Source organism: Croceitalea sp. W27, from assembly GCF_055693185.1.
Genome location: NZ_CM146327.1, coordinates 1037697 through 1095367, shown reverse-complemented (window position 1 = coordinate 1095367; position 57671 = coordinate 1037697). Strand labels below are relative to the sequence as shown.

The 57671-nt window shown below is 37.3% G+C and carries 36 protein-coding genes (2 of these 36 cut by a window edge); 9 read left to right on the top strand and 27 right to left on the bottom strand.

Going from position 1 to position 57671, the window contains the following annotated elements; genetic code table 11:
• Positions 1 to 136 carry the 3' portion of a hypothetical protein gene (locus ACZ1GR_RS04850; RefSeq protein WP_472611096.1) on the top strand. It extends 461 nt beyond the left edge of the window, so 136 of the gene's 597 nt are visible here — the last part of the coding sequence; the start codon falls outside the window, past its left edge; it ends in the stop codon at positions 134 to 136.
• A 2-nt stretch (positions 137 to 138) separates the two neighbouring features.
• Here ACZ1GR_RS04850 and uvrB read toward each other — a convergent pair whose 3' ends face one another.
• The 6 genes from uvrB to ACZ1GR_RS04820 form a co-directional block, all read right to left on the bottom strand.
• Positions 139 to 2127: an excinuclease ABC subunit UvrB gene (uvrB, locus tag ACZ1GR_RS04845; RefSeq protein ID WP_472611095.1), complete on the bottom strand. Its 1989-nt coding sequence runs from the start codon at positions 2125 to 2127 to the stop codon at positions 139 to 141.
• A gap of 44 nt (positions 2128 to 2171) precedes the next feature.
• Positions 2172 to 3902, bottom strand: coding sequence for a T9SS type B sorting domain-containing protein (locus tag ACZ1GR_RS04840; RefSeq protein WP_472611094.1), 1731 nt, complete (start codon positions 3900 to 3902; stop codon positions 2172 to 2174).
• A 58-nt stretch (positions 3903 to 3960) separates the two neighbouring features.
• Entirely contained in the window at positions 3961 to 6672 is a 2712-nt protein-coding gene (locus ACZ1GR_RS04835) for a T9SS type B sorting domain-containing protein (protein ID WP_472611093.1), read from the bottom strand.
• A 27-nt stretch (positions 6673 to 6699) separates the two neighbouring features.
• Positions 6700 to 7533 carry an ABC transporter permease gene (locus ACZ1GR_RS04830; protein ID WP_472611092.1) on the bottom strand — a complete coding sequence of 278 codons (834 nt, stop codon included), beginning with the start codon at positions 7531 to 7533 and terminating at the stop codon, positions 6700 to 6702.
• 6 nt (positions 7534 to 7539) lie between these two features.
• Entirely contained in the window at positions 7540 to 8436 is an 897-nt protein-coding gene (locus ACZ1GR_RS04825; RefSeq protein WP_472611091.1) for an ABC transporter ATP-binding protein, read from the bottom strand.
• A 149-nt stretch (positions 8437 to 8585) separates the two neighbouring features.
• Positions 8586 to 21119 (bottom strand): T9SS type B sorting domain-containing protein, encoded by a 12534-nt coding sequence (locus ACZ1GR_RS04820; RefSeq protein WP_472611090.1) that lies wholly within the window; start codon positions 21117 to 21119, stop codon positions 8586 to 8588.
• A 232-nt stretch (positions 21120 to 21351) separates the two neighbouring features.
• Between ACZ1GR_RS04820 and ACZ1GR_RS04815 the strand changes: the two genes are divergently transcribed.
• On the top strand, positions 21352 to 22428 hold the full coding sequence (locus ACZ1GR_RS04815) for a hypothetical protein (protein ID WP_472611794.1): 1077 nt from the start codon (positions 21352 to 21354) through the stop codon (positions 22426 to 22428).
• Here ACZ1GR_RS04815 and ACZ1GR_RS04810 read toward each other — a convergent pair.
• The 6 genes from ACZ1GR_RS04810 to ACZ1GR_RS04785 form a co-directional block, all read right to left on the bottom strand.
• Positions 22425 to 23483: a nucleoid-associated protein gene (locus ACZ1GR_RS04810; protein ID WP_472611089.1), complete on the bottom strand. Its 1059-nt coding sequence runs from the start codon at positions 23481 to 23483 to the stop codon at positions 22425 to 22427. The genes ACZ1GR_RS04815 and ACZ1GR_RS04810 overlap by 4 nt on opposite strands.
• 65 nt (positions 23484 to 23548) lie before the next feature.
• Positions 23549 to 24043 carry an IS1096 element passenger TnpR family protein gene (locus ACZ1GR_RS04805; protein ID WP_377765314.1) on the bottom strand — a complete coding sequence of 165 codons (495 nt, stop codon included), beginning with the start codon at positions 24041 to 24043 and terminating at the stop codon, positions 23549 to 23551.
• Positions 24044 to 24063: 20 nt separating this feature from the next.
• Positions 24064 to 25104, bottom strand: a complete 1041-nt coding sequence (locus ACZ1GR_RS04800) for a COX15/CtaA family protein (protein ID WP_472611088.1) — start codon at positions 25102 to 25104, stop codon at positions 24064 to 24066.
• Positions 25101 to 26522, bottom strand: coding sequence for a CCA tRNA nucleotidyltransferase (locus ACZ1GR_RS04795; protein ID WP_472611087.1), 1422 nt, complete (start codon positions 26520 to 26522; stop codon positions 25101 to 25103). Before ACZ1GR_RS04795 ends, ACZ1GR_RS04800 begins: the two co-directional genes overlap by 4 nt.
• A gap of 13 nt (positions 26523 to 26535) precedes the next feature.
• Positions 26536 to 27096, bottom strand: coding sequence for an L-threonylcarbamoyladenylate synthase (locus tag ACZ1GR_RS04790; protein WP_472611086.1), 561 nt, complete (start codon positions 27094 to 27096; stop codon positions 26536 to 26538).
• Between the two features lie 3 nt (positions 27097 to 27099).
• A complete protein-coding gene (locus tag ACZ1GR_RS04785) occupies positions 27100 to 27921 on the bottom strand; it encodes a zinc-binding alcohol dehydrogenase (RefSeq protein ID WP_472611085.1) in 822 nt (273 codons plus the stop codon).
• 71 nt (positions 27922 to 27992) lie between these two features.
• On the opposite strand from ACZ1GR_RS04785, the gene ACZ1GR_RS04780 reads away from it, so the two are divergent.
• Positions 27993 to 28811, top strand: coding sequence for a glycosyltransferase family 2 protein (locus ACZ1GR_RS04780; protein ID WP_472611084.1), 819 nt, complete (start codon positions 27993 to 27995; stop codon positions 28809 to 28811).
• Here the strand turns inward: ACZ1GR_RS04780 and ACZ1GR_RS04775 are convergent.
• Positions 28793 to 29587, bottom strand: coding sequence for a glycosyltransferase family 2 protein (locus ACZ1GR_RS04775; RefSeq protein WP_472611083.1), 795 nt, complete (start codon positions 29585 to 29587; stop codon positions 28793 to 28795). The two genes, ACZ1GR_RS04780 and ACZ1GR_RS04775, sit on opposite strands and share 19 nt — an antisense overlap.
• 175 nt (positions 29588 to 29762) lie before the next feature.
• On the opposite strand from ACZ1GR_RS04775, the gene ACZ1GR_RS04770 reads away from it, so the two are divergent.
• Positions 29763 to 30437: a class I SAM-dependent methyltransferase gene (locus ACZ1GR_RS04770; protein ID WP_472611082.1), complete on the top strand. Its 675-nt coding sequence runs from the start codon at positions 29763 to 29765 to the stop codon at positions 30435 to 30437.
• Here ACZ1GR_RS04770 and ACZ1GR_RS04765 read toward each other — a convergent pair.
• Positions 30399 to 31475: a glycosyltransferase family 9 protein gene (locus ACZ1GR_RS04765; RefSeq protein WP_472611081.1), complete on the bottom strand. Its 1077-nt coding sequence runs from the start codon at positions 31473 to 31475 to the stop codon at positions 30399 to 30401. The genes ACZ1GR_RS04770 and ACZ1GR_RS04765 overlap by 39 nt on opposite strands.
• A gap of 6 nt (positions 31476 to 31481) precedes the next feature.
• Positions 31482 to 32297 (bottom strand): 2,3,4,5-tetrahydropyridine-2,6-dicarboxylate N-succinyltransferase, encoded by an 816-nt coding sequence (locus ACZ1GR_RS04760; RefSeq protein ID WP_472611080.1) that lies wholly within the window; start codon positions 32295 to 32297, stop codon positions 31482 to 31484.
• 98 nt (positions 32298 to 32395) lie between these two features.
• Here ACZ1GR_RS04760 and ruvX point away from each other — a divergent pair, with 98 nt between their 5' ends.
• The 4 genes from ruvX (at position 32396) to ACZ1GR_RS04740 (ending at position 37378) form a co-directional block, all read left to right on the top strand.
• Positions 32396 to 32806, top strand: coding sequence for a Holliday junction resolvase RuvX (ruvX, locus tag ACZ1GR_RS04755; protein ID WP_472611079.1), 411 nt, complete (start codon positions 32396 to 32398; stop codon positions 32804 to 32806).
• Positions 32807 to 32809: 3 nt separating this feature from the next.
• Positions 32810 to 33400: a peptide deformylase gene (gene def / locus ACZ1GR_RS04750; protein WP_472611078.1), complete on the top strand. Its 591-nt coding sequence runs from the start codon at positions 32810 to 32812 to the stop codon at positions 33398 to 33400.
• Positions 33401 to 33456: 56 nt separating this feature from the next.
• The gene (locus ACZ1GR_RS04745) at positions 33457 to 33885 is read left to right on the top strand and encodes a DUF5606 family protein (protein WP_472611077.1); all 429 of its coding nucleotides are present in this window, start codon (positions 33457 to 33459) and stop codon (positions 33883 to 33885) included.
• Between the two features lie 94 nt (positions 33886 to 33979).
• Complete coding sequence (locus ACZ1GR_RS04740) at positions 33980 to 37378, top strand: amidohydrolase family protein (RefSeq protein WP_472611076.1); 3399 nt, start codon at positions 33980 to 33982, stop codon at positions 37376 to 37378.
• A gap of 44 nt (positions 37379 to 37422) precedes the next feature.
• Here ACZ1GR_RS04740 and ACZ1GR_RS04735 read toward each other — a convergent pair whose 3' ends face one another.
• Genes ACZ1GR_RS04735 through ACZ1GR_RS04715 form a run of 5 tightly spaced genes read right to left on the bottom strand, consistent with a single transcriptional unit; the run spans position 37423 to position 43579 of the window.
• Entirely contained in the window at positions 37423 to 37992 is a 570-nt protein-coding gene (locus ACZ1GR_RS04735) for a hypothetical protein (protein ID WP_472611075.1), read from the bottom strand.
• Positions 37989 to 39593 (bottom strand): family 20 glycosylhydrolase, encoded by a 1605-nt coding sequence (locus ACZ1GR_RS04730; protein WP_472611074.1) that lies wholly within the window; start codon positions 39591 to 39593, stop codon positions 37989 to 37991. The genes ACZ1GR_RS04735 and ACZ1GR_RS04730 overlap by 4 nt, the downstream gene beginning before the upstream one ends.
• Complete coding sequence (locus tag ACZ1GR_RS04725; RefSeq protein ID WP_472611073.1) at positions 39590 to 40234, bottom strand: GDSL-type esterase/lipase family protein; 645 nt, start codon at positions 40232 to 40234, stop codon at positions 39590 to 39592. Before ACZ1GR_RS04725 ends, ACZ1GR_RS04730 begins: the two co-directional genes overlap by 4 nt.
• A 3-nt stretch (positions 40235 to 40237) precedes the next feature.
• Positions 40238 to 41119, bottom strand: a complete 882-nt coding sequence (locus ACZ1GR_RS04720; RefSeq protein WP_472611072.1) for an alpha/beta hydrolase — start codon at positions 41117 to 41119, stop codon at positions 40238 to 40240.
• A gap of 6 nt (positions 41120 to 41125) precedes the next feature.
• Entirely contained in the window at positions 41126 to 43579 is a 2454-nt protein-coding gene (locus tag ACZ1GR_RS04715) for a M14 family metallopeptidase (RefSeq protein ID WP_472611071.1), read from the bottom strand.
• Between the two features lie 110 nt (positions 43580 to 43689).
• Here ACZ1GR_RS04715 and bshC point away from each other — a divergent pair, with 110 nt between their 5' ends.
• Positions 43690 to 45291, top strand: coding sequence for a bacillithiol biosynthesis cysteine-adding enzyme BshC (bshC, locus tag ACZ1GR_RS04710; RefSeq protein ID WP_472611070.1), 1602 nt, complete (start codon positions 43690 to 43692; stop codon positions 45289 to 45291).
• 56 nt (positions 45292 to 45347) lie between these two features.
• Here the strand turns inward: bshC and ACZ1GR_RS04705 are convergent, their stop codons facing one another.
• The 7 genes from ACZ1GR_RS04705 to ACZ1GR_RS04675 form a co-directional block, all read right to left on the bottom strand.
• The gene (locus tag ACZ1GR_RS04705; RefSeq protein WP_472611069.1) at positions 45348 to 45893 is read right to left on the bottom strand and encodes a pyridoxamine 5'-phosphate oxidase family protein; all 546 of its coding nucleotides are present in this window, start codon (positions 45891 to 45893) and stop codon (positions 45348 to 45350) included.
• Between the two features lie 206 nt (positions 45894 to 46099).
• Entirely contained in the window at positions 46100 to 48127 is a 2028-nt protein-coding gene (locus ACZ1GR_RS04700) for a thiol-activated cytolysin family protein (RefSeq protein WP_472611068.1), read from the bottom strand.
• 386 nt (positions 48128 to 48513) lie between these two features.
• Positions 48514 to 50406 (bottom strand): tetratricopeptide repeat protein, encoded by a 1893-nt coding sequence (locus ACZ1GR_RS04695; protein WP_472611067.1) that lies wholly within the window; start codon positions 50404 to 50406, stop codon positions 48514 to 48516.
• 5 nt (positions 50407 to 50411) lie between these two features.
• Positions 50412 to 52274: a tetratricopeptide repeat protein gene (locus ACZ1GR_RS04690; RefSeq protein ID WP_472611066.1), complete on the bottom strand. Its 1863-nt coding sequence runs from the start codon at positions 52272 to 52274 to the stop codon at positions 50412 to 50414.
• Positions 52275 to 52373: 99 nt separating this feature from the next.
• Positions 52374 to 54122, bottom strand: coding sequence for a hypothetical protein (locus tag ACZ1GR_RS04685; RefSeq protein WP_472611065.1), 1749 nt, complete (start codon positions 54120 to 54122; stop codon positions 52374 to 52376).
• A 257-nt stretch (positions 54123 to 54379) separates the two neighbouring features.
• Positions 54380 to 56254 (bottom strand): tetratricopeptide repeat protein, encoded by a 1875-nt coding sequence (locus ACZ1GR_RS04680; RefSeq protein ID WP_472611064.1) that lies wholly within the window; start codon positions 56252 to 56254, stop codon positions 54380 to 54382.
• Between the two features lie 166 nt (positions 56255 to 56420).
• On the bottom strand, positions 56421 to 57671 hold the 3' portion of the coding sequence (locus tag ACZ1GR_RS04675; protein WP_472611063.1) for a thiol-activated cytolysin family protein. 798 nt of this gene lie beyond the right edge of the window; 1251 of the gene's 2049 nt are visible here — the last part of the coding sequence; its start codon lies beyond the right edge, outside the window — the gene reads right to left on this strand; the stop codon is at positions 56421 to 56423.

Genomic DNA, 57671 nt, shown 5'->3' with positions numbered 1-57671 from the left:
TACAAAGAATTTTAAAAAAGCTGCTGCAAATTATTTTAATGATTGTCCACAGCTCGTTCAAAAAATAACTTCCAAAGAGTTAAAGAAGAGAGATTTAGGAGAAATTATTAAGTTTTATAATGAATCTTGTGATTAATTTTATTCTTTTTCTTGCAGCATTTTTATTTCATCTCGCAGCTTGGCGGCTTCCATAAAATTCAATTCTTTAGCCGCTTTTTCCATAGCTTTTCGCTTATCGCGAATCATTTTTTCTTTTTGATCTGGGGTAAGATATTCTAAATCAGGTTCAGCAGCTCGGAGTTCTTCTTTTTGAAAATGATAAGTTGAGACTGAATTTTTTGCCAAGGCACTATCTAAACTTTTATTTAATGCTTTAGGTACTAGATTGTGTTTTGTATTGTAAGCAATCTGTTTTTCACGGCGGTAATTGGTTTCATCTATTGTTTTTTGCATACTGTCCGTTATTTTATCAGCATACATTATGGCCAGTCCATTCAGGTTACGTGCAGCCCGACCAACGGTTTGTGTTAGCGAACGATTACTTCGTAAAAAACCTTCTTTGTCCGCATCTAAAATTGCTACCAAAGATACTTCGGGCAAATCCAAGCCTTCTCTTAAAAGGTTGACTCCAATAAGAACATCAAAAATTCCTTTTCTTAAATCCTGCATAATTTCTACACGTTCCAAGGTGTCAACATCACTATGAATGTAACGGCAACGGACATCTATTCTAGAAAGGTATTTAGTCAATTCTTCAGCCATACGTTTCGTTAAGGTAGTAACCAAAGTACGTTCATCCAATTCTACACGTTTTTGAATTTCTTCGATCAAATCATCAATCTGATTTAAACTAGGTCTGACTTCAATAATTGGATCTAACAATCCTGTGGGGCGTATTACTTGTTCTACATACACGCCTTCACTTAATTGTAGCTCATAATCTGCAGGAGTTGCGCTTACGTAAACAGCTTGATTTTGGAGTGCTTCGAATTCCTCAAATTTTAAGGGTCTATTATCCATTGCGGCAGGAAGTCTAAACCCATACTCCACCAAATTTTCTTTTCTAGAGCGGTCTCCACCATACATTGCATGTACCTGAGGAATGGTAACATGGCTCTCATCGATTACCATTAGATAATCATCTGGGAAATAGTCGAGCAAGCAAAAAGGTCTTGTTCCTGGATCCCTTCCATCTAAATATCTAGAGTAGTTTTCAATACCGGAACAATACCCTAATTCACGAATCATTTCAAGGTCAAAATTAGTTCGTTCTTCCAAACGTTTGGCTTCCAATGGTCGACCGATTTCCTTAAAGTAGTCAATCTGTTTAACCAAGTCATCTTGTATTTGATGTATCGCATTTTGTAAAACATCCGGTGATGTTACAAACATATTGGCCGGGTAAATATTTAGGTTTTCGTAAACTTCAATAACGTTATTGTTAAACGGGTCCAAAGCCTCAATTTCTTCAATTTCATCACCAAAAAAATGGATTCTAAATGCATGGTCCGCATAACCTGGGAAAACATCCACAACGTCGCCCTTTACCCTGAAATTTCCATTTCTGAAATCAGCTGTTGTGCGCGAGTATAGACTTTGAACTAACTGATGTAGAAACTTGGTTCTGGAAATTACCTGGTCTCTATGAATGGAGATTACATTTTTTTGAAATTCTACAGGATTGCCAATTCCGTATAAGCACGATACCGATGCAACTACCAATACATCCCTTCTTCCTGATAAGAGCGAAGAAGTAGTGCTAAGACGGAGCTTTTCGATGTCCTCATTGATAGATAAATCTTTTTCTATATAGGTTCCGCTTGTCGGAATGTAGACCTCGGGTTGGTAATAATCATAGTACGAAACAAAATATTCAATAGCATTTTCAGGAAAAAACTGTTTAAATTCTGAGTAAAGCTGGGCGGCAAGGGTTTTGTTATGTGCCAAAACCAATGTGGGCCGCTGAACCTCCTCCACAAGATTTGCAACTGTAAAAGTCTTACCTGATCCGGTAACCCCCAATAAGGTCTGATGCTTGTCTTTCGCACGAACCCCATCAGCAAGTTGCTTTATGGCTTGAGGTTGATCCCCTGTAGGTTTAAAATCTGAAACTACCTTAAACTTCATATGGTAAAAATACTAAAGGGATGAAGGAAAAGAAGAAGGTTCTACTATCTTTTTAAGGTAAAAAATCCTTGTATTTCGCGTTGGGTATCATCCACGGCCTTGAACCAATATCCTCCGGAAGGGAGTGGTCTTCCATTAAAAGTACCATCCCATCCAATAGACTTAGGATCTACTTGTGCCAAGAATTGACCGTAACGGTCATAGATTCGGATGGTTAAAAGAAATACCTCTTCAGAATTAGGGGGCTGGGAAAATTGCCAAAAATCGTTTATAGTATCGCCATTTGGGGTGAAAAATTTTGGAAATCCATCCCTTATGGAATCACTTTTTATTTCTTCAGATACAGTGCAATTTTCTTCATTTATGTCTCTAACGTAGACTGTGTTATCACCCAATGGAGCGTTCCGAAAAACATTACTAATTTGATAAGGTCCATTAATGTCATTTAGGGCAAATTCATATTGACTATCTCCAGTAACCGTTAAGGTAAGTATAAGACTATCTTCATTTCGTTCAACATTGACATTTTCGATAAGTGGACCAGGTATGACTTGAACTTGAAATTCTTTTGAAGTAGTACAGGGAATAGCATTACCATCTGGATCTGCAAAATTGCTAACCTCCAACCTGTAAAAGCCACCTTCAGAAATTTCAACTTCTTGTGTATTTGAAATTACGGCTATTTCGGTGCCAATTGAAGTTGTACTTACCCATCTATAGTTTTCCGCATTCACATCTGTAGTTAAATTGAAAGATGGTGAGTTTTCACAAATATTAAATGTATTTGGAAAATCAAATTCTGGAAACAATGTAATGAATTCGGCGGTTAGCCTATCTAAAAATGGTCCACACCCTATTGCAGTAGAGAAGCTTTCTTGTCCACAATTTATAGCCTCACCCAATTCATTATATGGAGTTATTGTCACGAATATAGTTCGGTTTGGTTCAAAATCTAATACTAAAGTACTGTTGGTTGAAAAATTTCCATTATCGAGAATATTTTTATCCTCAGGAGTCGTTCCAATAGAGACAAGATACCCTGTAGCACCAGGTACTTCTGTCCATTCTAATATTGGAGTTAATGGCACATCGCTATCTCCATTTCTAGGTGATATTAGAGTCGCACACCCCAAATTAACTACAATCTCTGCTGTAGTAAATGTTTGTATACTACAATTTGTAGTCATCCCGATTCGGTTCAAAGCAATTATTTCTACGAATATTTCGGTATTGGTTGGAAGATTAGCAGGGGGATTATAAGTTAAAATATTTCCAACAGGGATATTATCGGCGATATCGGTACCTCCTAAAGTTGTGCCTATGGACAAAATATATGACGTCGCTCTTGCGCTATAATTCCACGTAATGTTTGTACCAGCGTTCACTTCAATAGCCCCATTTAATGGCCTGTTCAGTGTAGTGCATTCCGGGGTTTCCGAAAAATTCTCTGTAGTAAAAGATAGACTAGTACAAATAATATCGTCAAGATTATCAAAGAAAAACAATGTTATTGTAACATATATCTCAGTATTTTCTGGCAAGCCAAGTGGAGGAGTAAAAAAAGTTGCACTACCCACCAAACGATTTGAAATTATATCATCACCTCCGGGAGTAGTTCCCAATGAAATTCTATAACCCGGAACACCAGCAACCTCCTCCCACACTATTGTAGATTCTACTGGTACGTTGGTCTGACCGGCAACTGGATTTAGTAGGGCGGGGCAGGATTGAGCAAAAGTTCGTCCAATACCTAAGACAGTGATTATAAGAAGCAATTTTTTTAACATTTGATACAAACCAAACTCTTTAATTTACAAAAAATACCGATCTAAATTATCTTTTTAACGCAAAGTGCCCTTTAAATATCCGTCCATCTTCCAAGGTGGTTCTAAACCAATAATCGGCTTCAGGTAGGGGATTATTATTATAAGTACCATCCCAGCCTTTAGAAGTTACATTAAATAGCGCAACTAAGTTTCCATATCTATTGAAAATGGAAATCGTACTATTCGGTTGAAATTCTGAATTTAGACCAATGATTTGCCAAGAATCATGAATTCCATCGCCGTTTGGCGTAAAAAACTTTGGGTAACCAACAACAGAAATTAAATCTTCAGTGATACCACAATTATTTTTGTCTTGAATAAAAATTGAAAAGATTCCCGGTTGAACATCTGTGAAAATATTCGAATCTTGATAGTTCGTTCCGTCCAATGAGAATTCATAATCACCCTCACCTGAAACTATAATTTCTACAATATTATTATCGGAAATATCTTGAATATTAATGTTGTCAATTATGGCTTTATTCGAGGGTAATACCTCAAAACGTTTGGCAAACGTACATTCATAAACCGCTCCTCCTAAAACATACTTATATCCTATTTCCAATTCATATAATCCAATACTATTAATTGAAAGTTCTCTTGCATTACTTAGCTCAAAAGATGAACTAGCATTCACCTGTCTCCATCTATAAAGATCAAACCCATCAGGTGCTGTAATTATTTCAGGAGGACCATCGGTACAGAACAGCATTTGCTCGGGAAAATCAAATTTTGGAGTTGGATTAATTACTAATTCTACTTCTAAGGTATTTACACATTGATTGTTATTTTCTATTCTGGCATACACAGTGTTCGGCTCACTATTGTAAACTGTGGAAATTGGTTCTATTTCAAGCGACGCGTTGTTTCTGTTTTCATAAAAAGACACTTCAAAGTTTTCTAAGGTAACCGTATCAATGGCATCCAATAGATTAAAATTGCCATTTAGAATTAAATCATTTGGGTTTTCATCACAGGTATAAAGTGTTCTCTTACTATCATTACTTGTAAGCGTTGGAATAACTTCTAGATTAAGTTCACCAAGGCTTTCACAACCGTATTCATTGATTTTCTTATAGTATATAGTGCTGGTGAATGGATTTGTATTTAGATACCCTATCGGCTCTTGTATAAAATTATTATTCTCACTATCGGTTAAAGTTTCATAGAAAAAATAAGAATGATTATCGATGATAATCTGTTCAAGGTTAAAAGTAGTAATTCCGTCTTGAGAGTCAATTTCATCGATATCACATTGTGATAAAAATATTGTCGGAGTTTCTGGTAGTTTGTTAACTGAAATCAAAGCCTCGCCAATAATCGGGCATGTATTGATGTCAGGTAAAATTATTTCTAGGCTATACCTACCAGAATCATCAGGGAGTGCGGAATTTATTTGCAGAGTAGCACCAGTATTTGAAATCGGTATACCATCTTTTTGCCAGTTGTAAGTAGCTTCAGCGATTAGCTCCGCTTCAAGAACAAAGCCTTCATTTACGCAAATGGATAAGGTATTGCTTTTTGTTCCATCTGTATTTTTAACCAGGGAGGTTTTATCAAAAAACGATTGTATAAAAGGCGGTAAGCCTTGCGTACCATTTCGCCCATTAAGAGTAATGGCATTGTGTAGGTAATTTGCAGCTGTTCCTTTTTCATCAGGATTTTGAATAACTCCTAAATTTGGGGTGCCTCTAAAATAGTTTTCGGCTATGGTCCTATAAATTCTGCCATCTGATCCCAGTTGCAGGGCCCCACGAAATATTGGTCTTTCATCGATTATGATTTGAGAACCTTCAACATCATTTTGTGAAATGTCAAATTGAACAAGAGATGATGTATGTGTGCCAACTTCGCTTGCAGGAGCATTGTTTGATGAATGTACATATAAAAATTGCTGATTTGGGGAAAACTCTACCCCATAAGGAAATGGATTATCGCCGTTTATTGAAAGTACTAGTTGATTTGAAACAACACCGACCTCTTTATCAAAGTCATATAAAAATAGACCATTGTTAGAATTAGCACTTACAAGTTTACTTCCATCCGCATTAAATTTCATGGAACCTCTTGCATCACCTATTTCAATATCGAAACTACTCCTTATAGAATTTTTTTCTACCCCCGAAGTATTAACTTCGAATGCATGGTAGGTATTATAGGGAGCTTCGGAGCCATTTTCTGTCGAAAAGGCCATAACCCAAATCGACTGCTCAAAACAGTCTTTTACAACTGCTGTGATTTTTTCTGAACAATGGTCGAGCAACCTTACATTTTTTTCTACTACTTCACCACTCCCATTATTCAAAGTCATGTCAACTAAAGAATAGTTGAGTCCGCGATCTGGATCGTTCTCTGCAATAGAAGTGTCAACGGTAAAAATATAAAGTTTTTCAGGGTCTTGAGGTTTTGGAACAATAATGGCTGATTGCGTACTGGAAGGGTCTCCATAGAGCCCATTGCCATTCACCATTACCTCATGGTTTTTAGTGTATACCGTTATGCCATCTGTGTAAAATAGTAAATCTCCAAAGCTATCGGATATCGACGCACAGCCTTCAAAAGTGTCTATTTGCCCATCTGTCAAGGGTACTACGGTACCATCATTTTGAAACTGTATGCCCGCCTTGTTTCCAAAATACCAATTTGAAGTTTCTCCTTGAGCTAGTAACAGCACCGGAAAAAAGGTTAGTATTAGTATCCAAGTGTTTCTTTGAGACATCTTTGAGCATATGCAAAAAGCAATATACTACAAATCTCTTTTCTTTAACAGGGCATAGGACAAATAGATGAAAATTGCTGTCCAAGCGAGCACTATAAGTATCTCATACCAATGAACGCCATAATTAAGTGTAATTTTTTCACCAACCTGGTCGGCTACGGTTTGTACGGCTTCCAATCGGGTAATAGGTTCTTTTATCAGATTGAACATGGATTGTAACGGAAAGAAACCCATTATGGTGTCAGTGGTATCGGCATCGAATAGTTTCCATCTGATTAAACCTCGTGTAATACCTTCTAATATTTGCCAAATTATTAAGAAGCCAAGGGCAAATGCTGATCGTTTTACAAATATTCCAAGAAAAAGACAGAAAGAAAAGAAGCCCATTAACTTTATGAAAAAGGCAAAAACAAATTCTAAATCTGAAAATATTATCGATAGTTCGTTGAAATCAGAATAAATCAAACCCAATATAAGTGATACAACGAATACAAAAACTGTAGATATCAACGAAAAAGAAACAACCGTTAAAAACTTGGATAGGATAAATTCTTTTTTGGAGAGACCGTCTATTAAGTTCTGTTTTATGGTCTTGTTACTGTATTCGTTCGCCATCATAGATACTATGATAATGGCAAGAAATAGTTTAAAGAAGGCCGTTACAAAAGTGTTGAAATGCCAGATGTATGGAAAGTTGAAAATACCTATTTCGGCCAAATGAAATTTTATAGGCCCAATATCAAACTTTATAGCTGCTACTAAAGCAATCGATGTCAAAAGAACAAAATAGGATATGATCAGAACTTTACTAGCCCTATTGTTCCAAAGTTTTATAAATTCTATCTGTAATAATCGTACCATGGCTAGTTAGTTGTTTTTGGTTAGTGTCAAAAATTGTTCTTCTAAACTTTCTTTGCGTTTTACAAGGTGTGAAAGCACTAAACCTTTTTCAAACAACACTTTGTTTAATTCTTCAGCATTCATCTCTTCTTTTAAATATGCTGTAAGAATTCCATTGTTAGCTTCTATTTTACCAAAACTTGCATTTTTTTCCAAAAGCGATTTTAATGCTTCCATATTATTAGTTCTTAACTCAAAAAAGCCATGACTTGCAAGCATACCATCAACTGGACCAGAATACAATTTTTCTCCTTTTCTGAGAATAACGACATGGCTACAAACCTTTTCTACCTCATCTAAAAGATGTGAGGCCAACAAAATAGTAGTCCCTTGCGAGGCTATTTTTTGAATGATTTCTCTAATCTGATGAATTCCCTGAGGGTCCAATCCATTAGTGGGTTCATCCAATATTAAAATTTCAGGATCATTCAATAGGGCAGAAGCAATGGCCAGACGTTGTTTCATACCTAAAGAATATGTTTTAAACTTGCTGTTCTTTCTATCTAAAAGGCCAACCAATTCTAATTTTTCAAGAATTTTATCTTGAGAAACCTCTTTGATTTTACAAACCAATTTTAGGTTTTGCTCTGCGGTCATGTAAGGGTAAAAGTTAGGCCGTTCAATAATGGCCCCAACTTTTTTCAAAGCTTCATGGGTTGAGGTATTGCCATCAAACCAACTAAATTCTCCTGCTGTTCTATTGACCACATTTAAAATAATGCCCAAAGTTGTTGATTTACCACTTCCATTTGGGCCTAGAATGCCATAGACATTACCTTTTTCGATGGTAAACGAAAGGTTTTTCACAGCGGTTAAATAGCCAAATTTCTTGGTAAGGTTAGTTACGGTTAGTATTGTTTCCAAGTTGGAATTCGTTTTTGATTGTTATACTAACTTGACGAACAATGAGGTGAAATGTTACAAAAAGGAGTGAAAAGAATATTTACGCAATAGATACAGTAAAATAAAAAAGCCCAATCAGCTATGCTAATTTGGGCTTTTTTGAATTTTTATTATCTGTAAAGGGTGAAGTGCCCAACAAATTCGCGTTGATCATTTTCACCATGTAATTTTATCAAATACCAGTAATCTCCGGTCGGTAAATCATAATCATTATACAAACCATCCCAACCTTCTTCATTGTCGGGTAGTTCGTATACTTGTCTACCATATCTATCATAGACTTTAATAAAAATATTCGGGAACTGCTCAATATTTCTAGGAAGCCAAAGGTCGTTGGTTCCGTCACCATCAGGTGTAAAGAAAGTAGGTATTTCAATATCGATGAACTCCATGAAAATAGTGGTGATAGATTCACATCCATTTGCATCAACTACCCTTACTGTATAGGTATCTGTAGCGGTGATATAGAATTTATTATCATTCCCGTTATCGACATCCTTGAAATAATAAGTATATCCTTGCCTTCCACCTTCAACGAGTGCCGTAATTTCGTTTATATCTTGCTGTTCAGCAACGATTTGAAGTGGTAAGAACGCTTCTACCTCAAAAGTTACGGTATTTATACAACCGTTGGCATGGGCAATGGTGACATAGTGTTCACCGGGAGCCATTCCTTCAAAATTTGGTTCTAATACCATATTGTTCGGGTCATCGGTATCCAAACCGTAAAGTAGTGATGATGTTACCGACGGGTCCTCAAAAGTAAGTTCCAATCGGTTGGTAGGGGTATCTCCCGAACATTCGTAAATCACTTCTGGGACAACATTTAAATTCGCCCCAGCTTCAATTTCTACGATTTCATTGGTAGAACAACCCATTGCATCTCTCACAAAAACTACATAGGTTCCATTTGGAAGACCTTCATAAGTTATTCTGCCTTCTTCAAAATCACTATCGCTATTGCTATTTAAACTTGTACTGTAAGGTGCTGTGCCCCCTACAATAGCGACGGTAATGGTTCCATCCTCATCTCCTACGCAGATTTCTGGAGTAGAAGTATATGTCATTTCTAAGGTATCCGGCTCGGTAATAGTAAATTCAACAAGTTCAAAACAACCATTTCTGTCCTGTGCTATAACTTGATAATCACCAGGGGCTAACTCATCAAAACTGTTTTCGTCTCTAAATTGATTTAAGTTAGGTGAAATAGCGAACTGATAATCTCCAGACCCACCTTGTACGTCGACCAAAATACTTCCGTCATTTGCTCCATTACAGGTAATATCCGTTATGGTCGGATTTACAATAAGTGGCGATGGTTCATCAACACGAATTTCCATGGAAGTAGTCTCACAATCCTCACTTTGTACGCTCACAAAATAGGTGCCTTGTGGTAAATCTGTGAAAGTACCTGAAGTTTGATATGGTCTTATTTCTGTGACCAACGCGGCATCGGCAAACAATCCATATTGATAGTTTCCTAATCCGCCATCAGCTATTGCCTCAATCAATGCTGTACTTTCACCATTACAATTAATTACCGCTGCAGTAGTATCCAAGGTCAATGTTAACGGTTCGATAGGATCTATTACAATCTCATTCGAAATTGTTGAAATACAATTGAACCCATCCCTTATATAATATTGATATGCCCCTGCAGTAACATTTTGGAACAAGTGGGTATTTGGGCCATTTATTTCATTCATTGCATTGAAGTTGCTTCCATCAACACTCCATTCATATGGTGCTGTTCCACCCATTGCCGTGAGCTCTAAACTAGCATCATTACTACAACTTAAAGAAGCTGTGGTCAATAGCATACCATTTGTTTCAATAGGTTCAACGATTTGAACGATGGCGGATTCAAAAGTGCAATTAATAGCGTCAATAACACTAATACTATAAAAACCACCATCTAAATTATCAAATGAACTTGAGGTTTGTGAGGTAGAACTCTGCATCAAATTACTACCGCTGCCATCATCATATTTGTTCAATATAAATCTATAGGTGGTGCTTATATTTCTTGGGTCCAAATTAATGGAAACCGTACCATCATTATCCCCTTGACAAACCAAGTCTGTTGCGGTAATGGTACCAGAAATAGGGTCTGGTAACAATAGTTCAAAAGCATTGGTGAAATTAGTAGTACACCCTAAAGCGTCCGTTATTGAAACATTATATTGTGCTGCGGACAAATTTTCAAAAATATGTCCGTTGACACTTGTTATAGTAACAGGAGTGCCAGTTGTATTATTTGTCAATGTTATATTGTAAGGAGCTTGTCCACCAAGTGGATTAATAGTAGCGCTACCTTGATTATTTGTACAACCAACATCGATTAAATCAATTGTGCCCAAGGTAATTGCTGCACTTGGAGTTGTAATGGTTACCACTCTTTCTTGAGCACATTCAGGATTGGCAGCCTGTACAACGCGTATTATGAAACTACCTCCGGAAACGGATATTGCAGCAGTTGTTCCTGAACCGGTAAAGGTTCCTTCGTCATCAGTTCTTGTGGTCGACGAACCATCGGTATTCAAAACCTCCCATTCGTAATCACCGGTGTAAGTACTGTCTGAGAAAGTTAATTCTATACTGCCATCTTCATCAAAACAAACTACATCTGCTAATTTATTAACAGTTACATCAAAGGTGTTCGGATCTACTATGTTATGTGTAATGATTGTCTCGCAACCAGTGCTAAGGTTAGTTACGGCAAAGCTATAAGAACCGGGTTGTAAATCGGTAAATACATTAGAGGTCTGAACAGTTCCGCTGGACAACATTCTGAACTCGTAGTTACTCGGGTGAGAGGTGTGATTGGTAATTGAGCCTACAACAGCTATGCTAATATCTTCACCGCCATTTGAACAGGATATGGCATCATCAATTAGTATTGAAGCCGATTGTAACTCATCAAAAGGATTTATTGTTGCCGTCGTAGTGCCAGCACAACCATTGGTGTCATAAACATTAATGGTATAAACACCACCTGCAAAATCCGTCTCAACAAAGGTGGCATTAGGACCTGTTTGAACAATCACCGGAGCTTCTACGGCCACAGTATTTGGGTCGTCCTCTTCTATAAATTCATATCGCACGTAAGTTCCGCTACCTCCTTGAACAAGTGGAGCAATATCATTGATAGTAATAGATACATTGTTCGAGTTATTACCAGATGAACAACCAAATTCAACAATTGTCGGAGCGGGTACGGTAATTGCCGTGGGTTCCGATAAGGTTATGGAAGCACTGTCAACGCTACAATTATTGGTTGTAACATCACCAGTGACAGTGATAATGTAGCCAGCAGTGGTAGTCGTAGGGGCCAATCCGGTAAAAGTTGCCGAAGTGGCCGAAGTACTTGTTGGTGCTATATTTACTAACGCTCCATCCATTGATGTAATCTCAAAATCATAAGGGGCCCCAGCATTATTTGCTGTTGAAATAGTTATAGTACCATCATTGTTACCAATACAGGTGATATCTGTGGTGACAATGGTAGGGTCTATAATCGGTTCAACTCTATTAGGTACATTTATCACAAATGTTCTATTACAAGCTGTTGAACTTGGGGTGTTAGTATCGTAAATAGTTATAGTGTAATCACCAGGTAATGGGGCTTGATAGTCAAAGCTATTACTAGGTGTCGCAGTTTGCGCTACCGGTGTTGCACCGGCAGTATTTGTTATGCTGTATTGGTGATTTCCTGAACCATCTAACACTTCAATATTGATAATAGCTTCAGGATTAGAGGTACAATCTAATAATTTCGTTAGAGAAGCACTTGCAGACAGCACAGGGTCAACAACAAATGCCGATTGAGAATTTGTACATCCATTACCATCAATCACATATATGTCGTAGGAACCTGGAGTAACGTTTGTAAATACACCTCCATTATCTTCAAAAGTAGTCGGGGCCGGGTTTCCATTTGCTACCATTGCATAACGTAGGTTACCTGCTGCCGAAGCACCTGAAGCTGTTACCGTAATAGGTGACTCACAATTATCTTGAGATACGCTTAAAGTAGGATTCGGAGATAAGGTTAAGGCAACCGTATTTAATACTAGAGGGCAACTATACTGGTCGTATAGTGTAACGGTATAATTACCAGCTGGGGAGTTCACAGGAATTTGCACAGGATTATTAGTTGTGCCTGTTAAAGCGGTAAACCCTGCAGGTCCGTTAACATCATAAGTGTAAGGAGCCCCTCCGCCTCCAGAGATTCCATTTATCGAAATTAAACCTGGTAGATTACATGAAATATTTCGTGTTACGACTGCGGTTCCGGCAAGTGGTGCCAGTTCTGGTACATAGGCATTTTCACTTGCGCCACGACAAGAGTCTACGTTAGATCCATCTACCTGAACAATATCGATGTAATACTCACCTTCTGAAAGAGGAACGGTAGTTGTAATAGAATTGTTGTATGCTACATTTATGGCAGTCGCTCCGCCACCGCTTACTTCAATAGGTGTAGCATTGCCAAGCTCATAAATTTCCCATCTCATATTTGGATGAGAGGTAGTCGGATTTAAGTTAAATGTTATTGCTCCGTTTGCGGCACTATTACAGGTAGGTCTAATATCTGTAGTTATCTCTATAGGCAAACCAATACCAGGTATGTCATTTACATTTACATTACTCTGTCTAATACAGCCTGCACCATCCCTTACATAAAACACATAGGTTCTACCTGGAACTAGGAGTGGAACTTCAGGATATTGAGGTGTCGTAGGGTCAATATTTTGAAAGGTATGTGCTGTTCCGCTTGGTATGTTATTCACCCAAACATTAGGATCTGTAATGAAAGTATTAAAGTTGGCCGGGTCATCTGTATAAGTATAGTCATATCCACCAGTATCATCACCTTCACTACCCTCAACTGTAACGCGTAAATCATTACAACCAACAATTACGGCCGATAATGTAATATCTAAATCGTCTAGTGGGAAAGGAATGATATAACGGTCAAAATCTTTTTGACAGATAGTGCCACTTGCCAAGGTAACTCGTATAGAAGGGAAAACTTCTGTTCCAGAGAAAGTAGGGTTGGCTACGGTACCTCTTAATTCGTCTGAGCTTTGCCATGTTGTTCCACCGTCATTACTATATTCTACCGTACCTGTTGGAGTGATGACATTATCAAACTCAAAACCAAAATCGCTTTCTAAGGTACTCGTACAGTTAGCAGGTAGAATGGGCAATATGTCTGCAGTTATTTCTGTAGCGTTGTTAATGGTTACGGTTGACGATGTTATATTACAGCCATTCACATCTGTAATAGTTACTTCATAGTCGCCTACACCAATACCATTGAATGTTAGGTTTGTAGCAGAAACATTTGTATCGCTTCTGCCATAGTCTATACCGTCTCCAGTAGATAAATCCGTTAAAGTATATGTGTAGGGGGCAGTTCCACCGCCTACAGTAGCCTCAATAGAGCCAAGCCCATCAAAACATTCGGGATCTGTTGGAACCGCGTTCACAGATAGAGATGTTACTGGTGTTAAAATGATATCTTCTTGTAAAAATGAACATATTGCAGGTGAACCATTGTTGTCTTGAACGTAAACGTCATACCCACTAGGGTTTGCCGCGGCCATAGCTTCAGTAATGGTCAGGGTATTTGTAGTGCTAAATCCTGTAGGGCTTGTATTGGCCGGAACGATGGCATAAACTAAAGTGCCATTGCCACCACTAGCGTTTATGGTAATTGAGCCATCACCACAAGCACTAAGTTCTACAACAGCAACATCAACTACTAATTGAGGACTAAGAATTACGGCCTGTGCGTTTGATGTTACCGGACAACCTAATTGGTCCCTCACCTCAACATTGTAATTGCCATTGGCAAGACCCGAAAAAGTATGTGTTGTTGCCGCGGATGGAGAAGGTGTAGTCCACGGACCACCATCTAACCTAAATTCATAATTACCATTACCCGAAGTAACATTTACGACAATAGAACCATCATTATTACCTGAATAACAAGCGGTAGGTACCGTGTTAAAAGCTACTGACTGTGGACCATCGACCACAATTGCATTGTCAATAACATCAGTACAACCACTTGTATCCCTAACCCGTACAACGTAAGATTCCCCAGCTGCATTTTCAGGTACATTAAGAAATATCGCTGTATTTTGAAATGGTCTTTCTATCGAAGTAATATTATAAGAGGCCTCCGTTAGTCCGCCATCATTTATTTCTAGTTGATACGAATAGTTTGGTGTTCCACCAGAGGCAGAAGCGGTCAGGGTTGCACCATTAGTACAAGTTGCTTGAGAAGTCAATGATACCGAACTTACTACGGGAGTAGGTTCTGATAATGTCTGACTAAAAGAAACTGAGCAATTAGTACCTAGATTATCCGTAGTTCTAACATCAATATCATAATCTCCGACAGACAGTCCTGTAAGTGTTATGAGACTTGTACTTTGCGGAGCAGAAAAACCACCTCCGTTGACTTGGTACTCAAAAGAGGTATCGAAGTTCTCTACTTCAAAAGTGATGCTTCCATCATTACCCGTGTTACAAGTAATATTAGAGAATGAGGTAATAGCCCCATCAAAAGCGCGTCCATCTTCTACAACAACAGTGATATCTGTAGTTTCAGCGCAAACTTCTGGTAATTGATATGCCTGTATATCATCTAAAATCAAATCATTTCCATCATTGCTATTCACATTTGTTCTGAAAACAATGTCGATATCCGTATTAGCACCAGGATCAAATGTTATGGTTCGTTGATGCCAATCGGTATCGCCGGTATTTTTAGGAATTTCATTGGTTACTTCACTGTAAATTACAGTTCCGGTATTATCTAAAATTTCAACCAATACTTGTGGATTGTTACCAGCACCAGAAAGGTTCATTAAGTTATAGGCCCAAAAATCTAATGTAATTTCTCGGTTCGCTAAGACCTCAAGATTTCGTCTTGCCCATAGCACATTGTTAAGTTGCGGATTACCCGTATCGGAAAAAGTACTCACATCAATCGCCAAGAACCTGCCATCGGTCAAACCTGTATGATCTTGAGGGCTGGTCCAGAATGAAACAGGGTTGGTTATAAAGTTAGTTACGGTGTACTCTCCATTCACCAATATTCCTGCTGGCCCCCTATTACAATTGGTAGTTGTCCCATTTTGTGGCTCATAACAATAATCGGTTCCTATCTCGCCAATTTGAGTAGTTGGTCCAGCACCAAAATTCTCATTAAAGAGTATAGTTTGTCCTGGGGCTATTGAAGTAGTATAATCAATATTTACCGTGTAAACGCCATTAGTAACATTTTCAAAAACGTTATTTGTGGTCGGCGTATTTGGTGTTCCATCTAAAGCATACGAGTAAGTAAAATCAGAAGTATTCGATGGGTTAATAGTAATTATTCCTTCTCCGTTGCATGAATAATCTACTGTATAAGGAAAACTAGGGTCATTCACATTGGTAGGAACAGTGAAGTCCATATCAAAAGTACAACCCAAATTGTCTCTTAAAACCAATTGATATGTGCCAGGCAATAAGTTTTGTTCGCTAATCGCCCCAAAATTACTTCCTCCATCAAAACTATACTCATATGGTGCTTGGCCCCCATTAGCATTCAATATTTTCACAAGTGCCCCTGCAGGATTACAGGAAGCATCTTCAATTACCGAGGGTGATGCAGTCAATCTGAACGGTTGTACTATTTCATAATCAAAGTTTTCTACACAGTTGGTTCCATTACTTGAATCCATTACGGTAATGGTATAAAGTCCGGCTGGAAGATTCACAAACGTGTCCGCATTTTGATAGTTGGCACCACCATCTAAACTGTATTGATACGGTGATGTACCACCTGTAACGGACACCGTTAGTGAAGCGGTGGCTGAATCTGCACAAACAATACCGGAATCAGAAGCTGAAATAGACAAGCTTCCTAAATCATCTACCCGCACAGCATTTGATATTGCATAACACCCGTTACCATCTCTTACTATAAACCTATAATCACCATCTTCGTTTGGAAAGTATGCGCTAGGTGTTCCGCGATATCCAAAAAGAAAACTTGATGTTGTTTGATAATCTGAATCTGGAACCGATGCCTCATCCGCATATAATTCAACACCATCTTTACTCCATATAGCTACTTCGTAGTTAGGGCTTGGTAGGCCACCAGCAGCTGAAAGATTTACAATACCGGCATTGCAGGTAATATTTTGTGATGTAACTGCAGTTAGTGTTAATTCTGGAATAGCATCTACAGTTATTTGTTGCGAATCGAAGCAACCATCTTGGGTTCTTGTTACGACCAAATAATCTTCTGGATTAACATTTGAAAACGTATATGAGTTATCGTTTAATACGGGTTGATTGCTTGCCAAAGAACCAAGACCACCATTACTTCCATCATCTAAGCGTAGTTCATAACTGTAGTTTGGTAAAGCATTTAAGGCCTGAACAGTAATGGTACCCAATTGGTTACAGTCCTCTGGGGTAGTACTTAGGCTTACACTGAAATTTCTTTCTTGAATTCCGATATCCTCAGTTTCAAAAATACAGCTTCCGGCAATCGGAGTGTTATCACTTGGATTTAATTGTACAACTTGAACTTTATATGTGCCGTTAGTATTTATATCGAAGTTGGGCCCATTATTTGCCGAGAAGGGAACAATAATATTGTCATTTGTCGCATCAAGTAATTGAAACCCGTAACCTGCACCAACATTGGTTATTCTAATATTACCTGGTGTGCTGCATAATATGTCTGCTGAGGTGTAGTCAATATCCAATACATTTTTGAAAACATCGAAGTAAAAACGACTAAAGCATCCATTTAAGTAGTTGATAACAACTCTATATTCACCACTTTCAGTTGCTGTAAAATTATCTCCGGTTTGAAGGTTATTCCAAGCACAAGTACCATTCTTATTTGCACAATCGTCACCAGTGTCCGAGCAACTGGTCTCATCGAGTTTTTCCCATACGATACTTTGTGCATCGGTAATACCCAATTGTATGAGTGCTTCATCTGCTGAACCGCATAAAAATATTTTTGGTAATAAATCACCGTCAATTGAGCAGGTTACGATTTCGCCTTGCAAATCGTTATCAGCATTTGTATCACTATTGACCTGATTGAAATAATTGATTATTGGGTTTGTTTGGGTCGTGCCAAATCGCTCTACAGTAATACGTTCGATCAAATCTGAACATCCACTAGCGCCAGATTTTTCTACAATATAATCTCCAATATTGGTGACAAGCAATGTACTTGGATCCCCATCGGGGTCCCCGTCGTTTAAAACAGTATCAGAACCGTCTACAACACCATTTCCATTAGTGTCTAAAATCCAATTGTAGGTCGTAAATCCAGAACCTGCGGTTAAAATCGTGTTATCACCACACAACTGTACCGTTCTTGCTTGATTACAGCCAGCAAGATCGTTCGATATCGAGTTGCTTGCAATCTCAGGTGTTCGAGGGCATGCGGTTATGGAACTTGAGCCGCCCTCATCGGTAAATACCGAGGTATTGATTTCACCTTGATAAGTGGAGTAAGCTTTATTTTGTAAGGTAGATGAACAAGCAGAAACAAAATCTGAGCAATTATTGGCAATGCTTACCGTAATGACAATTTTGTATTCTGGATCACCAATTTCCACTAGATTGTCAGGTACCGTAAAAGTTATATTTTGGTTTGTTGGGTCGTAAACATGGGTAGTTCCTGGTGCATTGGTCACGTCTATATTATCTAAGGTGACATTATTGGGTAAAACATCTCTTATAGTGAAATTTACGGCATTATCGTCGCCTGTGTTTTGAAAACGAAGTACATAATTAAAGGTTTGGCCCAAGCTTACATTTTGACCATTAATATCATTTCCGCCTAAATCTTCCGAGGTATTGCCCAATAGAATTTCAGGAGCAAAAACTTGATTGTATGATGCTGCATTTACTGTTCCATCACTAGAATCTACAACAGGAGTTCCAGTGCCAAATTCGCCTCCGTCACCTCCATCTGCATTATTATCTTTATAAAATTCATTAGCATCACTACAGCCATCACCATCACTATCTAAATCTAAATGATTTGGGAAGCCATCATTATCCGTATCACAACCTGCTGTTAGTAGCGTGCCAGACATATTTGTAGGGCCCACCACGGCTTGACCAACAGTAATGGAATTATTCCCGGAGGCATTCCATGAAAAAGTACCGGCAGGTGTTGTTAAGACCATTGGTTCAAGTATGCCATTTGATGTCCTTGTTCCAAACAGTTCAAATTCACCGGATTGATTTATGACAACTCTTAATAATGGGCTCCCTTCTGAGCCAGTTAATGTATAAATTTGTGGATTTCCATCTTCCCCATATCCAAACCCATCAAGGAATGTTGCAAAATTTCCGCCCGCCCCTGTTTGAAATTGAATTTCTCCCGCAATATCGGTACCATTAAGGTTTAAGTTGAAAGAATTATCTAAACTAAAAATATCTAGGATTAGGTAATTTTCAACGGTTACTAAACTACTGGCATGACTACCTCCACCGGAAATATTGAACGCTAAGGTTTCACATTCGTCTTCATCATAAATACCATCATTATCGTCATCTAAATCTAAAATATCTTTTACTCCGTCATTATCAAAATCATTGTGAACTACAATTTTTGCGGATGGGCTATCTGCCGTCAAGTTTGTGTCGGTTTGGTCTTGGGTGTGAGTAGCCGTGTTTGTTAAACTTAGTAGCGGTAAGGTATCTATTTCATCAGCCCTAACCTCAAGTTCTAACTCAGCAACTTCGCCACCATCCAAGGTTCCGATATCCCAGGTGTTTCCACTAAAACTTCCGGTTATTGTAAAGGCATTGACTAGAGTGAGCCCTGCTGGAATGTTATCCGTAACCTGTAGGTTGGTCAAAGGACCTACACCCCAGTTTTGAACCCGAATGGTGAACGTAGCCGTTTCACCTTCCATAATTTCCGAATTATCTACCGTTTTTTCAATATGGATATCTGGGTCGCAATATAACCCAAGAATAGAGTTGCTATCGTAAGTACAAGGGCCTTTAGTACCTCTTAAAAAGTACTCGCCCGCGCCATCTGGGGAATAAATTGGACTATTAGCACCTGGAATAATTTCACCATCTTTATACCATTGAAAAGCGTCAAAATTACTATTTGTTGCCTCAAAAATTTCAGATCCAACAAAACAACCGCTACCACCTCGTATTTCTAGAGTTACCTCAGGAACGGTATCAAAACCAGAAAAATAGCCCGCTACACCTCTTGCACCATTAAATCCAAAAAAACCAACAGCCATAGGGCCTGTGGATGCAACACTGACATCTCCATTTAAATTTGGAATGTAAAAAGTCTTCCAATCGGCAGAACCGGCTACAGGATTGGAAGCCGGCAAAGTAACCGGGCCATTACCATCATTAACTATAATGTTCGCATCTGGTGTATTTACTGCGGCAATAATGGTCATGCCTCCTGTTACTGTTGTTCCTGCCATATTTCTGATATCAGGAATGTTATCCATGACATCGGGCAAAAGACAGTTTACCGGGGCAACAAAATTTAAGCCTTGTGTATATGGCGTCGTGGCGCCAGCCATACATTGATAAGCGTAAACATCTTTCGAGGTCTGTACCAGCATATTGGCCCCTGCAACGTTTGCAGAGTAGAAGTTGCTTGGTATTTCAAAATAGTCACCATTGTTAATCGTGGCAATGGGAGTTGTCGAACCATTTACAAAAATCTGAGTATTATCCGATATGGCTATAATCAAGGGAAATTCAGTCCAACCATTTGAATTTCCATTGCCTCGAACAAAAACGTATTCTTTACCTAAACGGTTTTCGGGTACTGGTTGGTCAATTCCTGCATCACGGTTTCGTGCACCTACTTGGCGACCAAAGTTCATAGAGCCATTACTGATTACAATATCTTTATCAGAGATGATTGATGCTCCGATCCAACCATCTTCATGTGCCTGTGTTGGTGTGTCGCCAATGTATGTTTCATACACAAAAGATTCATTGGCATCTAAGGTTATTTGGTGAGTGTTGGCGGTTATACCTGCTCTATTGGTACCAACTCTAAATTCACAATCGGGATCATAGCCAAAAAGATTAACGGTTGTATTATCTTCCGTAGCCATAATACCCAGCGTATTTGATTTTGAAGGATGAGAACCTCTATTCGGTACGCCACCCCATTTAAAGTTGGTACCCATGGCTACCCTACCTTTTGAGGTTAATGAAGCCGATTGGGCACTACTACTACCTCGATAGTTTACATAAAACTTATTGCCACTTGGCGACTCAAAACGCAGACCACTATTAGTTAAGACCACCCCGGTATTTGCATTGTTTACAAGAATGATATTATTATCCCCATTAGTCATTGAATAAACCGCAGGGCTCACATTAGAAATATTGAAGGTCGCCACTGGGGTTGCATTGGTGCCGCGGTAGACGTTTACGGCAAATGTCGTAGGTTCAGGGGTAGAAAGATATACTGCCTGTTCTCTAATACCGGCATTGTTCTGCCCCTGTTTTAAAGGTGGTAAATAATGTAAGTCACTAAGTTGAGCGGTAGCAGAAAAACTTATAAATAAGGCGAAGCCAAATAAGAATGCTTTCAAGTTCATTTAGGTAATTTTGTTTGGGGCTGGATTCAATGAACCCAACCTCAAAAAAACATCGAAAGAACAACTACTACAATTTTATGTTGTATAACCGCTTTAAGATGTTGATAAATATGGGTGTTATGTAAATAACCGATTATATTAGCATCTCAACGGTATCATGATTTTTTAAAGAAAGTAAGAAAATACTTAAAAATCATTGCGTTAGGGTTTTAACAATGGTGAAAAGTGCAAACTGATGGAAGAAAAATTAATGTCCAAAAAAAAACCAGCTTATCCAGTTAAGAAAAAACTTGATACGTATTTAGGTCGTTACAATCGAAATATTGAAATTCCTATTTTTTATGATGACCTGCTTCGTTTTGCAGGTTCTGTTGCGGTATATGACAATGAAGATAATGATACACTCTGGGTAAGGGTATTTTACTCTGATTTTGACAGGGAAGAAATTGATTTAAGCCTTAAGAAAGTATATTCCATACTGCATTCTGACGGTAGTGAGCGCATATTGGAATATCTGAATATCGATGCCATTGATTACTGCACTTTTGGCAACTCAAAACCTTTTAGAATTAAGGTTAGAAATATTTTAAATGATAATTACACTCATTTTTATGTAAAGAAAACCGATGCTTCAAGAATATATGGTTTAGAATTGGAGCACATGCTTTCACCATACAATTTAAATTTTTTGGTCTATAAAGACACGTTAATTGAAGAGCATATTGCGGGTATTCCCGGTGATGTATTCATTAAAAATGTGCTCCCAAAATGCACGGCATCAGAAAAAGCGCAACTAGCCAAAGAATTTGTCAAGTTCAATGAACGTTGTATGATTCGTTTATTGGGCGATATGCGTTCATACAATTATGTGATTGTACCGGTTCATGACTTTGATCATGTTGTTTATAGAATCAGGGCAATTGATTTTGACCAACAATGTTTTGAAGGTAAATTAAGGGTTTACCTGCCCCAGTTTTTTAAAGAAAACTATAAAATGGTAGAATTGGTTTCAGAAAAACTTCAAGAATATTCTGTTGATCAATATAAAATAGAAGAACGTTCTATTGTTGCCAAAAGAATCATCAGTTCGGGAAAAAGAATAAAACAATTAGTGAGTGCAGCAAGAGTGGATAGAATTTCGCTACCAGAGAATATTGAACGCTTAAAAAAGGAAATTCATGAATTCACTATGGATGTAGAGTTTAAAAAGTGCAAAACAATGGGTCAAGTACTTGACACGGCTTTAGATTTTGTTAAAAGAAACTATGAAGACGTTAGTATGAAGCAGATAATCGATAAAAAGTTTTAGCTTTTCTGCTCTTTATTAAAATAAACGAGGTAATAATACATTTGCCGTTCTTCGTCCCATCCTTTTTCAACAAATTTTTCTGCAGATTCAGGGTTGATAAAATCCATCTTAATCTGAATATTGGTATCAAGATTAATAACGTTTTTAATTTTTTTGCGAGCATCAGAAACTGCCTTATTGGCGATATCAAAGTTTGATACATCTTCAATACTGTATTTAGGGCCCTTTTCAACTTTGTAATGTTTGAATTCTGGTATCAATTCGGGGTTTTCCATTACCTCGTTCAAGAAGCTACTTTCTTCAAAAGCGTCGTTTTTGGCAAAGTGGTTAACGGCTCTATTCATGAATAGTACTTCTTGCTGCTTATCTTCGGCGGGCAAGACTACGTCTTTTGCAAAGTTTTGACAGAATTTTAAATAGTTTTTGGTGTAAAAATTCTCATCGGTAAGGGGTTCTAGACCCAAGAAATTTTCAAGCCAGTATTTGGCATCATACCTGTTGCTATCGACCGAAAGTACTTTATACCCCTCTTCTTTATCTTGATTAAAGACCAGGCATCCTTTGTCTAATTTATTCGTGTTTATTCCTTGACGGATTAAAATATCCAAATTTTGATTTCTTTCTTCAAACTGAAGAAAATCGTGTTTTAGTTCACTTTTAAAAATACCAACTGCTTCAGTTTTTTTGTTATCAATGACCATATCGGAAAAGTAAACGATATATACCTCGCCGCTTTTGATATGGGGGTGGTTGGACTGTTCGTATAAATGTGTAGTTATTTTCTTTGATGTTGCATGTGCTTTTGAAGGGTCTTCAAAAATTTCAACAACGGCTTTGTACACCTCATTGAATTCTACATCTACTTCATTTGAAAACTTAAAATAGTTTTCTTCCTTTTCTCTAAAAGGCCTAAAAAAATACTCCTTAAGCAAGCCGGCCATTTCATCGTTCAATGTATGGGGTTCTGCGGATAAAAAAATAGCTTCATTTTTATTTTTATTACCGACTCTGTGCAAAGAAACACTTTCAATTTGGGCAGGATAAAGGTTTAGCATTTATCTAAGGTTAATTAAGAAATTAGGAATATTTTATTTCAATATGAGTTTGTAGGCAATCAAGACTAGTTCCAATTTTCATCAAAATCTAAATCGTCATAGCTCTCAAAATTATCATCAAAATCCATTGTGGGTTTCGACTCAAAGCTTTTTTCTGGGGGAGAATCAGGTAATTCACCAAAACTAAAAAGTACATTCGGATAAACTCTGCCATCTTCCTTTTCAACAATATCGGCCAGTTCCACAAAAAACGTCCACATACTCAAAAAATCGTAAACATAGATGAGTTTAGGTTCGTTTTCGGTTAGAACATCAGACAATAAGGTTTCATTCATTAAACGAACATCCGAACCAGACTCGCTCATATCAAAAAGTGCAATTTCTTCGTCTTGAACCCATTCTTCATCGCAAGTATAAAAAGAGGCCATTTCATTGCCCATAAAACCAAAAGCTTGAGTAATGGCATTATGAAAATCTTCTAAGGTATTAGAGTTTTCAAGTTCTAAATCCCTAAAAATATCCTCTTCAGTATCAAGTATCACCCTGATTTTATAAATCATCGATAAAAAAATTAATGGGGTTAAAGGTACAAAGTTTTGTGACTTTTAGAAGCTTTTAAGGCTTCTAAAACCAAATAGAATTGTGTGCCAAATAAAATACTGGCAAAAACCAAATGTAAAGGCTGGCTGCCGAATGGAAAGTCTACATAGTACATTAAAATGCCGGTAAACACTTCGAGAATGATTAAGCCAATTACCCAATTCATTTTTTCAAAGCCCAAACTATTTTTTTTGATCGTGTAAAATAAATAACCATTAAGAAGCACTACCAAAATTGAAAACGATCGATGAATATAGAATTGAACTGTTGGCTTTAAGAGCCACAAGTCTTTTGCATTTTCTCCGACCACATCTATTTGCTCATCTACGAATTGCCGCACTTGAGTTCCTAAGATTATTTGTATCAGGGTCAAGATAAGCGATAGTATAATTATTGTGGTCAGGGGTCTCTTATGTTTATGAAGCATATTCTGTTCGTTTACCTCAAATATGACATATAAAATAAAAGCTACGATCAGAAGCGCCATTACCATATGAACGGTTATTTTAACGGGCTCCAATACAGAATACACGACTGTCGCACCCAACCAGGCCTGAAACACCATTCCAAAAACTATCAGCCAAGAAAGTAATGTGATTCTTTTCTTTTTCTTCCAGAATTTAAAGGAGTAGATAGCTAAAATTAAGGTGGCCAAACCGGCTAAGGCACCAAAAAGACGATTGATATACTCTATCCAAGTGTGCCATACATTAAATGTAGCATAATCATGCTTTATATATGCTTCCCAATTGGTTTCAGAAAATACCGGCCCGGTGACAAAATTTGTCTTTGCCACCTTTAAAGTTTCATTTACAATGATGACCTGTCCTTTTTCAAATTCGCGCTGAGGTTGCCATTCTAATGTTTCCACATTGGTGGGAGGAATGTAATATCCAAAACATTTAGGCCAATCTGGGCAGCCCATACCACTACCTGTCATTCGTACGACAGCTCCGGCAATGATAACCAAATAGACTAATATCAAAGCAGTTTTAGCGAGTTTTCTGAAGTTTCTATTCATATAACAACTGCTGTTAGACCTAGTTCTTTTCCTTTTTCTAGCATAAAATCGTATGCGGCTTGATGGTCATTAGGTATATCGCCTTCTAAAATGGCTTCTTTTATGGCATCTTTTATTATTCCAATTTCTCTTGAAGGCTTTAGATTGAATACTTGCATAATTTCTTCTCCGGTAACAGGAGGCTGAAAGTTTCTAACTTTATCGCGTTCCTCTACTTCAATAATTTTTTCTCGAACTATTTTGAAGTTGTTTTTATACTTTTTCTGCTTTTTTGGGTTTTTAGTAGTGATGTCGGCCTCACAGAGTGTCATTAAATCATCAACATAATCGCCTGCATCAAAAACCAATCTTCTAACGGCAGAATCGGTTACATGTTCTTCAGAGAGTATGACAGGGCGTGAACTCATTAGCACCATTTTTTGAACGAACTTCATTTTGTCGTTCAAAGGCATCCGCAGACGTTTGAATAATTTATAGACCATTTTTGAGCCGACAAACTCATGGGCGTGAAAAGTCCACCCAATTTTTTTATGAAACTTCTTTGTAGGGGCTTTTCCGATATCATGTAGTAAAGCAGCCCATCTTAACCATAAATCATCCGTAGTTTCTGTAATATTGTCTACAACTTCCAGAGTGTGCCAAAAATTATCTTTATGGCGTTGTCCTTCAATTTCTTCAATACCTTGTAGCGCCGTTAATTCTGGTAAGATAAACTCTAATAATCCTGTTTTGTTAAGTAACGCAAAGCCTTTAGATGGTTTAGAAGTCAATAGTATTTTATGTAACTCTTCAACTATACGTTCTTTTGAGACTATCTTAATCCGATTTTTGTTTTTGGTAATGGCATCAAGTGATTCTCGTTCAATGGTGAAATCTAATTGCGTTGCAAAACGTATCGCTCGCATCATTCTAAGAGGATCATCAGAGTAGGTGATGTCTGGATGTAGCGGAGTGCGAATCAGTTGATTTTTAAGGTCTTCAATGCCATTGAAAGGGTCTAATAAGACTCCATAACTATTTTTATTGAGCCCCAATGCCATTGCGTTGATGGTAAAGTCTCTTCTATTTTGATCATCTTCTAAAGAGCCATCTTCAACAATTGGGTTGCGACTATCCCTTGTATAGCTTTCTTTTCTGGCTCCTACAAATTCCAATTCCAAACCTTGATGTTTTAGCATTGCGGTTCCGAAATTTTTGAAAACGGTCACTTCGGGTTTTCCATCTAACTTAGAAGCTACTTTTTGTGCAAGTGCTATTCCGCTTCCAACAGCTACAACATCGATATCTTTAGCATCACCTCTTTTTAGAAAATAGTCCCTTACAAAGCCACCGATGACATAGGCTTCCACATCGAGCTCATCGGCACTTTTACCAATAACTTCAAAAATAGGATGTTGTAAGGCCTCTTTATGGCTCATTCTGCTGACTGAATTATTCTCGAATTACTTTCACAAAACCATCATTTGTTAGTTTAATAATGGATGAGGGAGAAGAATTTTCTTTTTCTTGGTGCAAATTTACCACATAGTCTACTCCTGTTAAAATTTCATTGGAAATAGCGTTAAAATTTTTGGGAGTTGGAAAACCGGAAACATTTGCCGAGGTAGAAACAATAGGTTTTGCAAACTTATTGATTACGTATCGACAAAATTTGTCGGAAGCCACACGAATTGCAATAGTATTGTCCGATGCTACTAGGCTTTCTGCAAGACCTTTTGGTTTATCAAAAATTATGGTAGTAGGTTTGGTCGCTAAGTCCATTATATCATAAGCTACATCTGGTACAGATTCTATATACCTTTCTAGCATAGCCTGACTTGAAACTAGACAAATTAATGTATCATTGAGCGCTCTTTTTTTTAATGCATCTATTTTTTTAACCGCTTCATTATTGGTTGCATCACAGCCAATAGCCCAAATTGTATCGGTAGGGTAGAGTATAAGGCCTTCCTTTTTTAAAGCTTCAATACAGTTGTTTATTTCTTTTGTCATAGTTTATTTGACCAGATCATGTAGTGCATAATAATCGGCAACATTTTGCCACTGAATTCTATTTTTATCTTCTTTTATGTTACCTCTTTTAAGTGAAACTCTTTGGGAACCCCATATAGGTATAGGTTCAAGAACAGGATATTGAGAAAGTATAGAATTAGTTTTTTTCTTTAAAGACATGGCTTTAAACCAAAGGTCATCGGTAGATGGGGTCAGCTTTAAAAAAAGTTCTGAATTTGTGATGTCTTCATGTAATGATTTTGGTGGGTATAAAGTTCCACCAGCGCCTATTGGCAGCAAGGCTTCTTTTTTAGTACATGCTTTGATTATTGAACTCCATTTAGAATAGGCCAATACGTCATTATTTTCATAAGAAATGCAACGTGCCTGATTTGCTATAATTTCTTTTGGATTATTTTGATGCGCTTTGTAATTGTTTTCCAACCAGTTTTTTCGATAAATCATATCGTCGTCACAGGTTATGATGGCCTTGTTCGGATAGATTTTTAGTGTATTAACAAGTTTTCGATGCGAAGAGGTTAGTTCTGAATATCGAATTTCAAAAATTTCGCCTTCTAGCTTAGAAAGCTTCTTGGGGATACAATGCTTTAAATCTTTATGAATCCATAAAACTATTTTTTCTGGTGCCAGAGTTTGATTTAGAATACTTCTTATAGTTAGGTGAACAATATTTAGGCGAGATGGAATGGTGGCGAGCGAAACAATTATGGGTAGGCACTGTTTGTTTCGTATTAACCCTTTTTTAGATAATGACAATAAACGGAGTGAGTGAAAAATAGAAATAGGAATTTCTTTTACTTTCATAGAAAACTAATTTCGACTGTTGCAAAATTAAAGATATAGCGGAACAGTTTAATATTTATATTTTTGTCGAAATGGAAGCACCAAAAATATCTGTAATAATAAGTACCTATAATGCTGAAGAATGGCTTGAGAAAGTACTTTGGGGTTTTAATTGCCAAACATTCAAAAACTTTGAAGTTGTTATTGCCGATGACGGTTCTGGTCCAAAAACAAAAGAGCTATTAGAAGAAATAGAAAAAAAGGTCTTCTATAACATCGTTCATGTATGGCAAGAAGATGATGGGTTTCAAAAGTCACGTATTTTAAATAAATCTGTAGCGGCATGTAACGCCGAATATATTATTATGACAGATGGCGACTGTATTCCTCGTGAAGACTTTGTGCATGTGCATTACATTAATAAACAAAAGGGGTATTTTATTTCTGGAGGCTATTACATGCTGCCCATGAATATTTCTAAGATGATTACTCTAGAGGATATCGAACAGCAAAAGTGCTTTCAAATTAATTGGTTGAAAGAAAAAGGTATCCCTAAAACCTTTAAAAACAATAAGCTTATAGCTAAAGGAATTTTATCAAAACTTTTGAATACGGTTACCCCCACAAATGCGAGTTGGAACGGACATAATTCTTCTGGTTGGAAAAAGGATATTTTGAACGTGAACGGTTTTGATGAAAGAATGCAATATGGCGGACAGGATAGGGAACTAGGTGAAAGGCTTTTTAATTTCGGTCTTAAATCAAAACAGTTGAGATATAGTGCGGTTTGTGTTCACTTAGACCATAAAAGGGGCTACAAAACACCTGAATCTATCGCAAAGAACAAAAAAATTAGAAAAGAAACGAAAATAGAAAAACACGTTTGGACCCACTATGGCATAACCAAGTAATAGGCCAACTCATTCTTTTTTTCCAATCGTTTTAACTCACGGTAACGCTCTAACGTACTTAAGGCGTTCAAATAACAAACAGTTATTCCCTTTTTACCATCTAGAAAACCTAAACGTAATACGAATTGGTAAAGAAATTTCCAAAGGGGCTTAAATACTAGAAGAAAATAGTTAAATCTCTTTTCTTTATAGAATGCTTCCTTGGCTTTTAACCTTCCGTAATGAAGCATTTTAGATTTATAGTCCTCAAAATCTTTGTAACAGTAATGTGTTAGTTTTTCTTTTAAAATGCAAGAATTGCCATCCACTTCTAATGTTTCGTGAACGAGTTTGGCATCGGTGAACTTTACCTTACTTTTCTTAAAAAGACGATGATTTTTATCGGTTTGCCAACCACTGAAATTCAGTCTTTGGTTTTGAAACATAAATGTTCGGTAGAACCAATATGCCTCGCAAGCTTTGGGGTCGTTTATGGTAGAAACAATCTCTGTTTCTAAATTAGGAGTTACCACTTCATCGGCATCAACAAAAAGTACCCAATCGTTTGCTGCTTGTTCTAAAGCATAAGACTTTTGCGCTGTAAAATTTGCAAAAGGATTTTGAATGACCTTTACATTAGGCTGTTTTGAAAGAAACTCATAAGTTCCATCTGTGCTATAAGAGTCAACAACTATAATTTCATCTGCAAATGAAATTGATTCAATACATCTTTCAATGTAACCAATCTCATTATAGGTTATAATTAATGCCGATAGCTTTTGCTTTGGGGTGTGCATTTCAGCCATAATTTGGTATTCTTGCGGTTTGGTGTTGCAAAACTATAACAAAAAAAAGAAGATAAAATTGTACTGAATAAGTATTTTTCTTACAATTTTATTTTGCACTACCAACCTTTACCATAGAGAGTACAAAAACCGAAAAGGGTTGTCTTATATTTGAAAAAATATTTTTATGGATTGGTTTATTTGGATTCTTGCCCTAGGAATTTTTGGTTTTTTTCTTGGAAAATTTATAAAACATAAATCTTTATATCCGTTTATGCCTTTTAGGTATGATTTTAGAAAAAGAAGGAATACCTTTTTAAAGGTGATGGATTTAATGAAAACCATTGCGGCAAAAACCATTATCGAAACAGGGACCTCAAGGGAAGGTCTGCACGGAGCTAAAAGTAATGGCGCCGCAACCATAGTTTTTGGTAAATGGGCAAAAGAAAATGGGGCGTTCGTGCATTCCGTGGATATAAGTGAAGATTCTTGTAAAAACGCCCAACAAGAAGTTTATAAGCAGAACTTAAATGAGTTTGTGAAAATCCACCATTCAGATTCTTTGATATTTTTAGAAAATTTTAAAGACAAGGTTGATTTACTTTATTTGGATAGCTATGACTACAGCAGCGATGTTGAGGTACAGAAGAAAAGCCAAGAACATCATTTGTTAGAATTTAAGGCAATCGAAAGTCGTTTGCATCAAAATAGTATTGTTTTAATTGACGATTGCGATTTACCAAATGGTGGTAAGGGCAAATTAGCAATAGCCTATATGCTGGAAAAGAATTGGAAAATTGTTATGAATGCCTATCAGGTATTGTTAGTCAGAGAAGACTTCTCTTTCGATAAATTGCAGTAGCTCTTCCTTAAAAAAATCAGGTTTAAAAAGTTTATAAAGTGCTAACGAATTCTTCTTTCGATCTTTCTTGGGCATACTGAGAATATTTTTTTCTGAATAGTCGGCCAAGTGCACGGCATAGTTAGCAGGGTTTTCATTGTAGGTTAACCATGCCTTTTTAGAAATCCAAGGAGAAAAAATAGAGAAATTAGGTATGCCAAGGGCTTTGCTCATGTTTGTTGCGCCTCCCTCATTACCGATATAGGCATCACAAATACTTAATAGCCCTAAAAACGCTCTTAAAGAAGAACAAAAAACATTTTCTTTAACGGATTGCCTCGATTTTTCAGAGCAAAGTTGAAGAAGTTCTTTAACATACTCTTTCTGACTAGGAATATAATTTAAAAGCAAAGTTGCCTCATATTCTTGGGTAATGTAATCGATAACTTTGGCCAAATAGTCTAATGGGTAACTCTTAATCGGACTACTGCCCAACATACCGATCATAAATACCTTTTTGGAAGTATCAATTTTATGTAGCCTCAAAAGTTCCTCAGCGGCTCTTCGTTCTTCTTTAGAAAGGAATATTTTGGGTGCTAATTCTGGTTCTTTAAGTTTAGGAATAATAGGAGAAAGTAATAATAATCGATTTTCGATAGCTAAACCCAATTTTGTATCAGGGTTTTGTGAATAGGTGAACAGATGATCGTAAATAAATTTAGAATACCATTTCTCATAAGAGATTTTCACAGCAGCCTTAGAGAAATAACTAATAAGATTACTTTCTAGCTTGCAGTACACATCAATTACAAGATCATATTGCTCTTTTTTTATCCCCTTGAGAAACGTATAAAACTGTCTTCTTTCTTTTTTATATTTTTTCTTGAACAGAACTATTTTGTCAATAGAAGGGTTGCCATCGACCACGGCTCTAGTGTGTTCATTGATTAAAAAGTGAACTTCAGTATCTGGAAAATGAATTTTAAGATGTTCGCAAAGTAGGGTACTTGCCAATACATCACCAATCATTTTCTGTTGTATGACAAGTATTTTTTTCATCTTAGACTACACAGCTACATCATATTCGCGAAGCGCATCGTTTAACGACGTTTTTTTGTTTGTACTTTCTTTACGTTTACCGATTATAAGTGCGCAAGGTACCTGATAATCTCCAGCATTGAATGTTTTGGTATAACTGCCTGGTATCACTACAGAACCTGCCGGAACCACACCTTTTCTTTCGACTGGTTCGCTACCTGTAACATCAATAATTTTAGTTGACGCGGTGAGTACAACATTGGCTCCGAGAACAGCTTCCTTTTCTACCTTAACTCCCTCAACAACAATACAACGTGACCCTATAAAAGCATTATCTTCAATGATAACCGGTGCCGCTTGTAACGGCTCTAAAACGCCGCCAATACCGACCCCGCCACTAAGGTGTACGTTCTTTCCTATTTGAGCACAACTACCAACAGTAGCCCATGTATCTACCATAGTACCTTCATCAACATAAGCTCCAATATTTACATAACTGGGCATTAGAATGGTGCCAGAAGAAATATAAGCACCATGTCGGGCCACAGCGTGAGGTACTACCCGAATTCCTTTTTCTTGATAGCCTCTTTTTAATGGAATTTTATCATGATATTCAAAAATACCGGCTTCAAGCACTTCCATTTTTTGAATCGGAAAATACAGAACCACTCCTTTTTTGACCCACTCATTAATTTGCCATCCATTAGAAGTGGGTTCAGCGCAACGTAGTTCTCCATCATCTAGTAAAGAAATAACTTTGCGTATGGCATTTTGAGTTTCAGCTTCTTTTAAAAGTGTTCTATTATCCCAAGCATTTTCTATTTGGGTTCTTAATTCTGTCATGGTTCCCTTTTTTGGCAAATATAAACGTATCAAAACAATATTTGAATCAAATTTAAGGGCATAACATTTTTAGGGTTATTTTTGCCAAAAATTCAAATTTGGGACGTTTGTTGGCATTGGATTATGGAAAAGTTCGCACGGGAATTGCCGTAACAGACGAAATACAACTCATTGCTTCTGGTCTTACGACCGTTGAAACACCGCAGTTGATGGATTTTTTAAAGACATATTTTCTTCAGGAAAAAGTGGAATGTGTAATTATAGGTGAACCCAAACAAATGGATGGTTCTGTTTCAGAATCCGAAGTACTTATTCAAAAGTTTTTGAATAAATTTACCAAGCAATTTCCTAACATACCGTTGGAGCGGCAAGACGAAAGATTTACCTCAAAAATGGCAGTGCAAAGTATGATTGCTTCAGGTGTAAAAAAGAAGCAAAGACAAAATAAAGCTTTGGTTGATGAGATTAGTGCCACAATAATTTTACAGGCATATTTAGATAGAAGATAGTTTATGATATTACCAATTATAGCTTACGGAGACCCTGTTTTAAGAAAAAAAGCAGATGAGATTACCGAGGCTTACCCCAAGTTAAAAGAGTTATTGGCGAATATGTGGGAGACAATGTACAATGCCAATGGGGTAGGTTTAGCAGCACCTCAAATAGGCCTGCCGATTAGATTGTTTTTAGTAGATACTACTCCTTTTTCCGATGATGAAGACTTAACCGAAGAAGAGCAAAAAGCATTGAACGGTTTTAAAAAAGTCTTTATCAATGCTAAAATTGAAGAAGAGACCGGGGAGGAATGGGCATTCAACGAAGGATGCTTGAGCATACCAGACATTAGGGAAGATGTCAATCGAAAGGATACAGTCAAAATTACCTATCAAGATGAAAACTTTAAATCGTATACCGAGACTTACGATGGGCTTCTGGCTCGTGTTATTCAGCATGAGTATGACCATATTGAAGGAATTCTTTTTACGGATAAACTTTCTTCCTTAAAGAAAAGGTTATTAAAGAATCGTCTCGAAAAGATATCAAAAGGGAAAATTAATATTGAATATAAAATGCGTTTTCCCAACCCTAAAAAAGCACGTTAAAAAAACTTGCATTCTCAACTAAAAGCATATTTTTGCGCGCATAAATTTTGTTAATAATGACATTAGATAAAATTCTTTCTATTGGAGGCAAACCAGGTCTTTACAAGTTACTTACCCAAACAAGAGCAGGCTTTGTAGGTGAATCGCTTTTAGATGGTAAAAGGGTCACGGTAAGTTTGCGCAATAATGTCAGTGTACTTTCAGAGATTGCTATTTATACTTTGGAGGAAGAAGTACCGTTAAGAGAGGTTTTTCAAAAAATCTTTGAAAAAGAGAACGGTGGTAAAACTTCTATCGGTCATAAAGAGGACAAAATTAAATTGGAGGAATATTTCTTTGAAATATTGCCCAATTATGATGAGGATAGGGTTTATGCCAGTGATATCAAAAAAATCATCCAATGGTATAATATTCTCAATGACAATGGTATCAAGGACTTTTCAGATACCTCGGACGATGATGACATAGCCTCGGAAGAAGAATAGGTGAGCATTTATTGTTATTTCTAAGTTAATATCTATTCTTATTTACAGGTAGTTTAGTTATCTTACGAGACAACTAATTAATCAAACTACCAACATGCAAAATCGTATTCTAAGCATCTGGCTGATGCTTTTAGTGCTTTTTAATTTTACAAGCACTTTAGCTCAAGAAAAAGAAAAAGATTCCACCAAAAAGGCAACAAAAGAACTGCCTTTAGAACCAGAACGTACAGTTGAGTTTACCACTAATGAAGGCACGTGGATTTCATTGGATGTAAGTCCTGATGGACAAACCATTGTCTTTGATTTAATGGGTGATATTTATTCCATTCCGATAGCCGGGGGAAAAGCAACGCAGATAACATCAGGAATTGCTTATGATGTGCATCCAAGATATAGTCCAGATGGGAAATCCTTGGTCTTTATATCCGATAAAAGTGGCTCGGATAATATTTGGACAATGGATTTGACTTCAAAAGAAGACAAACAGATAACCAAAGAGAGCAAACATAACTTCTTTTCGGCCGAGTGGACTCCCGATGGCGATTACATAGTTGGGGTAAAAGGGAGACGTAATATAAAACCTCATGTTTACCATAAAGATGGAGGCTCTGGTAGTCAGTTGGTAAGTGAGCCAAAAAACATAAAGTTGATAGACCCTGCTTTCTCTTCAGATGGTAAATTACTTTACTTCTCTCAGCGTCGCGGTTCATGGAATTATAATGCGCAGCTTCCACAATATCAAATTGCTACTTATGATATGGAAGATAGTGATATGGCGACCATCACTTCTATGTATGGTTCAGCCTTTACGCCTACCTTATCACCAGATGGAAATTGGTTGGTTTTTGGTACTCGTTTCGAAGCTGAGACCGGCTTGGTAATACGTAACCTAAAAACGGGTAGTGAGAAGTGGCTGGCTTATCCCGTGCAGCGTGATGAGCAAGAATCAATAGCGCCATTAGGTGTTCTACCAGCAATGTCTTTTACGCCAGATAGTAAGAATCTAATTGCTTCTTATGGTGGAAAGATTTATTCGATTTCTATTGAAAATAACACTGCCACAGAAATTCCTTTTTCGGTTGATGTGAAGCTGGACATGGGGCCTTTGTTACAGTTTAAATATCCTATTACAGATGAAGCCGAAGCTTTTGCGACTCAAATACGAAATGCCAAACCTTCCCCAGATGGCTCAAAATTAGCGTTTACAGCGTTGAATAGATTGTATGTAATGGATTACCCTAATGGTACTCCTAGAAGACTTACAAACAACGATTTTATTGAGGCCCATCCTTCATGGTCCCCTGATGGTAAGTTTGTAGTGTTTACTACCTGGAAACAAGGTGGGGGAGACGTTTACAAAGTTAATGTTGATGGAAGAGCAAGAGCCATCAAATTAACAACTACGCCAGGTGTATATACATACCCTGAATGGTCATATAACTCTAATAGAATTGCTTTTCATCGTGGAAGCGCACAAGTATTTGAAGATTTAGTTGGTCCATTGTCAGGCAGAACAGCTGAAGATTTGGTTTGGATAAATGCGGATGGTGGGCCTATTAATGTTATTGATAAAACAAAGGGAAGGGTAAGACCTCATTTTACCAAAGTTGATGATAGGGTTTATCTCTATCAAGGGGGTAAAGGTCTGATCTCAATGCGATGGGACGGTTCAGATATCAAAGAACATTTGAAATTGAAAGGGATAGTAACGTATGGTTCGCAAGATGTTTTTCATGATGCATTTGGGGGGCATGATATTCTATCAGGTAAAAATGGAAACGAAGAACCAAATGACCAATCTTCACAACCGCAAGAAATTCGTATATCTCCCGATGGTAAATCGGTTCTGGCGAAAATTAATAATGATATTTATAAGGTAACTATTCCCAGATACGGAAAAACACCAACTATTTCATTGGCAAAAGCAGAAAATGCTGCTTTTCCTGCGGTCAAATTAACCGTAATGGGAGGCGAGTTCCCTGTTTGGTCATCAGATAGTAAAACTGTTCATTGGTCTTTAGGGTCTAGTTTTTTCGGATATGACCTGGCAGCGGGCAAGCAATTTGCAGATAGCGTTTCAGCGGCCAAAAAGAAAGAGAAAGAACTAAAGAAAACAGAGAAAAAATCAGACTCTACCAAAACGGACAAAGAAGACGATAAAGAGAAAAAAGAAGATAAGAAGTTCGAAGCCGATGAGTTACAAATAAAAGTTCCTTTTAAGCGTGATATTCCTCAAGGTAATTTATTACTTAAAGGAGCTCGTTTGATTACAATGGATGGCAATAATGTTATCGAGAACGGAGATATTTTAATCGAAAACAATCGAATTAAAGCGATTGGAGCTTCCGGAAGTTTTTCTGTGCCCGATGGAACCAAAGAAATCGATGTGATCGGCAAAACGATAACGCCCGGCTTTGTAGATGTTCATGCGCACATGAGACCGGCTTGGGGGATTCATAAAAATCAAGTATGGTCATATACCGCAAATTTGGCCTATGGTGTAACAACGACCCGTGACCCGCAAACAGGAACCACGGATGTATTGACCTATGCGGATATGGTCGAGTCTGGTCAACTTGATGGTCCTCGGATTTATAGTACCGGGCCTGGACTAGGTTTTTGGTTTTACAAGTTAAATAGTTTAGAGCAAACCAAAGATGTTTTAAAGCAGTACAGTAACTATTTTGATACCAAGACAATAAAAATGTATTTGGTGGGCAATAGACAGCATAGGCAATGGGTAATTGAAGCATGCAAAGAACTTAAGTTGATGCCTACTACGGAAGGTGGATTGGATTTTAAATTGAATATGACCCAATTGTTAGATGGATATCCGGGGCATGAACATTCTTTCCCTATTTACCCTATTTATAATGATGTGTTGAAAACCGTAGCCGAGTCTAAAATGGCCGTTACGCCTACTTTGCTCGTTTCTTACGGCGGTCCTTGGGCTGAAAATTATTACTATTCCCGAGAAGATGTTTGGGGTGATAAAAAAATACAATACTTTACGCCCTATGGCGATTTAGCCAGAAAATCTAGAAGAAGACCAGGTTGGTTTATGGATGAAGAGCATGTATTTAAAAAACATGCTGAATTTATGAAGGAGCTGGTTGAAGCTGATGGACTTGCAGGTATCGGTAGTCATGGACAATTACAAGGACTTGGTTTTCATTGGGAATTATGGAGTGTTGCGAGTGGGGGCATGGATAATCATGATGCACTACGGGTAGCAACAATAATCGGTGCAGAAGCAATCGGCTTAGATGGTGATTTAGGAAGCCTAGAGGTAGGTAAACTCGCCGATATCGTTATACTTAATGAGAATCCGTTAACCAATCTTAGAAACACCAATACGATTTCTCATGTGGTTAAAAATGGAAAGATGTATAATGCCGATTCGTTGGACGAGGTATGGCCTAAAGAGCAAAAGGCAGAACCTTTTTCGTGGCAAACAAAAAAACCTCAGGGATTACCGGGTATCAAAAAATAAATATACGGCTCTTGAAAATTTGGTTTTCAAGAGCCTAATTCTTTTTACTTTTTCTTAATAAAGATTAAATCTTCTTTATTTACGGTCATATCTTCTGATAAAAGACCAATTTTCTCACTGTTCTTTTCTTTTAATTTGGAGTACCTTTCCATGCCCTTGACCACTGTTTCTCCTGATTTAATTTTCTTACGCTGGGTTTCATCAAAAGTTTCTGACTCTCTTTTTGAAAGCAGTTTTTGGATTTTTTTTAGTTTATAATTGTTTTTGTCAACGGGAACTAGTTTGACACCAGCTTTTAAACCACCCATTTGGGGAACTACATCTATAATGTAGATTCCTCCAGATTTTAAATTGGCTTCAACAAAAGACTTGTTTTCGGATTTTGCCCAAAATAAGTGTTCTCCCGGGCTACATTCGTATTTTAAATATTTTGGACCATTAAATTTCCCAATAGGTTCTTCCCCGTCAAAGTAAGTAAAGTTTATAAGTGCACCTAATCCACTGGCCCTAACAAAGTAGACCGTTGCATTATTGGCAGAATTGGAATCATTCTCCTGTGAAAAGCCTAAGAACAAGGTAAGGCAAGCTGTTAATGTTATTAATTTTGATTTCATTTGTCCAATTTTGAGTTTACATTAGATTTCCAATCAATTAATTTAGATGGATAATAATTAACGTTCATACGTTCTAAAAAAGGAGCTTGCTTAGCAAGTCGCTCTTTGTAGTTGTCCCAACTTCTATTTTCTTCAACAGACCAGCTAAGTTCTGAATACCCAATGGCCCTTGGAAAAGCTAAATATTCTAGTTCAGAGATAGTGCTAATGGTCTCTGACCATAATGGTGCTTCAACACCAAGAATATTTTCCCTAGGTATTCCGCTATAGGTTTCAGGTGTCCAAACGTAAGCGGTATCTACGGGTATGTAGGCCGCCCAGTGTAAGCCATGTTTAGAAAGTGGGTCGTACTGCATATCTAAATAAGCTTTTTTAGCCGGTGATAATATTACCTTCATATTTTTTTTAACGGCCTCATTAATGAAATCTTCATGTCTCCAGAATTGAGAAATTGAGTTAGAATCTAAATTGGCTTGCCCAATTTCATCCCAACCAATCATTTTCTTATCGTACTTATTTACAATTTTTTCAACCCTTTCAATAAAATACACATAATCCTTATGTTTGGTAACATCGCTTTCATCGCCACCAATATGAAAATAGGGGTCAGGATTGATTGCCGCTATTTCGCGAACTACGTCATCGATAAAAGCGTAAGTGGTATCTTTTCTTGTATTAAAAGTGCTAAAGCCAACATGGGTACCTTCATAAAGTTTGGGCGTTTTACCATTTCCGTTTAAAAATGGATAAGAAACCGAAGCAGCATTGGTGTGCCCCGGCATATCTACTTCTGGTATCACCATCATATGATGGTTGCGGGCATAAGCTACAATTTCTTTGTAGTCTTCTTGGGTGTAAAAGCCTCCAGACTCACCGCCAACTTCTGTGCTTCCTCCAATTTCGGTAAGTTTTGGCCAAGATTTTATTTCTATACGCCATCCTTGATCATCGGTCAAATGTAGATGAAGTGCATTTATTTTGTAATAGGCCAATACATCTATATATTTCTTTACGTCTTCAACGCTAAAAAAATGTCTGGCAACATCCAACATTGCCCCTCTATATTCAAAGTTGGGTCGATCAATAATTTTACCGGTAGGTATGGGCCAAATGGAACGATCATTTAAAGTGTCGTTGCTTTTTTCCGGAATCAGTTGTCTTAAAGTTTGAATCCCCCGAAAAGCCCCTTCAGTAGTTTTCGCATTTAGAATAATGGAATCTTTTTTAATATAGAGTTGGTAAGATTCTTTTTCTTTCAACTCAACACTATCGACTTGATTTATGTAAATTATTCGTTCTACCGTAGTTCCTTCAATAGTGTTAACGGGTATACGCAAACCAGTTTTAGCATTGATTTTTTCAGAGAGAAAGGCCCCAACCTTATTTAAGCCCTCACTTCTTGGGGAGGTATAGATGGCTGTAAACTGGTCTAGGGCAAAAGCAGAGTTCGTTGGAATTACTTTTAATGGCATCGGTATAAGTGCCTCTTTTGCTAAATCTGTTTCAGGAAGAATAAGTTTTTCTCTCTTTTCAGCACATGAAGAAACACCAATGATCAAGCCTAAAAGTAAAAGACTTTGAGAAAGGACAGATTTTATCATTTCATAAAAATTTTAATTTTTTCATACCACAACCCATAACCCTTGGCATTCATATGTAGGCCATCATCAACGAAAAGATCTTTCTTTACTTTTCTGCCATCGAGCATAATGTCCCATACGTTTGCGTAATATAAATTACTGTCCGATAAGGTCAATTTCTCTAATTTTCGGTTTAAACGTCTGTATTTTCCTCTAAGTGCCCATCTGGCAATACTCGGTTTTGCGGAGATTAAAATAATATTAGTGTTCTTATTTTCTTTCTTTATTCGCTGAATGATAGCTTGGGTTGTTTGAATAACCTTTTTTGGCTTTTTTTTTGCAAAAATATCATTGTCACCTTCGTAAATAAATACCTTTTTAGGTTGGTAACGCAGTACTAAATTCTGTAAATGATATAACAAATCTGAGGCTTGAGAGCCTCCAAAACCGGTATTTAGAATAGGTTGTTCCGGAAAACGTTCCTGAAGATCTTTCCAAAGTCTTATGCTAGAACTTCCGGTGAAAACTATAGTTTTTTTAGATGAATTCCATAAAGAGTCATTTCGTTCAACGATTTCATCAACTTCTTTTTGAAAGCCTTGCTGTGCATTTATGGAGCATAAAAAGAATAGGGCAAGTACCGTGAGAAAGCCAAACCGCATGTATTAATTTTTTAGCACTGTTATTTCTTCGGCGATTGACCATTCGTAAAAACGCTGGATCCATTGATCAGATGGTAAATTTTGTTTTTTCATACCAAATCCGTGCCCCCCTTTTGAGTACATGTGCAAGGCCACAGATTTCTCCGATTTTCGTAGAGATTCATAAAGGGCAATAGACCCTTCGGCCAAATCTAATGGGTCATCTGTTGCACAAATTATAAGTGTTGGCGGAGCATCTGTTTTAGGCTGTTTTACTTCAATTACGCGAGTCCAAGGGTAAATTGGAACTAAAAAATCAGGTCTACTTTCTTCGGAATAATTATAGCTTACACCCATGGTAACCGCTCCTCCGGCAGAAAAACCCATGAAGCCTATTTTTGAAGGATTAATGCCATAATCGGATGCATTTTTTCGAACATGGGCAATAGCATTCAGTCCATCTTGAATGGATAAAGGCAATACTTTAGCTACTTTTTCATCAATTTTCTTAGGATTTGAACTTGCAAATTCTGTGATATCGGCAACACCATCTTTTCCTGTGGGCACAAGTCTATATTTTAATACAAAGGTGGTAATTCCTCTTTGTGCTAACCACTCACCGACATCATTACCTTCGCTGTTTATGCTGTGCGCAAATAACCCCCCACCAGGCGCTACTATTACCGCCGTGCCCGTATTTTTTTCTGGGCTGGGTTGAAAGACTTGCATAGTAGGTTGTGAGACATTCGTAACTACTTGGTTCTGCCATATTTCTGAAAAGTACTCTCTTTCAGGATATTCCCAAGTTACATTTTCATCTCCTTTGATGGGTAATTTTATAATTTCTTGTGCCATTGCAAAAGTCAAACTAAAAAGGCCTAAGCCGATAAGAATACAATTTTTCATTTCGATTTAATTAAGCATAAATAGGGCATTGGCAAAGAATAACTTTCCATTTTCCCAGAAGCCTCTAAATAGCGGATTGTCAATCAAATAAACTACGTTGCCCGAGCCATAAGATTCTACACCAAAGATAAGTGATTTACCAATCTTCTTCTGGGCTTCACTGCCCGCAAAACCGGACACGGGTTTGGTAGTTGTCTCTAGATACACAGCATTACCACTGTCTAAATAATCGTAGGCATCACTACCTAATTTCAGTGTAAAATAGTCTTGTTCATAACCATAGGCCAGTGGGTGGGTGTTATCTACTTTTACTTTAAAAATGGCACCGGTGATAGCATTTTTAACGCTCTCTCTTTGCCAATTTTCATGAGACATAGGATCAGTTGCGGTGCTGTCTTTTTCTGCTTTTTTTGTTTTAATACTGAAACCTTTTTCTCCGTCAATTGCTTTGATGGATCCTCCCATTGCGATAAGGTTGCCACCATTTTTGACCCATTCTTTTAATTTTTTCAGCTGCTCTTCCTTAAAAAAATCACCATACCAACCTCCGGGTAAAATTAAAGTATCATAATCATCTAAATCTAACCCTTTAAAATAATCAGAACCTAGAACGGTGACCGGGTAATGTAGTTGCTGCTCAAAAAAGTGCCAAATTTCGCCAAAACGCAATGTTGATGTTGGACTACCAGATAGTATCGCGATTTTAGGTTGTTTTATCATTTGAACATAGGAAGAACCAAAATCTTTACCTGAATCAACAAACCCTGTTTTAACGCTCGTTAGTTTTATATTCAGGTTTTTTTGGAGTACTTTTTTTAAAGTGCCAATAAAGTCTTTATGATTTTGATTGTCCGCTTTTGTAATAATGAGGCTTCCTCTTTTAAAAGATTTACCTTCAATTACAAACGGTGAATAACTCTTTCTAACTTTAATGCCTTCTTTCAAAAGACTGCCTAAAAATCTTGCGTCATCCATACTGTTCCAATCAGCTATATAGGCATATGTATCTTTATTGATATCAACATTTGTCGTAGTTGATAATTTAAATTTAGTCTGGTTAATCGAGTTTGTAGAGGCAATAGCATCTAATCCATACGCATAAGGCAATGACCAAGCGGTGATATCATACGTCAAAGAATCACTCAATTTTGCATTGGGTTCAAATAAAACCTTGACCATAGTACCTTTCTTTTGGTCGGTGGAAACCACCAAAGAGTTTTCGTTCATCTTCAATGAACCAGAGGTATTTGTAGCGTAGTTAAAACCTTTAACTGTGGCGTTAGCTCCTTTTCCATATTCAATTTCATGATGGCTTAAAAGCTTTGCCAATGCATTGATTTTGTCCTTATCGCCATTAAGAACATAGCTTTTGTATTTGTAGTTTTTGCCTTGGTAAAACTTTTTAAACTCAGCGTTTAATTGAGCTGCGTTGTTAGCGGCCACCTCTACTGTTGAAAGTCCGGTGGTGTGGTGATGGGCAATACGGTCTTTTAAGGTAAGCGTGTCACCTATGCGCGTTGTAATTCCTAAACCGGCGTGACCGCTACCACCTTGTTCATAGGTCATGCCAATTGCGCCATTGTATGTAGGATAGGTATCGCCGTAACTCGGATAGAATAGATCAAAAATTTCCTTGGTAAAATAAAACCATCCATTGGCATCAAAATATTTTGCATGATTTTTACCAATGGTCACTTGAAAATCTCTTTGAAAATTGGTGATGACTTCATGATAGGGCTCTGCGGCCGGGGCAAAATAATAGGGGTTGTTTACACCTTGTTCGTGAAAATCAACATGTACGTGCGGTATCCATTTGTTGTAAAACTTGATTCGTTGCTGACTCTCTACCTGTGTCAACCAAGCCCAATCTCTGTTTAAATCGAACATATAGTGGTTGCTGCGACCACTCCACCAACCTTCATGATGTTCCTTGCTATTTGGATCAATTTGATGTGGTGCATTTTTATATTGATTGTACCAATTGCTGTAACGGTCTCGCCCATCAGGATTTATACAGGGGTCTATAATAACAACCGTATTTTCTAAATAATCACTTTTGCTAGTTAATAATTCATAAATGGTTTGCATAGAAGCCTCTGTGCTTACACTCTCATTTCCATGAACATTATAGCTTAGCCAAACGATTGCTTTTGAAGCATTTCCTTCGCCTTCCGTAGATTTTAAATGTTCAGTTCTAATAGCTTCAATATTCGATATATTTTCAGCGGATGATACATAGGCGAGTAATAACGGTCTGCGCTCATTGGTTTGCCCATATTCTGTTAATTGTACGCGATCTTTGGCCACTTTTGCCAAATATTCATAGTAGTCGACTACCTCATAATGTCTGGTGAATTCTGTCCCCAATTCGTAGCCTAAAAATTCTGAAGGTGATTTAATGTCTTGTGCGTTTAATAGGGCAGTAACAAAAAGGGTGCAATAAAGTAAAATACGATTCATACGTTGTCTGGTTTTGTGCAAACTCAAAGCTAACAATATTTGGCAATTAACGTATTTTTAGGAATGGAAAAAACCAAGAGGCTTATCTTTAACCCGTTTTTACGCTTTTTATGGAAGTAGACTGTATTGCTTTTAGGGAAACTGGTTATTTTTCTGAATTAATTTGTGATTATTTAGACGGGAAAAAGGAGCTAAAACTTTTTTATAACCGATTACCAAAGCTTGAAAATTTTAGAGAGCAAATAGAAGAGAAAGGAACAAATTTTCCACAAAAAAATCGAGAGGTATTAGTAGATTCACTAACGAAGCAGTATGCTAATATCGACGCTTCTGAGTATACAGTTTCTAATATAAATTCCCTTGCAGATAAAAGCACATTTACAATTATTACCGGGCATCAATTAAACCTGTTTACCGGGCCGCTCTATTTTTTGTATAAGATTATTTCTACTATTAATCTAACCAACCGACTCGAGCAAGAATATCCTAATGCTAGTTTTGTACCTGTTTATTGGATGGCGACGGAAGATCACGACTTTGATGAAATCAATTACTTTAACTTTAAAGGAAAGAAGGTTCAATGGAACAATAGGGCATCTGGTGGCGTAGGGCGTTTATCAACGGAAGACCTAGATACTGTGTATAAAGTGATTACCAATGAGTTTGGTGAAACAGACAATGCCCATTACTTAAAAACACTTTTTCAAAAAGCGTATTTAGAACATGCGACGCTGACTGAAGCCACACGTTTTTTGGCAAACGAATTATTTGGCCAGTATGGATTGGTAATAGTGGATGGAGATGATTCAGATTTAAAACGTTTGCTGATACCGTATGCCAAAAAGGACATTTTTGAACAGCTTCCTCATAAAATAGTTTCAAAATCTATTGATGAATTAGCATCCATTTCAGATAATTATAAAATACAGGTAAACCCAAGAGAGATAAATTATTTCTACCTAAAAGATTCCATTCGAGAACGTATTGTAGAAAAAGATGGGACGTACTTTGTAAATGATACAGAAATACATTTTACCGCTAAAGAATTGCAAGAGGAACTGGAAGCCTATCCTGATCGTTTTTCACCAAATGTTATTGCAAGGCCACTATATCAAGAAGTTATTCTTCCTAATTTATGCTATATCGGTGGAGGTGGAGAATTGGCCTATTGGTTGGAGCTGAAAGCATATTTTGAAGCTTTGGATATTACTTTTCCCATGCTTTTACTTCGTAATTCTGCTTTGGTAATTACTGAAAAGCAAAGCGACAAAGTCAAAAGAATGGATTTGTCAATGGCAGATTTGTTTTTAAAACAGAATCAGCTTATCAATAAAAAGATTCGAAAGATTTCCAATATTGACATTGATTTTTCAAGTCAGAAGAAACACATAGAACAGCAATTTGCAGATATGTATAAGCTTGCGGAACAAACAGACAAGTCTTTCTTAGGTGCTGTAAAAGCGCAAGAAGTAAAACAAAAAAAAGGTTTGGATGCTTTAGAAAAGCGACTGCTTAAGGCCCAAAAACGGAAGTTAAAAGACCATGTAGTGCGGCTAACAGAATTACAGAATCAATTGTTTCCAAATCAATCTTTACAGGAACGTCAACTTAATTTTTCAGAATTGTATTTGGAGTATGGTGAAACATTGATACCTATGCTCATGGATGCTTTGAAGCCGCTAAAAAACGAATTCTTGGTCATCCGAAATTAGATAGTATCACTTTCAATTGTCAAACTGAACTTTTCGAAGTGCTATGCAAGGGATGGTTAAGGAACTAAAAAGTCACCTTTCCATTCTTCATCTTCTTTTTTGAACAAAACCCTTAGATGGTTTGGCCGCTTTAAACGCAGATATTCTATTTTATTAGGAATAATGCGGACTACGCAAAAATGATTCCCTTCACTTAAATAATCCACTTCATCAGGGTTACTGATCAAGCTACTTGGCGCTTTGGTTGTGGTGTAGTCTTTTCTTGATTTTATGGGTATCCCGCTCCAGAGCGATGCTAGTGTTTTTGTATCATCAACTATTTCTGCAATACCTTCGATTTTAACCTGTAAAAGTTTTTTTGGATGGTAGAACAAACCCGAAACGTTCTTGTTATCGAGTATATGTTGAATTTTACTCGAACGTTTATCGGTGTAAAATAAGAGTTCAAGTTTTGAATCTGTTTTTCTGAGCACCACGGTTCGTTGTTGTGGACTATTGTTTTTACCAATGGTTGCTAAGGTGAAATAGCGGAACGGATGCCCTTTTTTGGAGTGTCCATTGATTAGTTCTCTTCTAAGTTTTTCAAAGATTTGCTTTTCCAATTTTTATTTTTTTCAAAAATAATCGAAAAAGTAGGTAGGGTTTTTTTATTGAGTGTTGTTTTAATTACAAATTGTTATGAAAAAGGTTTTTAACCTTTAAAAAAATATGAATTAGTTAATTCATGTGTTTAGGTTGGTTTTGATTTTATTTTAAAAGCCTCGGAGTGGTTCCCGAGGCTTTTGTTTTTAACTAACTCAAACTAAACCTAATTGATTACCCATGGGCCTTGGAAGAGGTCGTTTTGACCGTTGGAAGCACCTTGTGATATCCATTCTATGATTTCAGTGCCCTCTTCATTGACAAAGAGATATCTTAAACCTCCTCCACCTGGGTTGAATCTGGTTCCAGCACCTACATTAGGGAAAAGACTTCCTCCTTCGTTATCATCGGTTAGCCACAGTACAGAGGATACTGGTTCTTCGAACCGCCCATTATTTTCGGAAAAATATTGTTGAAATTTATCATCCTCACGATTAAAAAAGGCCATGGTTTCACCACCTAGTCGTACGCCGGCGCCAATACCATTGGTAAGTTGAAAAACTGCAGATCCAGGGTCATTGCTGCCAAAAATATCAAAGACATTGAATATTGGTGAACCTTTGTTGTCAGAGTAGGTGACCACCTGGCCAGTAGGTAAACTGTTTGGTGGAATATTTCCTGATTCTACCGTTGCTATATTACATAGGTTACCGGTGTCATTAAAAATATAGACCACATTTGGCGCAAAATTCACAGCAGCGCCTACGCTACCTACGGGTACATTGCCCAAAGGTCCTAAAGGGAATTCTGTATTGGCTTCATTTACTGCAAAAAGTATGGGCAGTGCATCTTCGCCTGCTCCATCTTTATATACCCCAGGTAAATTGCCATTGTACCATGCATAGCGATCACCCGTTTTATTGAAAACCAATACATGGTATTCTGAAATATTCAACATTGCTCCAATACCGTCTTCAAAGAGACCATCAAGGTCGGAATATATAAAGGGTGGTAAAATACCTTTTAGTTCACAATTTTTTATGGTGTAGCGCGTGGCTAAATTAGTGCTTACAACCTGACTTGGGTCTTCTAAACTATTAACGACATAAGATAAGGGTAATCCAGTTTCAATATTTCCGGCAAGTGCTAATCGGTCAACAATATCCTTAAGGTTGTCAACCGCCTCGTCGCCAGCAAAAACCGAGCCTACTGCTTCTAAGGTTCCTTCAGAGTCTCCCCCGTAAGCAATAACTTTTACCTGTAAGTTGTTGTATTCTCTTAATTTATTAATACTGACCTCAGCCTTGGCTTTTCCGGCAACGGCATTATATGAACCTCTTAAGGTTGCTTCCATATCTTGGGCAGATGCCGATGATTCGTATAACATATAGAAGATTCTGCCATAGGTTACAGATGAGATGAATGTTGCAGGATTATCTGGTTGAACAAAAGTTGCCAATTGCTCTGGGGTTACACTAGAATCAAAAACTTCATCAAGACTGGTAGGTTTTACATAACTCATGGTATAATATTGTTGTGTGAGTTTTACCAATACTGAGCTTACATCACTACTACTGTTATAACTAAAATCGCCGTTAACTTTTGTAGTAAAATTAGAAACGCTTAGCCCCATTTCAACTGCTAACTGTTCTCTTGAATTAATGGCTACAACATCTAAAGTAAAGCGTGCTGGTGCGTCGCCGCTGCCAGCTATAATATCGTTCATGGCTTGTTGCACGCTTCCTTGATCAATAACATCGACACTTCTGGTAGCGGTTTGATTTCCATTAACCAGATCGTAGGTAATGGTGCCAGCAGCACGTTTTACAACGATATCTCTGGGAGTGGCATCCCCAAGGGTTTTGCCTTGTAAAAGGTTGCCCGGCCAAATAACCGAGGCATTGGGGTTGTATAAAGGAAAAGTATGGGATCCACCGGTGATATCAACTTCTTTCTCGGTGCAGACCCATCGCTGTTCTATGGTATTGTTAAGATTGGTACTATCCTTACGATTAAAATCATCTTCTGCCGTGGTCTCAGTTCCCGCAACTTCTGTTTCGGTTATATTGGGTGGAAAATTTTCAAATGCATCGCCACTTGCAACTACTTCTGCAAGGGTATTTCCAACCATTGGATCTGTTGGGTCCGTTGGGTCCGTTGGGTCGTTTTCGGAACCATCTTTACTACATGCTACTACTAAAATTAAGAATAGTAGCATAAAAAAACTACTTAATAATTTAAAATTTGTTTTCATCACTTTTTGTTTTGTGGTTAAACTTTAATTCTGTTTTGTGTGACTTACTCGATTATTGGACTGCAGTTCCTAACCGAGCAAGACCACAAAACTGGTTGTCATGAGTTCATATAGAATTCTGATGACACCACAAACCTAAAGCGCTCTTTTTGAGGAATAAAAAAAGTAGGGTGGACAAGAGGTGGACACCTTAAAAATAGTTACGGGACAATGGGTAGACAGCCTTGTGAAGCCCTATTCTTAATGGGGTAAGAGAAATAAATGCAAACGTCACTTCGAGTGATTTTTATATAAAAATCGTATCGAGAAGTATAGAAATATTGGTTTTTCAAACATTCTCGATGCACGCCACTTGATAGTAGCGCACTCGAATTGACAAAAATTAACTAAAGGCTTAACACCAAGTCTTGCAGAGAGTCTTCAGTAGTGATATCTAGCTTTTTCCGCAGTCGATAACGCGCTTTTTTGATGCCTTCAGGAGAAATGTTGAGGATATTGGCAATCTCTTTTGAAGAAAGATTCATTTTTAAAAGTGCCAAAAGGCGTAATTCATTTGAAGTCACATTAGGGTATTTGCTTTTCACATTACTATTGAAATCTTTATGTACTTCTTCAAAATAACGTGAAAAGTTCTCCCAATTGTTGTCATCCTGTAAATCAAAATTGATGGATTGGATGAGTTGGTTGTAACCAGTTCCTGTATTTTCCTTTTCTTTTAATTCTTGGGCCTTGAGTTTAAGATTTTCTAAAGTTTCATTTTTTCTAGCAAGATTCAAGGCATGTGTGGTCAATTCTTTCTTTTTAAAAGCCAGTTCGGTATCAACTTTTTCTTTTTCTAGTTTATTTCGTTTTAGTTTCTGTCGAATACCATAAAATCCAATCAATGATATGACTAATAATCCGGCAAGTAGTATTTTTTGAAGCGAGCTGATTTCAGCTTTTTGTTCTAAAACTGTGATTTCCTTTTCTTGAAGCCCAATTTGTTGTTCTTTTTTTTCGGTATCGTAGATGGCACGAAGTTCCTCGATCTGTTGTAAACTTATAGTATTGAATATTGAATCCTTCAATTTTTGAAATATCAACTGATCTTCTATCGCTTTTTTTAGATTTCCTGTTTTATAGTATGCTTGAAATCTATAATTGTGTGCATTCTTTAACTCATTTATAGGACCTTTTCCCGTTGCACTGTCAATAGTCTTAGATAAAAAAGGGATTGCTTTTTTTGGTTGCCCAGAATTCAAATAAACATTTCCTATTTCATTTTGTGTTATGAGAATGTTAGTATTATAGTTATACCGTACATGAATTTTCAATGCTTCGTTAAGATGTTCAAGTGCTTTTTTAAATTGTCCATTTTTTGTGTAGACTTTACCTAGGTGAGAGAGTGCATTACCTTCACTCTCTGAAATATTAAACTCTTTAGCCAAGTTTAATCCTTCATTTAAGTGATTAATGGCCGAATCATATTTTTTTAAATAATAATAGGTATTACCTATATCGTTGTTAATACTTGACAAGTAAACATTATCTTTTTGATCTCTATATATTTTAGCAGCTTTTTTAAAGTACTTTAACGCGTTTGTATAGTTTTTCCTTAAATATTCTATATGTGCTAATTGTCTTTGGGCATCTGCTTTACGCCATGGTTTTTTATAAACAGTATCTAAAACGCGCAAGGCATCTAGTGTTTCTTGATATGCAATTTTGTAAAACCCCTTATTAATATAAACATTGGATTGATTTCCTTTTGTAATTGCATATTGATATAAAAGGTTTTCTCTTTTATATATATCTAAAACCTCCCCATACTTCTTAATAGATGCCTCATAATTTCCTGTTATATCATCAATAACAGCAAGCGAACTTAATGTAGATGCATAACTACCATCTTTCTTTAATTTCTTATAAATTGCCAATGATTTATTGTAATAATATTTGGCAGAATCAAGCTTTCCAATATTTTCAAAATATGAGCCTAGATAATAATAAGATGTTCCAACCCACATTTCATTATTAGCATGCTCTGATGCCTTTAATTCCTCAAATGCTAATAATTTTGCTAGATAAGGTTTTTCATAAAGAAAAACATAGTATAATCTAGCAATCGCATCAACCTTTAAACTATCATTTTTTATAGTCCTATAAGTATTTATAAGACTATCAACTCTTTTGTTTTTTCCTGGATAGGAGTTCAAAAGGCTATCAAGCTCTTTTTGTCCTTTAACCTCTCGTGGTAAGAATACGGCAATAATCAATAGTAGAAAAGCGGTTTTTTTCATAATTTTTAAAGGCTTAACACCAAATCTTGTAAAGAGTCTTCCGTAGTAATATCTAATTTTTTCCGCAGACGATAACGTGCTTTTTTGATACCTTCTGAAGAAATATTCAAAATGTTGGCAATCTCTTTTGAGGAAAGATTCATTTTTAAAAGCGCCAAAAGACGTATTTCATTTGTGGTAACCTTGGGGTACTTGGTCTTTATATTGCTATTAAAGTCTTTATGTACTTCCTCAAAATAGCGAGAAAAATTCTCCCAATTATTATCATCTTGTAGGTCAAAGTTGATGGAACGTATTAGTTGGTTGTAACCTATTCCCGTATTTTCTTTTTCCTTCAGTTCTTGCGCTTTTTGTTTTAGGTTTTCCAATGTTTCATTTTTACGTGCAAGATTCAAGGCATGTGTGGTCAATTCTTTCTTTTTAAATTCAAGTTCGGCATCAACTTTTTCTTTTTCGAGTCTATTGCGTTTCATTTTTTGACGGAGGGCATAGATTCCCATTATAGATAATAATAAGGCTATACCCATTAGGATCCGTTGCAAATTACCGATAGAAGCTTCTTGCTCTAAAACTGTTATTTCCTTTTCTTGTAACGCAATTTGTTGTTCTTTTTCTTTTGTTTCAAACTCGGTCTTTAATCGTTCTATTTCTTTGGTTCTTTCAATATTGTGGACCGTATCATTAATTGTCTTGTACTTTTCATGATCTTCAAATGCTTTTTGGTAAGCACCTAAAGATGCATAGGTTTGCGCTCGATCTCTGTACGATTGATAGAGGTCGTCCTTATTGCCTATTGAATCTGCCAATGCAATTGCCCGGTTAAGATAGGGTAAGGCCTTGTCTGGCCTGTTTAATTCTTCAGTGTATACGGCTCCTAGTCGTTTTAGCGCCCAAGATTCTGAAAGCGCATGTTTTGAAATGTATCTAGAGTGTTCGATAGAATTCTTTAAAAAATCGATACCCTTTTGGGTCTGTCCTAATCTTATATAGGTCTTACCAATATTGAATAGGGTAATGCCAATTAGTCCTTGATTTTCTACTTCTCGGGAATAGGTTAGGCTTTCAAGTAAGTACTCTAGCGCGATGTCATAGTTTTCTATAACATAGTTGGAATTTCCTAAATCGTTGAGTGCTAATCCTATTTTTCGTTGGTTATTTTGTTTTTTATAGATGTCAAGCAGCTCCTCCTTTATTTCAATAGATTTTGCTTTGTTGTCGGTATAATGATATAACGAGGCCAGTGCACTTTTGACTTTCACTTTTTCATTTTCTAAATTTAAATTTTCTGCAATTGCCAGCGCTTTTAATGCAGCCTCAAAACCTTTTTTATATGTTGTTTGCCGCATATTTACTTTAGCACTTATCAAATGTAGTTTTAGTAAGACTAAAGAATCTATAGGGGAAGTGGAGTACTTCGCTATGTTTTTTCTGATGGAAACCGACGCTCCTTCATAATCTGGAATAAGATATAATAGCTGTATTTTATCGTAGGTTACGAGACCTATTGCACGACTATCCTTTAGGGATTCATATAGTTGTAAGGATTTATCAAAATAAATTTTAGCAGAATCTAATTTACGTACAATCATTAGTGATTTTCCTAAACGGTAAAAAGATTTGGCGATACCAGCCTTATCGTCCAGTTGTTTTGCCATTTTTAGGGCTTCCATTGAATAGGTATGAGCAAGCTTCGGGTCGCTTTGATAATACAGTTCGGATAAGGCATTTGCAGTATGCACTTTTGATGAATCTGTTTCTAGACCGTTATAGACTTTTAAAAGGCTATCCAATTTTTGATTTTGCTGGGCACAGAGCGGGGGAGATATGACACAAACAAACAAAAACCAAAAGATGATTTTAGAGTTCATAGAGTTTTGGTTTGTTTTAAAGATACATTTTCTAAATCTATTTAAAATAAAAAACAGGCCCGAAAGCCTGTTTTTAAATGACTAACTCACATTAAATTTTCACCCACCACAATTGGCTGCCACATCCTGTACTTCGCTTTTGGCACTGAGTACCTTGCCCAAAGTTGCAGTACCCTTGACCGTGATATCTATGAAATCTGTGCCAACCTGAAATACTACTCCGGAAAAACGACTGAACTGTAATTGCGAACGGAGCTCTTCACCGGAAAGGGAGCCACTCGATTCTGTGGCCCTTAATCGAAAACGCTGTACAAATTGTACTTTGGTATTGTCATATATCTGCGCAACGTCATACACCAAAGATGCGCTGCCCGGTGGTACCGTAACGGTACGTTGAAAGAAGATAGTTTCCGTTGTAGTACTTTCAGATTCGCTGAAAACAGAAGATTCAGAAGTCATGCTTACGCTTGCCTCCAAGGTTGAAGTAACCGATGCGTTATAATTTGCAGTATTGCCAAAAAATCCGGCCTCGAACTCTGTACCAACGGTGGCAGAAACACTTGTGCTTACTGAAGTTGCTAATGAAAAGCTTTCTTCCCAACCTATAGAATTTGTGATGGATACCGACTCGTCACTGCCCACTGTTTGTGATAGCTCTCCAGTACCACAATTGGTGAGTGTGCTATTGGCGCCAAAATCGGTACCCGGTGCGGACAATATTGGTGCTAAAAACGTTGTGCTGATGTTTTCTGCGCTCCATTCCAGAGAATTGGAAATAATCCGTAACAAAACATCATCATCGTTCGTTCCCAATACAAACCCTATGCCTCCCTTCACTTTTACCGTTCTATTGCCTGGTTTTGAGACGAGATTGTAAACGCCATCGGATACTTTTTTAATGATGAATTTGTAATCGTCAACATTAGCTGCATTCAGTACTTCTTCAAAAGAGTCAAAAAAGGACAGTCTTGGTGCGTCAACGACTTGCCCTTGAATAGTGAGGCCATTGGCTACTGAGAAAAACTTGCCGTCTGCCTGTATTTTTATGGCATAGGTGTTTGGTTCATCTGGAAACGGAACAAAATTGAAAATAAAGTCGGGCTGGGTTTCAATACCTGAAAACGTAGAATTTGAAGATCTGGTCATGATATTGCCAAACCCACTATTCCTGTTGACCCTTAACGCACTTTCCAATGGTGTTCCATTGCTATTCACCGTTTGCATATAGTATGGTGTATCTTCTTTAAGGGCAATGGTGTTAATGGCTTCAGTTTCCTCTAAATCTGCTATATTTAACTGTATAGGTTCAGGATTGGGTCTAAAAATGACCGCTGATCGCTCTTGGAAAATTATGGTATTCCCGTCGTTATCTTTAATTGTGATGCTTACGGCAACGCCATCTTCAAGTTCTTGCAAAGCCACTTCACTTAATCCTTCGATAGCGATACTTACTTGCCCCATAAAAGTGATTTGTTCAATTTCAACTGTTTGCGAATAATCACCATTGGTCGCTGTAATACTTACTTCGGCCGTTGCCGGAGTATATCCTTTTTTCGCAATGTTTCGGGCATTGATCACCATGCCAAGTTCACCTGCAAATTTTTCAAAATCATCTTCCGTAATTTGACCTTCGGTTTCTACAATTTCACCCACACCTTCGGGGCACCCTTGGTTACTGCTCGGACCAGATTGTGTAGGGCAATCATCCATCGAATCTGCAATACCATCACCATCAGTATCTACAATAGGCGTTTCTGTAGTACCTTCATCTTTACTACATGAAATACATGCAGTCAGAAAACAGATACTAAGTATTGTAGCCCGTAAAAAAAGTTTTTGTGTTTTCATCTCTTTAATTTTTGTGGTTAAAAATGAACTGTTTTTGCGTGGCCTACCCGGTCGCGTTCTGCAGCACAGGGCCGAGCAAGTCACCACAAAAAGGTCGTTGCCATAAGACAACACCACAAACTTATTGTGCTTGCCAAGGGATAAAAAAAAACAAGGGGTGACAAAGGGGTTACAACAAAATAAAGAGGGGTGACAAAAGGGTGACAACTAAAAAACACCCTATTTTCAGGGCGTTTCAAGAGCTTTTAAATAAGGTGTTAAATAGCTATAATCGTTGTTTCCAAAGAATCTTCAGGTGCCAACTGCATCTTTTTGCGCAATCTATTGCGTGCTTTTTTCACACCTACCGCCGAAATATTCAAAATGTTAGCGATTTCTTTAGACGAAAGGTTCATCTTAATCAATGCCATTAATCTAAGTTCATTTTTGGTGATATCAGGATATTTTAAAACTACCTCTTTTTCAAAGTCTTTATGTACCGCTTCAAAATAACGGGTAAAATTTGCCCAAGCCTTATCATCTTGTTGATCAAAAGTGATGGTCTTAATCAGTTCTTGGTATGATTTACCGTTATCATCGGTTTGTTTGAGCTCAGATGCTTTTTGCTTTAGGCCCTCTAAGAGTTCGTTCTTTTTGGCAAGATGTAGGGCATGGGTGGTCAATTCTTTCTTTTTGAAGTCAAGTTCAACCTCGACTTTTTCACGTTCCAGTTTGTTGCGTTTGATTCTTTGACGAAAACCGTAAAAACCGGAACCAAAAACTAAAACGGATAATACCAGACCAGAAGCTAAAAACCATTTTTGTAATGCGCTCACTTTTTCTTTTTCTTGTAGCAGTGCAATTTCTATGTTCTGTTGGGCAATTTGCTGCTCTTTTTTTTCAGTATCGAAAATGGCGCGCATTTCTTCTATTTGTTGAGACTTACTTTCGTTATAAATACTATCCTTTAAGACCAAATACTGTTGTAGGTCTTCATAAGCAAGCTTGTAGTTACCTAGACGTGCATACGAAGTTGAGCGCTCTTGATATCCTAAGTTTTTAAAGGCTTTATTGCCGATGCTATCAGCTAAGGGAATCACCTGGTCAAAATAGGTTATCGCCCGCTTTTCATCGCCCATAGCGCTATAGGTGACCCCTAGGCCATTCAAGTTTTCCACAATTTTGTTTTTACTGCCGATTTCCTTGACAATGCGAAGGCTTTTTTTTCCAAAGTCCAAAGCTTTGGAGTAGCGTCCCATTTTTGTATTGGTAATGCCCAAATTGGCCAAAACAGTAGCCTCTAAGTTAACGTTGCCTAGTTCTTGCGCCAGTTTTAGCCCCTTCAGCAAATAGTTTTCCGCACTTTCAAAATCATCAGTATTGTAATAGGCCATTCCAATATCATTATTGGCCACCGCCTGATAAAAGGTATCGTTATATTCTTGGTAAATGCCCAGGGCCTTTTGGTTATAGGTAATAGACTGTTCAAAATTTTCATTTGTAAGTTCTATGGCCGCCAAGTTATTATACGAGTCCGCAAGCATTACCCTTTGGTCAAGTTTTTCTAAAATTTTTACTTGTTCAAGTATTTGCTTTAGTGCGATTCGGTAGTTTCCTTTTTGTATCTGAATAGATCCGTTGATTCCATAAGCTCTTGCTAAAGCCACTGAATCATTTAGTTTGGTCTTCAACAAGGTGATAACAGTATCATTTATTTTTAGGGCGGCATCAAAATCACCACGGTCAAATTCAAAAATGGCCATTCCGCTTTTGACCAAAATATGGCCTTTTAAAGAGGGTATTGTCTTGTACAGAGCTTCTGCCTTATTGTAATAGGCCAAGGTAGAATCTTCTTGTGAGGCGTTGCTATGATAAACCCCAATATCATAATAACTTCTGGCAATCCCTTTTTTATAATCAAGTTCTTGAGCCAAGTGAAGTGCTTTTTCGGCATATTTCAATGCTTGTTTAGGCTGGTTGTATAAATAGGATTGAAATAGGCTTTGAAGCGTTTTTACCTTGCTGGTGTCATTGGGTTGGGCTTTGTATGCGTGTAGCAAACTATCCAGTTTGGTATTGTCTTGCCCAAATATGCATTGTGAACAAAAAATGAAACAGATTACAACAATATGGAAATGGAAGCTTTTTTTCATCTAACTTGGTTTGGCATGGGGAATATCACTAAAGTACTAGATTATTTTAATTGTCGTTAAAAATGGCTCTTTAACTTCAAGAAAGTGACCTTTTTCTAAATCTAAATTTAGCAACAATAAAAAACAGGCCCAAAGGCCTGTTTAAAAACTAACTCAATTCAACTATCTAATTAATTACCCACGGGCCTTCGAAACGGTCTTTACCTTCGTCTGAAGATGAGAACCATTCCTTGATTTCATTTCCGGCTTCATTTACAAATAGATATCTACCGCTACTGCCACCGATTGTGAAAAAGGTAGCTGCCCCCACTTCATCGAACAAGGCACCATTATTTGCTATACTAACAGGATCGAAAAACCAGGTATTCGAAGGAACTTCAGTGCCCCAAGTTCCGTTTCCTTCAGCTTGGTATGTTTGAAAACTATCGCCTGGTAAGCTGAAAAATGACATTGTTCTTGCCCCGTTTCTAACCGCAGCTCCAATACCTTTTGAAGCTATGGTAAAACCGTCACTATCTCCAAAAATTTCATTTACCAAAAGTACATTTCCAGTAGCGCCAAGCGGTGCAGCCGGTAATTGATTATTGTTTACATAATTGCTAAGTAAGATAATTTGTAGTTTGGTTCCGGTGCCATCAAATATGTAGAGTCTACTTGCCAGGTCATCCGCCCATTGCACCGCTGCTCCAACATTTTCCAATGCTAAGTCCCCTAATGGGGCGTTTGGGTCATCGAGGTCAAAGATTCTTCGATCACCATCACTTAGAATCCCTGGGGTATTTCCGTTGTACCATGCGTATTTATCTCCTGCTTTGTTAAAGATCAATACATCACTGTTGCCAATGTTTGCCATTGCCCCGATACCATCATCAAAGAGATCTAACAGATCAGCATATAGCCCAGGAGGTAATGTTCCTTTTAATTCGCAATTCTTAACAGTGTATTTCGTTGCCAAATTCGTGCTAACCACCTGGCTTGGGTCTTCTAGGCTATTAACCACATAAGATAATGGCAAGCCACCTTCAATATCACTTGATTCGGCCAAACGTTCAACAATATCCTTTAAGTTGTCTACGGCTTGCTCGCCATCAAAAGTCGAACCTACGGCATTTAAAGATCCTTTAGAATCACCACCGTAAGCGATTACCTTTACGGTTAAGTTGTTATATTCTTTTAAGGTTTCAATGTCTACACTGCCCTCTACTTTTCCTGCTACGGCATTGTAAGAGCCTCTTAAAGAAGCTTCCATGTCCTGTGCGGATGCAGAAGATTCATACAACATGTAAAAAATACGACCATAAGTAACAGAAGAAATAAAGGTTCCTGCATTGTCTGGTTGAATAAAGGTTGCCAATTGCTCTGGGGTAACGCTTGGGTCAAAGACTTCATCAAGGCTGGTAGGTTTTACATAGCTCAT

What these genes read in the sequence shown, in the direction of transcription:
- uvrB (WP_472611095.1), bottom strand. Translation starts at nt 2,127, where the DNA reads ATGAAGTTTAAGGTAGTTTCAGATTTTAAACCTACAGGGGATCAACCT.
- ACZ1GR_RS04835 (WP_472611093.1), bottom strand. Translation starts at nt 6,672, where the DNA reads ATGTCTCAAAGAAACACTTGGATACTAATACTAACCTTTTTTCCGGTG.
- ACZ1GR_RS04830 (WP_472611092.1), bottom strand. Translation starts at nt 7,533, where the DNA reads ATGGTACGATTATTACAGATAGAATTTATAAAACTTTGGAACAATAGG.
- ACZ1GR_RS04820 (WP_472611090.1), bottom strand. Translation starts at nt 21,119, where the DNA reads ATGAACTTGAAAGCATTCTTATTTGGCTTCGCCTTATTTATAAGTTTT.
- ACZ1GR_RS04810 (WP_472611089.1), bottom strand. Translation starts at nt 23,483, where the DNA reads ATGCTAAACCTTTATCCTGCCCAAATTGAAAGTGTTTCTTTGCACAGA.
- ACZ1GR_RS04805 (WP_377765314.1), bottom strand. Translation starts at nt 24,043, where the DNA reads ATGATTTATAAAATCAGGGTGATACTTGATACTGAAGAGGATATTTTT.
- ACZ1GR_RS04800 (WP_472611088.1), bottom strand. Translation starts at nt 25,104, where the DNA reads ATGAATAGAAACTTCAGAAAACTCGCTAAAACTGCTTTGATATTAGTC.
- ACZ1GR_RS04795 (WP_472611087.1), bottom strand. Translation starts at nt 26,522, where the DNA reads ATGAGCCATAAAGAGGCCTTACAACATCCTATTTTTGAAGTTATTGGT.
- ACZ1GR_RS04790 (WP_472611086.1), bottom strand. Translation starts at nt 27,096, where the DNA reads ATGACAAAAGAAATAAACAACTGTATTGAAGCTTTAAAAAAGGAAGGC.
- ACZ1GR_RS04785 (WP_472611085.1), bottom strand. Translation starts at nt 27,921, where the DNA reads ATGAAAGTAAAAGAAATTCCTATTTCTATTTTTCACTCACTCCGTTTA.
- ACZ1GR_RS04780 (WP_472611084.1), top strand. Translation starts at nt 27,993, where the DNA reads ATGGAAGCACCAAAAATATCTGTAATAATAAGTACCTATAATGCTGAA.
- ACZ1GR_RS04775 (WP_472611083.1), bottom strand. Translation starts at nt 29,587, where the DNA reads ATGCACACCCCAAAGCAAAAGCTATCGGCATTAATTATAACCTATAAT.
- ACZ1GR_RS04770 (WP_472611082.1), top strand. Translation starts at nt 29,763, where the DNA reads ATGGATTGGTTTATTTGGATTCTTGCCCTAGGAATTTTTGGTTTTTTT.
- ACZ1GR_RS04765 (WP_472611081.1), bottom strand. Translation starts at nt 31,475, where the DNA reads ATGAAAAAAATACTTGTCATACAACAGAAAATGATTGGTGATGTATTG.
- ACZ1GR_RS04760 (WP_472611080.1), bottom strand. Translation starts at nt 32,297, where the DNA reads ATGACAGAATTAAGAACCCAAATAGAAAATGCTTGGGATAATAGAACA.
- def (WP_472611078.1), top strand. Translation starts at nt 32,810, where the DNA reads ATGATATTACCAATTATAGCTTACGGAGACCCTGTTTTAAGAAAAAAA.
- ACZ1GR_RS04745 (WP_472611077.1), top strand. Translation starts at nt 33,457, where the DNA reads ATGACATTAGATAAAATTCTTTCTATTGGAGGCAAACCAGGTCTTTAC.
- ACZ1GR_RS04740 (WP_472611076.1), top strand. Translation starts at nt 33,980, where the DNA reads ATGCAAAATCGTATTCTAAGCATCTGGCTGATGCTTTTAGTGCTTTTT.
- ACZ1GR_RS04735 (WP_472611075.1), bottom strand. Translation starts at nt 37,992, where the DNA reads ATGAAATCAAAATTAATAACATTAACAGCTTGCCTTACCTTGTTCTTA.
- ACZ1GR_RS04730 (WP_472611074.1), bottom strand. Translation starts at nt 39,593, where the DNA reads ATGATAAAATCTGTCCTTTCTCAAAGTCTTTTACTTTTAGGCTTGATC.
- ACZ1GR_RS04725 (WP_472611073.1), bottom strand. Translation starts at nt 40,234, where the DNA reads ATGCGGTTTGGCTTTCTCACGGTACTTGCCCTATTCTTTTTATGCTCC.
- ACZ1GR_RS04720 (WP_472611072.1), bottom strand. Translation starts at nt 41,119, where the DNA reads ATGAAAAATTGTATTCTTATCGGCTTAGGCCTTTTTAGTTTGACTTTT.
- ACZ1GR_RS04715 (WP_472611071.1), bottom strand. Translation starts at nt 43,579, where the DNA reads ATGAATCGTATTTTACTTTATTGCACCCTTTTTGTTACTGCCCTATTA.
- bshC (WP_472611070.1), top strand. Translation starts at nt 43,690, where the DNA reads ATGGAAGTAGACTGTATTGCTTTTAGGGAAACTGGTTATTTTTCTGAA.
- ACZ1GR_RS04700 (WP_472611068.1), bottom strand. Translation starts at nt 48,127, where the DNA reads ATGAAAACAAATTTTAAATTATTAAGTAGTTTTTTTATGCTACTATTC.
- ACZ1GR_RS04695 (WP_472611067.1), bottom strand. Translation starts at nt 50,406, where the DNA reads ATGAAAAAAACCGCTTTTCTACTATTGATTATTGCCGTATTCTTACCA.
- ACZ1GR_RS04690 (WP_472611066.1), bottom strand. Translation starts at nt 52,274, where the DNA reads ATGAACTCTAAAATCATCTTTTGGTTTTTGTTTGTTTGTGTCATATCT.
- ACZ1GR_RS04685 (WP_472611065.1), bottom strand. Translation starts at nt 54,122, where the DNA reads ATGAAAACACAAAAACTTTTTTTACGGGCTACAATACTTAGTATCTGT.
- ACZ1GR_RS04680 (WP_472611064.1), bottom strand. Translation starts at nt 56,254, where the DNA reads ATGAAAAAAAGCTTCCATTTCCATATTGTTGTAATCTGTTTCATTTTT.